The sequence below is a fragment of the Mycolicibacter engbaekii genome, assembly GCF_002101585.1.
In the GTDB taxonomy this organism is placed as follows: Bacteria; Actinomycetota; Actinomycetes; order Mycobacteriales; family Mycobacteriaceae; genus Mycobacterium; species Mycobacterium engbaekii.
On record NZ_LQOT01000035.1, the window covers coordinates 114,779 to 172,449 of the forward strand.

Annotated in this window: 51 protein-coding genes (2 of these 51 running past the window's edge); 28 read left to right on the forward strand and 23 right to left on the reverse strand. The window is 68.5% G+C overall.

What is annotated here, in order from left to right:
- From AWC02_RS10795 to clpC1, 7 genes are all read left to right on the forward strand, one after another.
- A protein-coding gene (locus AWC02_RS10795; RefSeq protein WP_085128762.1) for a Rossmann-like and DUF2520 domain-containing protein crosses the window boundary here: on the forward strand, window positions 1-875 show its 3' portion. It extends 28 nt beyond the left edge of the window; 875 of the gene's 903 nt are visible here — the last part of the coding sequence; its start codon lies beyond the left edge, outside the window; the stop codon is at window positions 873-875.
- Window positions 872-1,825 (forward strand): pantoate--beta-alanine ligase, encoded by a 954-nt coding sequence (gene panC, locus AWC02_RS10800; protein ID WP_085128763.1) that lies wholly within the window; start codon window positions 872-874, stop codon window positions 1,823-1,825. Before AWC02_RS10795 ends, panC begins: the two co-directional genes overlap by 4 nt.
- Window positions 1,825-2,241 carry an aspartate 1-decarboxylase gene (panD, locus tag AWC02_RS10805; RefSeq protein ID WP_046314872.1) on the forward strand — a complete coding sequence of 139 codons (417 nt, stop codon included), beginning with the start codon at window positions 1,825-1,827 and terminating at the stop codon, window positions 2,239-2,241. The genes panC and panD overlap by 1 nt, the downstream gene beginning before the upstream one ends.
- Before the next feature lie 2 nt (window positions 2,242-2,243).
- Window positions 2,244-3,056, forward strand: a complete 813-nt coding sequence (locus AWC02_RS10810) for a type III pantothenate kinase (protein ID WP_085128764.1) — start codon at window positions 2,244-2,246, stop codon at window positions 3,054-3,056.
- 51 nt (window positions 3,057-3,107) lie between these two features.
- Window positions 3,108-4,631: a lysine--tRNA ligase gene (gene lysS / locus AWC02_RS10815; protein ID WP_237160425.1), complete on the forward strand. Its 1,524-nt coding sequence runs from the start codon at window positions 3,108-3,110 to the stop codon at window positions 4,629-4,631.
- 115 nt (window positions 4,632-4,746) lie between these two features.
- Window positions 4,747-5,082 (forward strand): histone-like nucleoid-structuring protein Lsr2, encoded by a 336-nt coding sequence (gene lsr2 / locus AWC02_RS10820; protein WP_085128765.1) that lies wholly within the window; start codon window positions 4,747-4,749, stop codon window positions 5,080-5,082.
- A 353-nt stretch (window positions 5,083-5,435) separates the two neighbouring features.
- Entirely contained in the window at window positions 5,436-7,955 is a 2,520-nt protein-coding gene (gene clpC1 / locus AWC02_RS10825; RefSeq protein ID WP_085128766.1) for an ATP-dependent protease ATP-binding subunit ClpC, read from the forward strand.
- A gap of 73 nt (window positions 7,956-8,028) precedes the next feature.
- Here the strand turns inward: clpC1 and AWC02_RS10830 are convergent, their stop codons facing one another.
- Entirely contained in the window at window positions 8,029-9,405 is a 1,377-nt protein-coding gene (locus tag AWC02_RS10830; RefSeq protein ID WP_085128767.1) for a serine hydrolase, read from the reverse strand.
- On the reverse strand, window positions 9,380-9,697 hold the full coding sequence (mhuD, locus tag AWC02_RS10835) for a mycobilin-forming heme oxygenase MhuD (RefSeq protein WP_085128768.1): 318 nt from the start codon (window positions 9,695-9,697) through the stop codon (window positions 9,380-9,382). Before mhuD ends, AWC02_RS10830 begins: the two co-directional genes overlap by 26 nt.
- 99 nt (window positions 9,698-9,796) lie before the next feature.
- Here mhuD and AWC02_RS10840 point away from each other — a divergent pair, with 99 nt between their 5' ends.
- On the forward strand, window positions 9,797-10,483 hold the full coding sequence (locus tag AWC02_RS10840) for an alpha/beta fold hydrolase (protein WP_237160430.1): 687 nt from the start codon (window positions 9,797-9,799) through the stop codon (window positions 10,481-10,483).
- Here the strand turns inward: AWC02_RS10840 and AWC02_RS10845 are convergent.
- Window positions 10,450-11,388: an HhH-GPD family protein gene (locus AWC02_RS10845; protein WP_085128770.1), complete on the reverse strand. Its 939-nt coding sequence runs from the start codon at window positions 11,386-11,388 to the stop codon at window positions 10,450-10,452. The genes AWC02_RS10840 and AWC02_RS10845 overlap by 34 nt on opposite strands.
- On the opposite strand from AWC02_RS10845, the gene AWC02_RS10850 reads away from it, so the two are divergent.
- Together AWC02_RS10850 and AWC02_RS10855 are read left to right on the forward strand one after the other, a co-directional pair.
- Entirely contained in the window at window positions 11,387-12,016 is a 630-nt protein-coding gene (locus tag AWC02_RS10850; RefSeq protein ID WP_085128771.1) for a carbonic anhydrase, read from the forward strand. The genes AWC02_RS10845 and AWC02_RS10850 overlap by 2 nt on opposite strands.
- Window positions 12,017-12,095: 79 nt before the next feature.
- Window positions 12,096-12,857, forward strand: a complete 762-nt coding sequence (locus AWC02_RS10855) for a hypothetical protein (RefSeq protein ID WP_085128772.1) — start codon at window positions 12,096-12,098, stop codon at window positions 12,855-12,857.
- A gap of 28 nt (window positions 12,858-12,885) precedes the next feature.
- Here AWC02_RS10855 and radA read toward each other — a convergent pair whose 3' ends face one another.
- Window positions 12,886-14,295 carry a DNA repair protein RadA gene (radA, locus tag AWC02_RS10860; protein WP_085128773.1) on the reverse strand — a complete coding sequence of 470 codons (1,410 nt, stop codon included), beginning with the start codon at window positions 14,293-14,295 and terminating at the stop codon, window positions 12,886-12,888.
- 48 nt (window positions 14,296-14,343) lie between these two features.
- A complete protein-coding gene (locus tag AWC02_RS10865) occupies window positions 14,344-14,898 on the reverse strand; it encodes a copper chaperone PCu(A)C domain-containing protein (RefSeq protein WP_207568039.1) in 555 nt (184 codons plus the stop codon).
- 260 nt (window positions 14,899-15,158) lie between these two features.
- Here AWC02_RS10865 and carD point away from each other — a divergent pair, with 260 nt between their 5' ends.
- The 3 genes from carD to ispF are packed head-to-tail and all read left to right on the forward strand — an operon-like array spanning window position 15,159 to window position 16,826.
- Complete coding sequence (gene carD / locus AWC02_RS10870) at window positions 15,159-15,647, forward strand: RNA polymerase-binding transcription factor CarD (RefSeq protein ID WP_013830798.1); 489 nt, start codon at window positions 15,159-15,161, stop codon at window positions 15,645-15,647.
- A 40-nt stretch (window positions 15,648-15,687) separates the two neighbouring features.
- A complete protein-coding gene (ispD, locus tag AWC02_RS10875) occupies window positions 15,688-16,353 on the forward strand; it encodes a 2-C-methyl-D-erythritol 4-phosphate cytidylyltransferase (protein ID WP_237160427.1) in 666 nt (221 codons plus the stop codon).
- Window positions 16,350-16,826 (forward strand): 2-C-methyl-D-erythritol 2,4-cyclodiphosphate synthase, encoded by a 477-nt coding sequence (gene ispF / locus AWC02_RS10880; RefSeq protein WP_085128775.1) that lies wholly within the window; start codon window positions 16,350-16,352, stop codon window positions 16,824-16,826. Before ispD ends, ispF begins: the two co-directional genes overlap by 4 nt.
- Window positions 16,827-16,860: 34 nt before the next feature.
- Here the strand turns inward: ispF and AWC02_RS10885 are convergent, their stop codons facing one another.
- A complete protein-coding gene (locus AWC02_RS10885) occupies window positions 16,861-17,934 on the reverse strand; it encodes a hypothetical protein (RefSeq protein WP_085128776.1) in 1,074 nt (357 codons plus the stop codon).
- Window positions 17,935-18,033: 99 nt separating this feature from the next.
- Here AWC02_RS10885 and cysS point away from each other — a divergent pair, with 99 nt between their 5' ends.
- From cysS to AWC02_RS10900, 3 genes are read left to right on the forward strand one after another with little or no spacing between them, the layout of a single operon-like run.
- Window positions 18,034-19,443, forward strand: coding sequence for a cysteine--tRNA ligase (cysS, locus tag AWC02_RS10890; protein ID WP_085128777.1), 1,410 nt, complete (start codon window positions 18,034-18,036; stop codon window positions 19,441-19,443).
- Complete coding sequence (rlmB, locus tag AWC02_RS10895) at window positions 19,444-20,385, forward strand: 23S rRNA (guanosine(2251)-2'-O)-methyltransferase RlmB (RefSeq protein WP_085128778.1); 942 nt, start codon at window positions 19,444-19,446, stop codon at window positions 20,383-20,385. It abuts the gene before it with no gap.
- A gap of 38 nt (window positions 20,386-20,423) precedes the next feature.
- Window positions 20,424-21,275 (forward strand): glycerophosphodiester phosphodiesterase, encoded by an 852-nt coding sequence (locus AWC02_RS10900; protein ID WP_207568042.1) that lies wholly within the window; start codon window positions 20,424-20,426, stop codon window positions 21,273-21,275.
- Between the two features lie 105 nt (window positions 21,276-21,380).
- On the opposite strand, the gene AWC02_RS10905 is transcribed toward AWC02_RS10900, so the two are convergent.
- From AWC02_RS10905 to kstR, 3 genes are all read right to left on the reverse strand, one after another.
- Complete coding sequence (locus AWC02_RS10905; RefSeq protein WP_085128833.1) at window positions 21,381-22,625, reverse strand: SLC13 family permease; 1,245 nt, start codon at window positions 22,623-22,625, stop codon at window positions 21,381-21,383.
- The gene (locus AWC02_RS10910; RefSeq protein ID WP_085128780.1) at window positions 22,622-23,542 is read right to left on the reverse strand and encodes an MBL fold metallo-hydrolase; all 921 of its coding nucleotides are present in this window, start codon (window positions 23,540-23,542) and stop codon (window positions 22,622-22,624) included. Before AWC02_RS10910 ends, AWC02_RS10905 begins: the two co-directional genes overlap by 4 nt.
- An 85-nt stretch (window positions 23,543-23,627) precedes the next feature.
- Window positions 23,628-24,299 (reverse strand): cholesterol catabolism transcriptional regulator KstR, encoded by a 672-nt coding sequence (gene kstR / locus AWC02_RS10915; protein WP_085128781.1) that lies wholly within the window; start codon window positions 24,297-24,299, stop codon window positions 23,628-23,630.
- A 217-nt stretch (window positions 24,300-24,516) separates the two neighbouring features.
- Here kstR and AWC02_RS10920 point away from each other — a divergent pair, with 217 nt between their 5' ends.
- Window positions 24,517-26,646: an acyl-CoA dehydrogenase family protein gene (locus AWC02_RS10920; RefSeq protein WP_085128834.1), complete on the forward strand. Its 2,130-nt coding sequence runs from the start codon at window positions 24,517-24,519 to the stop codon at window positions 26,644-26,646.
- A 247-nt stretch (window positions 26,647-26,893) separates the two neighbouring features.
- Window positions 26,894-29,059, forward strand: a complete 2,166-nt coding sequence (gene glgB / locus AWC02_RS10925) for a 1,4-alpha-glucan branching protein GlgB (protein ID WP_419179241.1) — start codon at window positions 26,894-26,896, stop codon at window positions 29,057-29,059.
- On the opposite strand, the gene AWC02_RS10930 is transcribed toward glgB, so the two are convergent.
- The 3 genes from AWC02_RS10930 to malQ are packed head-to-tail and all read right to left on the reverse strand — an operon-like array spanning window position 29,046 to window position 34,231.
- The gene (locus AWC02_RS10930; RefSeq protein WP_085128783.1) at window positions 29,046-30,404 is read right to left on the reverse strand and encodes a maltokinase N-terminal cap-like domain-containing protein; all 1,359 of its coding nucleotides are present in this window, start codon (window positions 30,402-30,404) and stop codon (window positions 29,046-29,048) included. The genes glgB and AWC02_RS10930 overlap by 14 nt on opposite strands.
- Window positions 30,401-32,203: a maltose alpha-D-glucosyltransferase gene (gene treS, locus AWC02_RS10935; RefSeq protein WP_085128784.1), complete on the reverse strand. Its 1,803-nt coding sequence runs from the start codon at window positions 32,201-32,203 to the stop codon at window positions 30,401-30,403. The genes AWC02_RS10930 and treS overlap by 4 nt, the downstream gene beginning before the upstream one ends.
- 30 nt (window positions 32,204-32,233) lie before the next feature.
- Entirely contained in the window at window positions 32,234-34,231 is a 1,998-nt protein-coding gene (gene malQ / locus AWC02_RS10940) for a 4-alpha-glucanotransferase (protein ID WP_085128785.1), read from the reverse strand.
- Between the two features lie 125 nt (window positions 34,232-34,356).
- Here malQ and glgX point away from each other — a divergent pair, with 125 nt between their 5' ends.
- From glgX to treZ, 3 genes are read left to right on the forward strand one after another with little or no spacing between them, the layout of a single operon-like run.
- Window positions 34,357-36,555, forward strand: coding sequence for a glycogen debranching protein GlgX (gene glgX, locus AWC02_RS10945; protein ID WP_085128786.1), 2,199 nt, complete (start codon window positions 34,357-34,359; stop codon window positions 36,553-36,555).
- Between the two features lie 3 nt (window positions 36,556-36,558).
- Complete coding sequence (treY, locus tag AWC02_RS10950; RefSeq protein WP_085128787.1) at window positions 36,559-38,856, forward strand: malto-oligosyltrehalose synthase; 2,298 nt, start codon at window positions 36,559-36,561, stop codon at window positions 38,854-38,856.
- Window positions 38,849-40,591 (forward strand): malto-oligosyltrehalose trehalohydrolase, encoded by a 1,743-nt coding sequence (gene treZ, locus AWC02_RS10955; RefSeq protein WP_085128788.1) that lies wholly within the window; start codon window positions 38,849-38,851, stop codon window positions 40,589-40,591. Before treY ends, treZ begins: the two co-directional genes overlap by 8 nt.
- A gap of 30 nt (window positions 40,592-40,621) precedes the next feature.
- Here treZ and AWC02_RS10960 read toward each other — a convergent pair whose 3' ends face one another.
- Window positions 40,622-41,182, reverse strand: coding sequence for a hypothetical protein (locus tag AWC02_RS10960; RefSeq protein WP_085128789.1), 561 nt, complete (start codon window positions 41,180-41,182; stop codon window positions 40,622-40,624).
- A gap of 23 nt (window positions 41,183-41,205) precedes the next feature.
- Window positions 41,206-42,294, reverse strand: a complete 1,089-nt coding sequence (locus tag AWC02_RS10965; RefSeq protein ID WP_085128790.1) for a ferredoxin--NADP reductase — start codon at window positions 42,292-42,294, stop codon at window positions 41,206-41,208.
- A gap of 173 nt (window positions 42,295-42,467) precedes the next feature.
- Here AWC02_RS10965 and hsaA point away from each other — a divergent pair, with 173 nt between their 5' ends.
- Genes hsaA through AWC02_RS10985 form a run of 4 tightly spaced genes read left to right on the forward strand, consistent with a single transcriptional unit; the run spans window position 42,468 to window position 45,686 of the window.
- Window positions 42,468-43,658 (forward strand): 3-hydroxy-9,10-secoandrosta-1,3,5(10)-triene-9,17-dione monooxygenase oxygenase subunit, encoded by a 1,191-nt coding sequence (gene hsaA, locus AWC02_RS10970; RefSeq protein ID WP_046316179.1) that lies wholly within the window; start codon window positions 42,468-42,470, stop codon window positions 43,656-43,658.
- A 50-nt stretch (window positions 43,659-43,708) separates the two neighbouring features.
- Window positions 43,709-44,608 carry an iron-dependent extradiol dioxygenase HsaC gene (gene hsaC, locus AWC02_RS10975; protein ID WP_085128791.1) on the forward strand — a complete coding sequence of 300 codons (900 nt, stop codon included), beginning with the start codon at window positions 43,709-43,711 and terminating at the stop codon, window positions 44,606-44,608.
- Window positions 44,609-44,610: 2 nt separating this feature from the next.
- Window positions 44,611-45,180 carry a 3-hydroxy-9,10-secoandrosta-1,3,5(10)-triene-9,17-dione monooxygenase reductase subunit gene (gene hsaB, locus AWC02_RS10980; RefSeq protein WP_085128792.1) on the forward strand — a complete coding sequence of 190 codons (570 nt, stop codon included), beginning with the start codon at window positions 44,611-44,613 and terminating at the stop codon, window positions 45,178-45,180.
- Window positions 45,181-45,215: 35 nt separating this feature from the next.
- Window positions 45,216-45,686: a hypothetical protein gene (locus AWC02_RS10985; RefSeq protein ID WP_133055625.1), complete on the forward strand. Its 471-nt coding sequence runs from the start codon at window positions 45,216-45,218 to the stop codon at window positions 45,684-45,686.
- Here AWC02_RS10985 and AWC02_RS10990 read toward each other — a convergent pair.
- From AWC02_RS10990 to fadD3, 9 genes are read right to left on the reverse strand one after another with little or no spacing between them, the layout of a single operon-like run.
- Entirely contained in the window at window positions 45,681-46,955 is a 1,275-nt protein-coding gene (locus AWC02_RS10990) for a hypothetical protein (RefSeq protein WP_085128794.1), read from the reverse strand. The genes AWC02_RS10985 and AWC02_RS10990 overlap by 6 nt on opposite strands.
- A 9-nt stretch (window positions 46,956-46,964) precedes the next feature.
- A complete protein-coding gene (locus tag AWC02_RS10995; protein ID WP_085128795.1) occupies window positions 46,965-47,366 on the reverse strand; it encodes a heme-binding protein in 402 nt (133 codons plus the stop codon).
- 43 nt (window positions 47,367-47,409) lie between these two features.
- A complete protein-coding gene (locus tag AWC02_RS11000; protein WP_085128796.1) occupies window positions 47,410-48,585 on the reverse strand; it encodes a pyridoxal phosphate-dependent aminotransferase in 1,176 nt (391 codons plus the stop codon).
- 5 nt (window positions 48,586-48,590) lie between these two features.
- On the reverse strand, window positions 48,591-49,718 hold the full coding sequence (locus AWC02_RS11005) for an alpha/beta hydrolase family protein (protein ID WP_085128835.1): 1,128 nt from the start codon (window positions 49,716-49,718) through the stop codon (window positions 48,591-48,593).
- A 47-nt stretch (window positions 49,719-49,765) separates the two neighbouring features.
- Window positions 49,766-50,752: a linear amide C-N hydrolase gene (locus tag AWC02_RS11010; protein ID WP_085128797.1), complete on the reverse strand. Its 987-nt coding sequence runs from the start codon at window positions 50,750-50,752 to the stop codon at window positions 49,766-49,768.
- Between the two features lie 20 nt (window positions 50,753-50,772).
- Window positions 50,773-51,720 carry an acyl-CoA dehydrogenase IpdE2 gene (gene ipdE2 / locus AWC02_RS11015; RefSeq protein WP_085128798.1) on the reverse strand — a complete coding sequence of 316 codons (948 nt, stop codon included), beginning with the start codon at window positions 51,718-51,720 and terminating at the stop codon, window positions 50,773-50,775.
- Complete coding sequence (locus AWC02_RS11020) at window positions 51,721-52,701, reverse strand: acyl-CoA dehydrogenase family protein (protein ID WP_085128799.1); 981 nt, start codon at window positions 52,699-52,701, stop codon at window positions 51,721-51,723. It lies immediately after the preceding gene.
- A complete protein-coding gene (locus tag AWC02_RS11025; RefSeq protein ID WP_085128836.1) occupies window positions 52,698-53,831 on the reverse strand; it encodes an acyl-CoA dehydrogenase family protein in 1,134 nt (377 codons plus the stop codon). Before AWC02_RS11025 ends, AWC02_RS11020 begins: the two co-directional genes overlap by 4 nt.
- Complete coding sequence (gene fadD3, locus AWC02_RS11030) at window positions 53,831-55,372, reverse strand: 3-((3aS,4S,7aS)-7a-methyl-1,5-dioxo-octahydro-1H-inden-4-yl)propanoate--CoA ligase FadD3 (RefSeq protein ID WP_085128800.1); 1,542 nt, start codon at window positions 55,370-55,372, stop codon at window positions 53,831-53,833. Before fadD3 ends, AWC02_RS11025 begins: the two co-directional genes overlap by 1 nt.
- Before the next feature lie 159 nt (window positions 55,373-55,531).
- Between fadD3 and ipdE1 the strand changes: the two genes are divergently transcribed.
- The 3 genes in view from ipdE1 to kstR2 are tightly spaced (at most 4 nt apart) and all read left to right on the forward strand, a layout consistent with a single transcriptional unit that may run on beyond the window.
- Complete coding sequence (ipdE1, locus tag AWC02_RS11035) at window positions 55,532-56,692, forward strand: acyl-CoA dehydrogenase IpdE1 (protein WP_085128801.1); 1,161 nt, start codon at window positions 55,532-55,534, stop codon at window positions 56,690-56,692.
- The gene (gene ipdF / locus AWC02_RS11040; protein ID WP_085128802.1) at window positions 56,689-57,489 is read left to right on the forward strand and encodes a (5R,7aS)-5-hydroxy-7a-methyl-1-oxo-2,3,5,6,7,7a-hexahydro-1H-indene-carboxyl-CoA reductase; all 801 of its coding nucleotides are present in this window, start codon (window positions 56,689-56,691) and stop codon (window positions 57,487-57,489) included. Before ipdE1 ends, ipdF begins: the two co-directional genes overlap by 4 nt.
- A 4-nt stretch (window positions 57,490-57,493) precedes the next feature.
- Window positions 57,494-57,671 carry the beginning of a TetR family transcriptional regulator KstR2 gene (gene kstR2, locus AWC02_RS11045; protein ID WP_085128803.1) on the forward strand. 401 nt of this gene lie beyond the right edge of the window, so 178 of the gene's 579 nt are visible here — the first part of the coding sequence; it begins with the start codon at window positions 57,494-57,496; the stop codon falls past the right edge of the window.

A 57,671-nucleotide genomic window follows, 5' to 3' on the forward strand; every position in this document is an offset into this window, starting at 1 on the left:
CCCGGCTCAAGGTCGGCGTCATCTCGGCCGGCCGCGTCGGCACCGCACTCGGCGTAGCGCTCGAGCGCGCCGAGCACGTCGTGGTCGCGTGCAGCGCCATCTCCGAGGAGTCCCGGCAGCGGGCCCGGCACCGTCTTCCGGACAGCCTGGTGCTGCCGGCTCCCGACGTGGCGGCCGACGCGGAACTGCTCCTGCTCGCCGTACCCGACACCGAACTGGCCGGCATCGTTTCCGGCCTGGCGGCCACCGGCGCGGTGCGGGCAGGAACGATCGTCGTGCACACCTCCGGCGCCAGCGGGATCGGGGTGCTTGCGCCGTTGACCGAACAGGGCTGCCTGCCGCTGGCCATCCACCCAGCGATGACGTTCACCGGCTCCGACGAGGACATCGACCGGTTGTCGGAAAGCTGCTTCGGCATCACCGCCGCCGACGAGGTCGGCTTCGCCGTCGCCGAGGCGCTGACCTGTGAGATCGGTGCTGAACCGTTTCGGGTCGACGAAACCGCGCGCACCCTCTACCACGCCGCGTTGTGTCACGGCGGAAACCACGTGGTCACGGTGATCGACGACGCGCTGACGGCGTTGCGGGCGGCGCTGCCCGCGCGGCTGGGCTCGGGCATGGCCGAGGACCCGGACGGCATCGCCGAGCGGGTGCTCGGACCGCTGGTGCGTGCAGCGCTGGCCAACACCCTGCGCGACGGCCGGTCAGCGCTGACCGGGCCGGTGGCCCGCGGCGACGCCAAGACCGTGGCCGGGCATCTGCGGGCGCTCACCGGCGTCGATCCGTACCTGGCCGAGGCCTATCGGACCAACGCGTTACGCACCGCGCACCGGGCCGGTGCACCCGACGACGTACTGGAGGTCCTGGCGCGATGAGCTCCCACCCGCACCGGGGCCCGGGGCCCACCTTCACCGCCGGTGGACTCAACGTCTACGACCGGCCCGACGACGTCGCCCGCGTCAGCCGTGCCCTGCGCGCCACCGGTCGCCGGGTCATGTTGGTGCCGACCATGGGCGCCTTGCATCAGGGCCACCTGTCGTTGGTCGCAGCGGCACAGCGGGTGCCCGGCTCGGTGGTGGCGGTGTCGATCTTCGTCAATCCGCTGCAGTTCGGGGCCGGTGAAGACCTGGAGGCCTATCCACGCACCTTGGACCAGGATCTGGCCGCGCTGCGTGACGCGGGCGTCGAACTGGTTTTCACCCCCACCGCCGCGGCGATGTACCCGAACGGCCCGCGCACCGCGGTGAACCCGGGCGCGCTGGGAGCCGAACTCGAAGGCGCCGCACGCCCGACCCACTTCGCCGGCATGCTCACCGTGGTCGCCAAACTGCTTTCGATCGTCAATCCGGACCGGGTGTTCTTGGGGGAGAAGGATTATCAGCAGCTGGTGCTGGTGCGCCAGATGGTCACCGATCTGAACCTGGACGTGACGGTGGTGGGTGTGCCCACCGTGCGCGAAGCCGACGGCCTGGCAATGTCGTCGCGCAACCGCTACCTCGACCCCGCCCAGCGTGAGGCCGCGACCGCCCTGTCGGCCGCCTTGGCCGCCGGTGAGCGCGCGGCAGCTGACGGCGCCCAGGCGGCGCTGGACGCCGCGGCCGCGGTGCTGTCCGCGGTGGAGGGCGTCGACGTCGACTACCTGCAGGTCCGCGGCACCGACCTCGGCCCGGCGCCCGCGAACGGGCCCGGGCGGCTGCTGATCGCCGCCCGCGTCGGCACCACCCGGCTGCTCGACAACGCGGCCATCACCCTCGGATGTCCCATCGACGCAGAGGTGGCGTCGGTCGGTTCGGATGTATTTCCCGTATCAACCCGGAGGAATTGATGTTTCGGACGATGCTCAAGTCGAAGATTCACCGTGCCACGGTCACCCACGCCGATCTGCACTACGTGGGTTCGGTGACCATCGACGCCGACCTGATGGACGCTGCCGACCTGCTTGAAGGTGAACAGGTGACGATCGTCGACATCGATAACGGCGCCCGACTGGTGACCTATGCCATCACCGGCGAGCGGGGCAGCGGCGTGATCGGGATCAACGGTGCGGCCGCGCATCTGGTGCATCCCGGGGACCTGGTGATTCTGATCGCCTACGGCACCATGGAAGACGCTGAGGCGCGCCAGTACCGCCCGCGGATCGTGTTCGTCGACGCCGAGAACAAGCAGGTGGATCTCGGCGACGACCCGGCTTTCGTACCCGACGACGTCTCTGATCTGCTCTCGCCCCGAAGCGTGCGCTAGCCGTGCTGCTGGCGATCGACGTCCGCAACACCCACACCGTCATCGGCCTGATCACCGGCTCCGGTGAGCACGCAAATGTGGTGCAGCAGTGGCGGATCCGCACCGAGGCGGAGATCACGGCCGACGAGCTGGCGCTGACCCTCGACGGTCTCATCGGCGACGACGGCGAACAGCTCACCGGTGTCGCCGCGCTGTCCACAGTCCCCTCGGTGCTGCACGAGGTGCGACTGATGCTCGACCAGTACTGGCCCGCGGTCCCGGCGGTGCTGATCGAGCCCGGTGTGCGCACCGGGATCCCGCTGCTGGTGGACAACCCCAAGGAAGTCGGTGCCGACCGTATCGTCAACGCACTGGCCGCCTACCACAAGTTCAAGACGGCGGCCATCGTCGTCGACTTCGGCTCGTCGATCTGCGTCGATGTGGTTTCCGCCAAGGGCGAATTTCTCGGCGGCGCCATCGCGCCGGGCCTGCAGATCTCCTCGGATGCCGCAGCGGCACGATCTGCGGGGCTGCGGCGGGTCGAACTCACCCGTCCGCGTTCGGTGATCGGCAAGAACACCGTCGAATGCATGCAGGCCGGCGCGATCTACGGGTTCGCCGGGCTGGTCGACGGGCTGGTCCGCCGCGTACGCGAGGAGGCCGCGAGCGCCGGCGACGACGTGACCGTGGTGGCCACCGGCCACACCGCGCCGCTGTTGCTCGCCGATCTGGAGACCGTCGACCACCACGACCCCAACCTCACCCTGGACGGGCTACGGCTGGTGTTCGAACGCAACCGCAACAACCAGCGCGGCAGGCTGCGCCCGGCGCGCTGACGGCCGTCGGCTTTTCGTTCTGGCTGCCCTGTTCCTCTAAGCTGGCCGGTCGTGAGCTCCGCCGACATCTCCCGCCATACGCAGGACGAATCCGACCTCCCCGAGCAGTTCCGGATCCGCCGCGACAAGCGGGCTCGACTGCTGGCCGAAGGCCGCGACCCCTATCCGGTGGCGGTGCAGCGCACCCATACCCTCGCCGAGATCCGGGCCCAGTACCCCGACCTGGCCGCTGACACCGCCACCGGCGACGTCGTCGGCATTGCGGGGCGGGTGGTGTTCGCCCGCAACTCGGGCAAGTTGTGCTTCGCGACCCTGCAGGAGGGCGACGGAACCCAACTGCAGGTGATGATCAGCCTGGCCAGTGTCGGGGAGCAGGAGCTGGAGGCGTGGAAGGCCGACGTCGACCTCGGCGACATCGTCTACGTGCACGGCGAGGTGATCAGCTCCCGCCGCGGCGAGTTGTCGGTGTTGGCGGACTCCTGGCAGATGGCCTCGAAGTCGTTGCGGCCCCTTCCGGTAGCGCACAAGGAGATGAGCGAGGAGTCGCGGGTGCGGCAGCGCTACGTCGACCTGATCGTCCGGCCGGAGGCGCGGACCGTGGCGCGCCAGCGGATCGCGGTCATTCGGTCGGTGCGCAACGCGCTCGAGCGGCGCGGATTCCTGGAAGTAGAGACGCCGATGCTGCAGACATTGGCCGGCGGGGCGGCCGCCCGACCTTTCGTCACCCATTCCAACGCCCTGGACGCCGACCTTTACCTGAGAATCGCACCAGAACTGTTCCTCAAACGGTGCGTTGTGGGCGGTTTCGACAGAGTCTTCGAGCTCAATCGAGTGTTCCGGAATGAAGGCGCTGATTCCACTCATTCGCCCGAGTTTTCGATGTTGGAGACTTACCAGGCCTACGGCACGTATGACGACTCCGCCTTGGCTACGCGGGAGATAATTCAAGAAGTCGCCGACGAGGTGATCGGAACCCGTCAACTGCCGCTTCCCGACGGCAGTGTCTACGACATCGACGGCGAATGGGCGACCGTTGAAATGTATCCCTCGCTGTCGGCCGCGCTCGGCGAGGAGATCACCCCGGACACCCCAGTCGCACACCTGTGGGCGATCGCCGATCGTCTCGGCGTCGAAATCCCGACCGACCGTGGCTATGGGCACGGCAAACTGGTCGAGGAACTCTGGGAACATGCCGTGGGTCATGACTTGAGCGCCCCGACGTTCGTCCGGGACTTCCCGGTGGAGACCACACCGCTGACGCGCCAGCACCGCAGTATCCCCGGCGTCACCGAGAAGTGGGACCTGTATATGCGCGGTGTCGAACTGGCCACCGGCTACTCCGAACTCATCGACCCGGTGGTGCAACGTGAGCGGTTCGCGGCGCAGGCCGCGGCGGCGGCGGCGGGCGACGACGAGGCGATGGCACTGGATGAGGACTTCCTGGCGGCGATGGAACACGCTATGCCACCCTGTACCGGAACCGGAATGGGTATCGACCGTCTGTTGATGGTCTTGACGGGACTATCAATTCGGGACACGGTTTTGTTTCCGATTGTTCGCCGACAAGGCAACTGAACTGCGCCGACACCTGTTGTGTTGAAGCGGGCGAATTTTTATGGCACATTAGGCGGCGAGGTCGAATACGGCTTTGCGCACCGTTTGCGCGAGGAAAGCTAACCAAGGGGTACCAATGGCGAAAAAAGTGACCGTCACCTTGATCGATGATTTCGATGGTGAGGGTGCCGCCGACGAAACGGTCGAATTCGGCCTGGACGGGGTGACCTATGAGATCGACCTTTCGAGCAAAAATGCCACGAAACTGCGCGCAGAACTGAAGAAGTGGGCCGACGCGGGCCGCCGGGTCGGTGGCCGTCGCCGCGGACGTTCGGGCGGGGGGCGCCGGGGCGCCATCGACCGCGAGCAGAGCGCGGCCATCCGGGAATGGGCCCGGCGCAACGGTCACAACGTGTCCACCCGCGGGCGTATCCCGGCCGACATCATCGACGCATTTCACGCCGCGACCTGACCGGCGGTTCAGCGAGGCTCGACGAAGGAGAGGCGAAGCTGGGGCCGCCGCGACCTGACCGGCGGTTCAGCGAGGCTCGACGAAGGAGAGGCGAAGCTGGGGCCGCCGCACGGACCCCATAGGTTTCGCTGCTGGCGAACCTGACCGCCGCCGGAAACGTTTTTCGCGGGTTTGGACGTTGTCCCCCTGTATCCGCAGTTGGGTCTTTCGGGACCCGGCATCGGGTGATCGATCTGCCCGCGCACTGCAAGGCAGGTCACAGCACAGTGCGCCGCCCACTAGAGTGGACGGCAGGCGCGCCGGCCGAGCCGAGGCCGATCGTGCCGATCGCGAGGGAGAGCAGGTAGCCACCGATGTTCGAGAGATTCACCGACCGTGCCCGCAGGGTCGTCGTCCTGGCCCAAGAAGAGGCCCGGATGCTCAACCACAACTACATCGGGACCGAGCACATCCTGCTGGGTCTCATCCACGAGGGCGAGGGCGTGGCCGCCAAGTCGCTGGAGTCGCTGGGCATCTCCTTGGAAGGGGTGCGCAGCCAGGTCGAAGAGATCATCGGCCAGGGCCAGCAGGCGCCGTCGGGGCACATCCCGTTCACGCCCCGCGCCAAGAAGGTGCTCGAGCTGAGCCTGCGTGAGGCGCTGCAACTCGGCCACAACTACATCGGGACCGAGCACATTCTGCTCGGCCTGATCCGTGAGGGCGAGGGTGTGGCAGCCCAGGTGCTGGTCAAGCTCGGCGCCGACCTGACCCGGGTCCGTCAGCAGGTGATCCAGCTGCTCAGCGGCTACCAGGGCAAGGAGACCGCGGAGGCCGGCACCGGCGGACGCGGCGGCGAGTCCGGCTCACCGTCGACCTCCCTGGTGCTCGACCAGTTCGGCCGCAACCTGACCGCCGCCGCCATGGAGGGCAAGCTCGACCCCGTGATCGGCCGCGAGAAGGAAATCGAGCGGGTCATGCAGGTGCTGTCTCGCCGCACCAAGAACAACCCGGTGCTCATCGGGGAGCCCGGTGTCGGCAAGACCGCCGTGGTGGAGGGCCTGGCGCAGGCCATTGTCGCCGGCGAAGTCCCCGAGACGCTCAAGGACAAGCAGCTCTACACCCTGGACCTGGGTTCACTGGTGGCCGGCAGCCGTTACCGCGGCGACTTCGAAGAGCGCCTGAAGAAGGTTCTCAAGGAGATCAACACCCGCGGCGACATCATCTTGTTCATCGACGAGCTGCACACCCTGGTGGGTGCCGGCGCGGCCGAGGGCGCCATCGACGCGGCCTCGATCCTCAAGCCGAAGCTGGCCCGCGGTGAACTGCAGACCATCGGCGCCACGACCCTCGACGAGTACCGCAAGTACATCGAGAAGGACGCGGCACTGGAGCGCCGGTTCCAGCCGGTGCAGGTCGGCGAGCCGACCGTTGAGCACACCATCGAGATTCTCAAGGGCCTGCGGGACCGTTACGAGGCTCACCACCGCGTCTCGATCAGCGACTCGGCGATCGTGGCGGCGGCCACCCTGGCCGACCGTTACATCAACGACCGGTTCCTGCCGGACAAGGCGATCGACCTGATCGATGAGGCCGGTGCCCGGATGCGGATTCGCCGGATGACCGCGCCGCCGGACCTGCGCGAGTTCGACGAGAAGATCGCCGACGCGCGCCGCGAGAAGGAGTCTGCGATCGACGCGCAGGACTTCGAGAAGGCCGCCAGTCTGCGGGACCGGGAGAAGCAACTCGTCGCCCAGCGGGCAGAGCGCGAAAAGCAGTGGCGCTCGGGTGATCTGGACGTCGTGGCTGAGGTCGACGACGAGCAGATCGCGGAGGTTCTGGGCAACTGGACCGGCATCCCGGTGTTCAAGCTGACCGAGGCGGAGACCACCCGCCTGCTGCGGATGGAAGATGAGCTGCACAAGCGGATCATCGGCCAGGAAGACGCGGTCAAGGCCGTCTCGAAGGCGATTCGGCGTACCCGCGCCGGCCTGAAGGACCCCAAGCGGCCCTCGGGCTCGTTCATCTTCGCCGGGCCGTCCGGCGTCGGCAAGACCGAGCTGTCCAAGGCGCTGGCGGAGTTCCTGTTCGGCGACGACGACGCGCTCATCCAGATCGACATGGGCGAGTTCCACGATCGCTTCACCGCGTCGCGGCTGTTCGGTGCCCCTCCGGGCTACGTCGGCTACGAAGAGGGTGGCCAGCTCACCGAGAAGGTGCGGCGCAAGCCGTTCTCGGTGGTGCTGTTCGACGAGATCGAGAAGGCCCACTCCGAGATCTACAACAGCCTGTTGCAGGTCCTCGAGGACGGTCGTCTCACCGACGGTCAGGGCCGCACGGTGGACTTCAAGAACTGTGTCCTGATCTTCACCTCCAACCTGGGCACCTCGGACATCTCCAAGGCGGTTGGTCTGGGCTTCACCCAGGGCGGCGGCGAGAACAACTACGAGCGGATGAAGCTCAAGGTCAACGACGAGCTCAAGAAGCACTTCCGCCCGGAGTTCCTCAACCGCATCGATGACATCATCGTCTTCCACCAGCTCACCAGGGAAGAGATCATCCAGATGGTCGATCTGATGATCGGCCGGGTGGCCAAGCAGCTCAAGGCCAAGGATATGGACATCGCGCTGACCGACCGGGCCAAGTCCCTGCTGGCCAAGCGTGGCTTCGACCCGGTGCTGGGTGCGCGTCCGCTGCGGCGCACCATCCAGCGCGAGATCGAGGACCAGCTCTCGGAGAAGATCCTGTTCGAAGAGCTCGGTCCCGGCCAGCTGGTGACCGTCGACGTGGAGAACTGGGACGGCGAGGGGGCGCACGAGAACGCCGTGTTCACCTTCGCTGGTAGCCCGAAGCCGACAGCCGAGGCGACCGACCTGGCCAAGGCGGCTGCGGAGTAGTTTCGATCGTTGAATTCTGGCGACGTGACCCGGCGGGTCACGTCGCCAGATTCATTTTCGGCCCGTCGCCGCCCTAGCCGGGCAACAGCGCGAACGCCTGCTTGGCGACCTGCAGCATCCAGCTGCCGACGCTCTTGCCGTGATCGCGCGGCCAGTTGAGCTGAAAGCTCACCACCCAGGGCTGACCGCCCCGGTCCACGGCGTACCAGCTGAAAGTCAGGTCGCCGGGCAGGCCGCCGGCCTTGGCGCCGATGTAGGGCCACTCGGTGCGGGGCAGGTCGATGCCGCGAACTGCCGACAGCATCTCGCGGACCGGTGCGGCCGCGCCGACCGCAGCGGCCTGCAATGCGACGTGCAGCCGGCAGATGTCCTCGGCGCTGCCGTACCACTCGGCGCCATAGGCCGACGCGGGGTCATGTGCCCGCACCGGGTCGGGCTCATAGGGCCGCGAATCGGCCTGCTGCAACAACTTTGCCCGTTCCTGCGGTGAACCGTGCTGCCATTGCTCACGCATATCCGGCTTGCCCCAACCCACCGAGAACATTTCGTACATGGTGGGAAACGGCGTCATGCTGGCCGGGTCGTGGTGGCCGGCCGCGACCAGCGCCCGCTCGACCGCATGCGTGCCCACCCGGCCGATCAGCAGATCGGTTGCCATGTTGTCGCTGGTGGCGATCATCTTCTCGGCAGCCCTGCGTACCGAGACATGGGCGCCGTCGGGCAGTTCCTCCAGGCCCGACGAGCCCACCGCTTTGGCTCGGGCGGTAATGGTCAGCGGGTCATCCCAGGACAGTCTCCCGGCCTTCACCTCGTTGGCCACGGCCAGCAGCACGTACAGCTTGAAGATGGACGCCAGCGGCAGCGACGCGGCGGTGTTGGCGCCGGCCACCGGTTTACAGGCACCCCGGTCCACCCGTGCGGCCTGGTAGGAGTACCGGGCCCCGGTCTTGCTCAGCACCTCGTCGAGGTCGTGCCAGGAACCGATGTCCGGTGACTCGGTGGTCGCTTTGAACAGGTCCACCATGCCGTTGTCGTCGGTGCGGAGCCGGATGTCCTGACGCGCCCCGTAGGAGGTGATCAGGTGCAAGGTGGCGGCGCCGGCGCTGATGTCGACGCCATCGAGGCGGAACGGGCGGTCCCACCACAGCGACTCCATGGTCGTGACCACCTGCTCGACCTTGTCCGGTGCCGCCAGGGTCGCCACTCCGATCGGACCGATCGGCCAGTCGGAGTTCAGCATGTCCATGGTCTGCTTGGCGCGCAGACCCGGCGGTGTCTTGGTCGAAATCGTCACCCCGCCGGCCCCGGCCCCGGCGCCGGGGTCGGCCGGTGAGGCCGGCGAAGGGACACAACCGGCGACAGCCCCGGCGACGGTGACCAGAGTCAGAGAGGTGGTCCAGGCCGCCAGTCGGCGCCGCACAGGACTAGTCCGAAGCGGCGTTTCCGGCAACGTCGAGCACGACCTCGAACTCCAGCAGCGAGGCTCCGGTGGCCACCGGCTTGGCCCGCTCCCCGGCGTGGGCTTCGATGGCCGGTCCCTTGGCCCATGCCTGGAAAGCCTCGTCGGAATCCCAGTGCGTGACCACGAAGTAGCGGTCGTCGCCCTTGACCGGACGCAGCAGCTGGAAGCCAAGGAAACCGGGCTGGTTCTCCACCGCGTGTGCCCGGTGGGCAAATCGCTTCTCCAATTCGGGCCCGGCGTCGGCGGGCACCTCGATTGCGTTGATCTTCACCACTGACATGGGGCCTAGGCTACCGTGCCCCGGGTGAAGACCGCGTCGACCGAGTTGCTGACCTACCGCGGCGGGCACGGGACGCCGCTGGTGCTGGTTCATGGACTGATGGGCCGCGGCACCACCTGGGGGCGTCAGCTGCCGTGGCTGACCCGGCTGGGGGCGGTGTACACCTACGACGCGCCCTGGCACCGTGGCCGTGAGGTGGCCGACCCGCACCCGATCAGCACCGAACGCTTCGTCGCCGACCTGGCCTGCGCGGTGGAGCAGTTGCCCGGCCCGGTGCGCCTGGTCGGGCATTCGATGGGTGGGCTGCACTCGTGGTGTCTGGCCGCCCGTCGCCCCGACCTGGTCTCCGAGCTGGTGGTCGAGGACATGGCACCGGACTTCCGGGGCCGCACCACCGGCGCGTGGGAACCCTGGGTGCATGCCCTGCCTGTCGAGTTCGGCAGCGCCGAGCAGGTGATCGCCGAATTCGGCGACATCGCCGGACGCTACTTCCTGGAGGCCTTCGACCGCACCGAGACCGGCTGGCGGCTGCATGGTCGCCCCGAGTGGTGGCTGCAGATCGCCGCCGAATGGGGCGCCCGCGATTACTGGGAGCAGTGGCAGCAGGTGCGTTGCGCGACGTTGTTGATCGAGGCCGGCAACTCGGTGACCCCGCCGGGGCAGATGCGCCAGATGCACAGCGTCGGCTTCGAGAGCACCTACCTGTGCGTTCCCGAGGCGGGACACCTGGTGCACGACGAGGCGCCGCAGACCTACCGCGAGGCCGTCGAGTCGTTTCTGTCCTGACCGGGCAGGGCGAAGCGCCCGTCGGCGAGCCGTTCGACCAGGCCGTCGCCGAGCAGGGAGGCCAAGGCGCGCTCGCGCTGAACCGGGTCCACCGGCCAGGCCAGGTCGAGGTCGGCCCTGCTCACCGCGGAATCGGTGTCCCGCAATACGTCGAGTAAGCGCCCGCGGACCTGGCGGTCGGTGCCGGCATAGCGTTGGGCGGGCCGCTTGGGTGCGGTGGACGGGGGCGAACCGTCCAGTCGCCACCGGCAGGTGCTGCGCAGCGGGCAGCCGTCGCAGCGCGGTGACCGGGCGGTGCACACCAGGGCGCCCAGCTCCATCAGGGCTGCCGAGAACCGGGCTGCCTGGTCGTCGCCGGGCAGCAGGGCGGAGACGTCGGCGTGGTCGCGCTTGGCAGAGGCGGGGCCCGCGTCGGCCTGGCCGTGGACCGCCCTGGCCACCACCCGCCGCACGTTGGTGTCGACCACCGGGACCGGTCGCCGGTAGGCGAAGCAGGCCACCGCTCTGGCGGTGTAGCTGCCGACACCGGGTAGCTGCTGCAGGAGTTCGACGTCGTCGGGTACCACGTCGGCGAAGTCCCGGGCGATCACGCCGGCGCATTCGTGCAGGCGGATGGCGCGCCGGGGGTAGCCGAGCTTGCCCCAGGCCCGCAGCACATCGGCTTGGCTGGCTGCCGCGGTAGCCGACGGGGTCGGCCAGCGCGCCACCCAGTCCGGCCAGATCGGCAGCACCCGGGCGACCGGGGTTTGCTGCAGCATGAACTCGCTCACCAGGATCTGCCACGGCGTGACATCACCGGCGCGCCAGGGCAGATCGCGTTCGGCCGTGGCGAACCAGCTGAGCACGTCCTCGGGGTGGACAGTCACCAAGCGCTCGCGCGGGATGGCGTGCAAAATATGAGGCATGCCCAACTCAAACCCGGTGTCAGCGTGGAAAGCACTCAAGGAGGGTAACGAGCGATTCGTCGCCGGCGAGCCCATTCATCCCAGCCAGGACGTCGCGCGTCGTGCCGCGCTGGCCAACGGCCAGAAACCCACCGCAGCGGTGTTCGGCTGCGGCGACAGCCGGGTGGCCGCCGAACTGATCTTTGATCAGGGGCTGGGCGACATGTTCGTGGTCCGCACCGCCGGCCATGTCGTCGACTCGGCGGTGCTGGGCTCGCTCGAGTTCGCCGTGGCCGTCCTCAACGTTCCGCTGATCGTGGTGCTCGGCCATGACAGCTGCGGCGCGGTCAAGGCAACGCTGGCAGCGCTGGACGGTGGCGCCGTTCCGGGTGGCTACCTGCGCGACATCGTGGAACGGGTGACGCCGTCGATCCTGCTGGGCCGCCGTGACGGGCTGAGCGCCGTCGACGAGTTCGAGGCCCGGCACGTCAACGAGACCGTGTCGATGCTGGCCAGTCGATCCACGGTGATCGCCAACGGTATCGCTGCGGGCTCGCTGGCGGTCGTCGGCGCCACCTATCACCTGGCCGACGGGCGGGTGTCGGCGCGCGACCACCTGGGCGACATCGGCGACTACGGCACGGAATAGTCGCCGAAGGTCACAACGCGGCTACGACACGCCGCGAAGGGTCGGACAACTCGCGCTGAGGTCGTCCTACCGTGAGAACGTGCTCGATTTGGAACCGCAGGGTCCGCTGCCTTCGCAGATCTATTGGCGACGACGTGGCCTCGCGCTGGGCATTGCGCTCATCGTGATCGCTGTGGTGTCGGCCGTCATCTTCGGCATCGTGCGTGGCAGCGCCGGTGCCGACAATGCCGACGGGAAGCAGACCTCCGCCGCGCAACACGCCAAACCGCCGAACGCCTCCCCGGAAGAGGTCAAGACGCCCGTGGTGGCGCCCGACCAACAGGCGCCGCCACCCGTGCCGACCCCGACCGAAGCGGTGGTCCCGCCGCCGGTGCTCAAAGAGGGCGACGACTGCCCCGATTCGACGCTGGCGGTCAAGGGCCTGACCGCTCCGCAGTACACGGTGGGTGAACAACCGCAGTTCACCATGGTGGTCACCAACATCGGACTGGTTGCCTGCAAGCGCGACGTGGGCGCCGCCGTGCTGGCTGCCTACGTGTACACGCTGGACAATCAGCGGTTGTGGTCGAACTTGGACTGCGCGCCCTCGAACGAGACCCTGGTCAAGACGTTCGATCCCGGGGAGCAGGTCACCACCACGGTGACCTGGACCGGCATGGGTTCGGCGCCGCAGTGCCCGCTGCCACGACAACCGATCGGGCCGGGGACTTACAACCTGGTGGTCCAACTGGGCAATCTACGGTCGGCGACGGTGCCGTTCATGCTTACCGAGCCGTCGCCGGACCTGCCTCCGCCGCCCCCGGAAGGGTTCCCGCCGGGCCCGCCCCCGCCGGGCAACTAGACCGGCCTGCGAGCGTTACCGCGCCGGGTCAGCCAGGGCTCCGGTCCAGCAGTTGCGGGGGCGCGTAACCGGCGCGCCGGTCGGCGATTTCGGACAGGTGGTGCAGCGCGGCGACGATGTTGGCGGCGGCGACCGTGCGCAGGCCGCCAACCGTTGCCGGGGCGCCCGGTGGAGTCAGGGCGCTGGTGAACCCCAGCCGGGCCGCTTCGGCGAGCCGACGGTCCATCCCGCTGACCGGGCGCAGGTCGCCGGCCAGGCCGACCTCGCCCACCACGACGGTGGTGGCCGGCAGCGGCAGATCGGCATAGGCCGAGGCCAGTGCGATGGCGACAGCCAGATCCGTAGACGGGTCGGTCAACCTCATACCGCCCACCGTGGACAGGTAGATGTCGCCGGCCGCGATAGGCAGGCCGGCGTGCTTGTCGAGCACCGCGGTGATCATGGCGGCCCGGGCGTGGTCGATGCCGCTGACTGCCCGCCGCGGCGAGCCGCCCGCCGGTTTAGCCAACAACGCCTGTACTTCGCCGATCAACGGGCGTTTGCCGTCCAGGGCGATGGTGATAGCGGTGCCCGGCACCGGCTCGCTGCGCTGCTCCAGGAACAGGCCGGAAGGGTCCGCGATGCCCTCGATGCCGTCGTCACGGAGCAGGAAACAGCCCACCTCGTCGGTGGCGCCGAACCGGTTCTTGACCGCGCGCACCATTCGTAGCACCGAGTTGCGGTCGCCCTCGAAATGCAGCACCACGTCGACGAGGTGCTCCAGTGACCGGGGCCCGGCGATGGCACCGTCCTTGGTGACGTGCCCGACCAGGACCAGCGCCACATCGGCACTCTTGGCCGCCGCTGTGAGGGCGGCCGTCACGGCCCTTACCTGGGTGACCCCGCCGGCAACGCCGTCGGTGTCGGCGGCCGCCACGGTCTGTACCGAATCCACCACCACCAGGGTGGGCCGCACCGCCTCGATGTGTCCCAAGATTGTCTGCAGGTCGGCTTCGGAGGCCAGGTAGATCTCGTCGTGACTGCAGCCGGTGCGCTCCGCGCGCAGCCGGATCTGGCCCGCGGACTCCTCCCCGGAGACGTACAGCGCCCGCCGCCCGCCCAGAGCCCAGCGGTGAGCGACCTCGAGCAGCAGGGTGGACTTGCCGACGCCGGGATCCCCGGCCAGCAGCGTGACCGAACCGGGAACCACCCCGCCGCCCAGCACCCGGTCGAGTTCGGTGACCCCGGTGGGCGCCGGCTGGGAGCTTCCCGCCGCGATGGAGCTGATCGGAACCGCGGGCCGGGCCGGCGCGGCGGGCCGCAGGCCCCCCGCCGGTGCGGCCGCTTCGGCTACCGGGTCGATACCGCCCCAACTACCGCAGTCCGGGCAGCGGCCCAGCCACTTCGCGGTGGTGTTCCCGCATTCTGAACAGCGATAAAGCGAACGTGCCTTGGCCACGGGCAGACCGTATCGGCTAGGTCCGACAGGGCCGGCGTACTACGGCGATCAGTGATGCGACGTCAGCGGGCCGGCCGAGACGGGCACGTCGACGCTCACCGGTCCGGCGTTCTTGAAGTTGAAGGTGAAGTCATAGGTCAACCCGTTGCGGATCGGCTTGTCCAGCGTCACCGTCGCCGAGGCGGTGGTGGCGTTGGCCACGTCCGACAGCGCCTTGGCGGCGGGCGCCGTGGGCAGGTCCGGTCCGGCCGGGGCGCTGACCACCAGGACACCGTCAACCGGGACGGTCTTGCCGCCGGCCAGCGGCGACACCTTGCCGATCGAGGTCGTGATGTCGGTCAACTCGTCGCCGGCCTCGGTCGACTGGTTGCTGACCACGAACACCAGGTCGACGGTCTGGCCGGGCTCGAGTGCCGCGCCGGTTTGAGTCGCCTGGATCCGAACGTCGCGCAGCGCCAGGGTGCCGACATCGGCTGAGGCGCCGTTGACGGCGGATGCCTGGTCAGCAGTCTGCGAGATCTGGCCGGTGCCGCAGCCGGCAATCGTCGCTGCCGCGACAAGCGCGATCGCAGCCCTGTTAAAGGCCCTGCTGAACGAGTTCACGTATGGTCTCCTGCCCGGCCGTTGCGACGTGTGACTATGCACTGTAGTAGCAACCCTCCCGTGACGATAGCTCAGGGTTGCAGGTGCGCCGCGACCCCCGCCGACCAGCCCTGATCAGGCTCTCATCAGGATCGGCCGAGCACGCTTCTCTGCGGCTGTCAACCCCCCTCCTGCCTCGGCAGTGCCCCTGACCTGCACCGTTGTTCGTCGCGTGTCCCGACGGCGTGTTAGGATGGGGTAGCGAAAGGGGCTCAAATCAGATGATCTTTAAGGTCGGAGACACCGTCGTATATCCACACCACGGTGCAGCGTTGATCGAGGCGATTGAAACCCGGACCATCAAAGGCGAGCAAAAGGACTATCTGGTCCTCAAGGTGGCGCAGGGCGATCTCACCGTTCGAGTTCCCGCTGAGAATGCCGAATATGTCGGTGTGCGTGACGTTGTCGGCCAGGAGGGCCTGGACAAGGTCTTCCAGGTGTTGCGGGCCCCGCACACCGAGGAACCGACCAACTGGTCGCGTCGCTACAAGGCAAACCTGGAAAAGCTTGCCTCCGGAGACGTGCACAAGGTAGCCGAGGTCGTTCGCGACCTGTGGCGGCGGGATCAGGAGCGCGGTCTGTCTGCAGGCGAGAAGCGGATGCTGGCCAAGGCGCGGCAGATTCTGGTCGGTGAGTTGGCCTTGGCCGAGAACACCGATGACGCCAAGGCGGAGACCATCCTCGACGAGGTGCTGGCCGCCGCGTCCTGACCGCGACGTTTCGAGCTTTTCGGAGAATCTCGGAGAATCGTTGCCAAGCACAGTAGCTGTGGTGCCGGCGGCTGGTGCGGGTGTTCGGCTGGGCGCCGGTGTACCGAAAGCGTTCTTTCTGCTGGGCGGCCAGACGCTGATCGAGCGGGCCGTAGCGGGCCTGCGTGAGTCCGGAGTCGTCGACCAGGTGGTGGTCGCGGTACCGCCGGACCGCACCGATGAGGCCAAGCTGATCCTGGGCGAAGCCGCCACCGTGGTGGCCGGCGGCGCCGACCGCGTGGAGTCCGTCCGGCTGGCGCTGGCCGGTGTCGCAGAGTCCGACTATGTGCTCGTCCACGACGCCGCCCGGCCGTTGACCCCACCCGCGCTGGTGCGCCGGGTTGTGGAGGCGTTGCACGCCGGCCACCGGGCGGTGGTCCCGGCACTTGCCGTGGCCGACACCATCAAGGCGGTCGACGCCAACGGCATGGTGCTGGGCACACCCGAGCGGGCCGGCCTGCGGGCCGTACAGACCCCGCAGGGCTTCGCCGCCGACCTGTTGCTGCGGGCCTATCGGCAGGCCGGCGCGCAAACCCACTTCACCGACGACGCGTCCCTGGTCGAGCACGTCGGCGGCCAGGTCCAGACCGTCGAGGGGGACCCCCTGGCGTTCAAGATCACCACGGCCCTGGATGCGCTGTTGGCCCAGGCGGTCGTGAACCGGTGAGTGCGCTGCCGCGGGTCGGGGTGGGCACCGATGTGCACCCGATCGAGCCGGGCCGGCCCTGTTGGCTGCTGGGCCTGCTTTTTCCCGATGCCGACGGCTGTGCCGGACACTCTGACGGCGATGTAGCCGTACACGCCCTGTGTGACGCGCTGCTGTCGGCGGCAGGGTTGGGGGACCTCGGAGCGGTTTTCGGCGTCGACGAGCCCCGCTGGGCACACGTAACGGGTGCCGTGATGCTCGGGCACGTGCGCGAACTGCTCGACCAGAGCGGTTTCGTGGTCGGCAACGCCGCGGTGCAGGTGATCGGTAACCGGCCCAAAGTGGGACCGCGCCGCACCGAAGCCCAGCAGTTGCTGTCGCAACTGCTGGGCGCACCGGTTTCGGTATCGGCAACCACCACCGACGGCCTGGGACTGACCGGCCGGGGTGAGGGGCTTGCCGCGGTGGCTACCGCGCTGGTGGTACCGACTTAACGCTGGTGGTACCGGCTTAAATCACCCGACGGGACTAGCAGTTCCCGCCGAAGATGGTGCCGATGATGCACAGGGCGATCTCGCCGCCCATGGACGCGCCGGCCTCGGCCAGGCCCGTGGTGAGGGTGTCGGTGACGCCCTCGGCGACGCCCTCGGTGACGGTGTCGACGACACCCTGGGTGACCGCGTCGGTGATGCCTGTGGCGACGGCGTCGCCGACACCTGTGGCGACGGCGTCGGTGATGCCGTCACTCAGGGCAGCGCCGCCATCGAGAAATGCGCTGGAAGCAGTGATCGCGGCGTCACCGGCGACATCAGCACCGGCGGCCCCGACGTCGACCAGGGTGCCGCCGATGAGGTCCCCGGTTACCCCCGTGAGGGCGTCGGCGCCCACGGTGGACAGGAAGTCAAAGTCGCCCAGGCCGAACGGCAGGTCGACAGCGGGCGTGCTGAAGGCTTCGACAGCGGGAACGCTGAAGGCATCGACAGCGGGCGTGAAGACTTCGGCGGGCGTGTTGAAGGCTTCGACGGCGGGTGTGCTGAAGAGCTCGGTCGCGGCGGCCGCGCCGGGAACCAGGCCCTCGGTGGCGGCGGCTGAACCGGGGCCGAAGAATGCGTCGGTGGAGGCGGCCGCACCGGCGGTTTCGGTAAGCGTGTTGGCGCCGGCGCCCGCGCCGGACCGGGCGAGGCTGCTCAGCATCGGGGTCATAAGCGGCATGACCAGCGACGGCGCCATCATGGCCAGCATCGGCGCCATCATCGCCATCGACATACCGATCTGGCTGCCCATTGCGGCCTGAGTGGCACCTGCGGTCGTGGCCGAGGCACCGACCATGTCGGCCTGCTGCTCGGCCTGCTGCCGTTGCTGCTCGGCCTGCATGTCCTGCTGGGTTTCCATCAGCGCCGCCTGGTCGGCTGCGGACGGCACGCCCTCGGCCTCGACGGGTGCAACCGGGGCCGGAGCGGGTGGCGCCTGGACCGGGGCCGCCACAAGCTCGGCCTGCTGGGCCTGATTGTTGTTCGGCTCGTCGGCGTAGGCGGTCGCGCTACCGACAAATGCGACCGCAGCCAAGAAGGTTCCCGAGACTGCCACCAGACGTTTACTCACTGCCGCAATATATGCCACGTCACAATCCCTGTCCACCGATACGGCAGGTGGCGGCGGGTGTGGAGGCCGCAGCCAGACCGCCCGGTAAGCTGGCCCGTCGTGACCGAACGCCCCGGCCTGCGACTGCATGACACGGCAACCGGCGCCGTGCGTGAGTTCGTCCCGCTGCGGCCCGGTCAGGCGTCCATCTATCTATGTGGCGCCACCGTTCAGGCCGCGCCGCACATCGGCCACGTCCGCAGCGGCGTGGCGTTCGACATCCTGCGCCGGTGGCTCACCGCACGCGGCTACGACGTCGCCTTCGTGCGCAACGTGACCGACATCGACGACAAGATCCTGGCCAAGGCGGCCGCGGCAGGACGGCCCTGGTGGGAGTGGGCGGCCACCCACGAACGCGAGTTCACCGCCGCCTACGACGCGCTGGGGGTGCTGCCGCCGTCGGTGGAACCGCGCGCCACCGGGCACATCACCCAGATGGTGGAGCTGATCGAGCGCCTGATCGACACCGGGCACGCCTACACCGGCGACGGCGACGTGTATTTCGACGTGCTCAGCTACCCCGACTACGGCAAGCTGTCCGGTCACCGGATCGATGACGTGCATCAGGGCGAGGGCGTTGCCACCGGCAAACGCGATCCGCGCGACTTCACGCTGTGGAAAGGCGCCAAGCCCGGTGAGCCCAGCTGGCCCACGCCGTGGGGCCGCGGCCGGCCGGGCTGGCACCTGGAGTGCTCGGCGATGGCCCGGTCCTACCTGGGCGCTGAGTTCGACATCCACTGCGGCGGCATGGACCTGGTTTTCCCGCACCACGAAAACGAGATCGCGCAGAGTCGCGCTGCCGGAGACGGATTCGCCAACTACTGGCTGCACAACGGCTGGGTCACCCTCGGCGGCGAGAAGATGAGTAAGTCGCTGGGCAATGTGCTGTCGATGGCGGCGGTGCTGCAGCGGGTCCGGCCCGCCGAACTGCGCTACTACCTGGGCAGCGCCCACTACCGATCGATGCTCGAGTTCTCCGAGACCGCATTGCGCGACGCCGTCAATGCCTACGTCGGTATCGAGGAGTTCCTGCACCGGGTGCGCAGCCGGGTCGGTGCGGTGACACCGGGCAGCTGGACTCCGCGGTTCGCCGCCGCGCTCGACGACGACCTGTCGGTGCCGATCGCCCTGGCCGAGGTGCACCGGGCCAGGGCCGAGGGCAACCGGGCACTGGACACCGGCGACCACGAGGCTGCGCTGACCGCGGCCGGCTCGATCCGGGCGATGATGGACGTGCTGGGCTGCGATCCGCTCAACGAGCGCTGGGAATCGCGCGATCAGACCTCGGCGGCGCTGGCCGCGGTCGACGTATTGGTGCGCGCCGAATTGGAACGCAGGGAAACCGCTCGCGCGGAACGGGATTGGCAGCTGGCCGATGAGATCCGCGGTCGGCTCAAGGATGCCGGCATCGAGGTCACCGACACCGGCGACGGTCCGCAATGGTCTCTGCTGGTGGATGGAGTCGATTAGGTGGCCGGAAATTCCAAGCGCAAAGGTGCGGTGCGCAAGCCCGGCACCAAGAAGGGGCCGACGGTAGGTTCCGGCGGCCAGCGCCGCCGCGGGCTGGAGGGTCGCGGCGCCACCCCGCCGGCGCACAAGCGGGAGTACCACCCGGCGGCCAAAGCGGCCAAGCGCGCAGCAAAACAGCGCGCCTACCGGACCGCCAAGCGTGCCGACGAGAGCGAGACCGTGCTGGGCCGCAACCCGGTTCTGGAGTGCCTGCGCGCCGGAATACCGGCCACCGCGCTGTATGTGGCGCTCGGCGCCGAAGCCGATGAGCGGCTGACCGAATCGGTTACCCGCGCGGCCGACTCCGGGCTGCCGATCCTGGAGGTTCCCCGGTCGGACCTGGACAAGATGACCACCAACGGTCTGCACCAGGGCATCGCGCTGCAGGTTCCCCCGTATGCCTACGCCCACCCCGACGACTTGCTGGCCGCCGCGCGCAAAGACGCCGCTCCCGCGCTGCTGGTCGCTTTGGACAACATCTCCGATCCGCGCAATCTGGGTGCCATCGTGCGCTCGGTAGCGGCGTTCGGCGGACACGGCGTGGTCATTCCGCAGCGCCGATCGGCGTCGGTGACGGCGGTGGCCTGGCGTACCAGTGCCGGTGCGGCGGCGCGGCTTCCGGTGGCGCGGGCGGCGAACCTCAACCAGACACTGAAGGCGTGGGCGGACCGCGGCTTGCAGGTCGTCGGGCTGGATGCCGGCGGCGAGACCATGGTCGACGACCTGGACGGCACCGGCCCGATGGTGCTGGTCGTCGGTTCCGAGGGCAAAGGCCTGTCCCGGCTGGTCCGGCAGAACTGCGACGCCATCGTGTCGATTCCGATGGCCGGGCCCACCGAGTCGCTCAACGCCTCGGTCGCCGCCGGGGTGGTGTTGGCCGAAATCGCGCGTCAGCGGCGGTGATTGGCCGCGTCGTCCTGGCCGCGGTGTTGTTCACCGCGATGCTGAACCCGTCCTGGGCTGCCGCGCAGCCGCCGGCATTCGACCTGCAGGCGCACCGGGGCGGGAGGGGCGAGACCACCGAGGAATCACTGCGCGCCTTCGCCAAGGCGCTCCAGCTGGGTGTCAGCACCTTGGAACTCGACGTCGTGTTGACCCGCGACGCCCAGCCACTGGTCTGGCACGACCTGGTGATCGAACCGGCCAAGTGCGCCGACACCGGACCGGTTTTCGCCGGCGACCCCGATTACCCGTACGTGGGCAGGCGGGTCGCCGAGCTGACCCTCGCCCAGATCCGCACCCTGGACTGCGGACACCTGCTGCCGGAGTTTCCCGACGCAGAAGTGGTGCCCGGCAATGTGATCGCGACATTGCCGGAAGTCTTCGCGCTGGCTGCGCATACCGGCGTCCGCTACAACATCGAGACCAAGGTCGACGCCGGAAACCAGCAGCGGATCGTCGAGGTGGTGCTGGCGGCGGTGCGGGCGGCCGGTCTGCTCGATGCCGTCGCTGTCCAGAGTTTCGACTGGAGCATCCTGCCGCTGGTGCGTGCCGCCGAACCGGCCATACCCCTGGTCGCCCTGTGGGAGCAGGGCGCCGACCCGATCTCCGGGGCGCAGGCGGCCGGTGCCGGCATCGTGTCCCCGGACCACTCGGTGGTGGACCGGTCCTTCGTGCAACGCGCACACGCCGCCGGGCTGCGGGTGATTCCGTGGACGGTCAACGATGCCGAGGAGATGCGCCGGCAGATCGCCGCCGGAGTTGACGGGCTCATCACCGACTACCCGGCGCGGGCGCGCGCGGTGCTGGCCGAACTGGGCATGCCGCTGCCACCGGCCTATCGGGTCGGTTAGATCCCACGGCGGTGACCCGCTTCGCCCGGCTCCGCCGCGCTTGCGATCACACCGCCCCACGGCGGTGACCCGCTTCGCCCGGCTCCGCCGCGCTTGCGATCACCGCTAGACCCCCAGGAGCCGGGCACTTGCCCATAGCGCGACGACCGCCACCACCAGGGTGACCGGCACCGTGCACAGGCCCAATCGGGTGTATTCGCCTACTCCGGCCGGCACGCGGTACCGGCGTAACACCCGGCGCCACGACAGGTTCGACAGGGAGCCGGTGTAACTCAGGTTGGGTCCGATGTTGACGCCGATCAACACCGCCAGCACCGCGACCGGTCCACTCGTCGCCACCAGCGGCGCCAGCACCAGTGTTGCGGGCAGGTTGTTGACCACATTGGCCAGCACCGCGGCGACCGCCGCGATACCGAGTAGGGCGCACAGGCTCGATCCATCCGGCAGCACCGTGGTCATCCGGTCGCCCAGCCCGTTGTCGACCACGGCGCGCACCACCACGCCCAGTGCCAACACGAACACCAGAAACCCCGGGTTGGCCGCCCGGACAATGCTGCCCGGCGTGCTGCGCCGCTGCGCCAGGCCGCGAGCGGCCAGTACCGCAGCTCCGGCGACGGCCGCCCACGCGGGTGGCACGCCCAGGGTCTCGGCGACCACGAAACCGGCCAGGGTCAGCGCGAGCACCACCAGCACGAAGACCGGGACGGGGGGCGGCGGCCCGGCATGCTCGAGCACCGGCGTGGCGCGCAGATCGGCGCGGAAGAACCAGCGGAAGATCAGGTAGACGACCGCTGTGGCGGCCAGCCACGGCGCCGCCATCAGCGCGGCGAACCGCAGGAACGAGACGCCCGCCTCGTGAAACGCCAGCAGATTCGTCAGGTTGGACACCGGCAGCAGCAGCGATGCGGTGTTGGCGAGGTGGGCGGTCGCATAGGCGTGCGGGCGGATCGGGGCGTTGCGTCGCCGGGCCATCGTGAGCACCACCGGGGTCAGCAGCACGACGGTCGCGTCCAGGCTCAGCACCGCGGTCAGACCCGCGGCGATGACGAAGACGCGGCGCAGCAGGTGCTGCGGCGGACCCACGTCGGCGCGTGCCATGGCCGCACCGGCCGCCTCGAACAGGCCCTCGTCGTCGCAGAGTTGCGCCAGCACCAGCACGGCGCCCAGGAACGCCACGACGTGCAGCAGAGCGGCGGCCTCGGTCAGGGCGTCGTGCGCCGAGATGGCGCCTGCGTCAATCAGGATGAGGGCGGCGGGTACCGCTGCGAACAGTTCGGGCCAGCCGCGTGGGCGGACGACCGCAAAGCCCAGCACCACAGCAAGCAACAGCAGCGCCAGAGCCAGGTTCAGGCCCACGGATCCTCACGGCGCCACACGGTGGGCAGGTGCAGTCCCACTCCGTCGGCCTCGGCGAGCTCGCTGAGAACCCGCATGGTGACGTCGAGGTCGTCGCCGGCATAGGGCAAGGCGCGCAACGGTTTCGACAGCGGCCGGAAGAAGTCGTCCCAGTGGGTCAACACAACCGTCGAAGCCCCGACGGCCCGGACCGTCTCATTCCAGTAGTCGACCAGATATTGCCGGGGCTGAACGCCGAGCTGGCCGATGCCCAGATAGACCACGTCGGCGTTGCGGCCGGCCAACGACCCCGGGACGAAACCCGCACTGCCCATGATCAGCAGCCTGCGCCCGGAGGGCCGGTGCGCCACCAACACCGACCAGGCCTCACCGCACTTGTAGGCAGACACCCGCACCGGCGGCACCACCGCAGCGGTGATGACCCCGGGGAAGCGGTCGGGCGGGCAGTGCCGCGACTCCACCAGCGTGACGTCGTAGGCCCCCAGCGTCAGCGGCGCACCCGGGACGGCCACGATCAGCCGGTCCTCGCAGAGCCCTTGGCCGCGGCCCACATTGGCCGTGGACTGGCCACCGACCAGGACCGCCCCGGTACGTTCGGCCACCACGGCGGAGTCCATCGCGTGATCGATGTGTGAGTGCAGTGGGATCACCGCGGCCAGCTCACGCGCGCCGGCCCGCGCCAGGCAGCCGTCGATGCGAGCCTGCGACGGCGCCACTTTGCCCAGGGTCGCTCGGGCCAGGCTGGGCCGGGAGAAGAAGCCGTCGGTCATCAGCGCCGACGAGCCGTCATCGATGAGCAGGCTGGTGACGCCGAGCCAGGTCACCGACAAAGGCGTGGCCGGCGACGCGGGTGGCACGTCGAATCGATCGACGTACCGGCCGATATCGGGGCGGCCGAGCTTCAGGCGCATCTACTCAGGCTATCGCCGATGGGGCCGCCGATAATCGTGGGCGGTCACGATCGGCGAGCCGACGCGCATCGCCGTTGTCCCCGGGTCAGACCTTGGGGCTGTCGTCGTCGCCGATCAGCAGCCGGACAGCCAAGTCCAGCCGGGTGGTGAAGTCGGTGGCCGACGCACGGCGGGTCAGCCAGGCGAGCAGGTTGGACAGCCACACATCCGAGATCACCCGCGAGATGTGGTACTGCTCCTCGGTGGGCTCCCCGTCGCTCATCGCTCCGGCGAACATCGAGTCGATCAGCTTCTGGACGTGGTCGACTTCACCGGCCGCCGAGGCGTCGGCGAAGACGTAGGCGCGCGTCATCGCCTCGGTGAGCAGCGGGTTGCGCTGCATGGCACGGTTGAGCTTGTTGACCACCAGGTTGAGCCGCTGGTGGCGGGTGGTTGCGGCGAACGTCGCGGCATCGGTCTTGGTGTCAACCCGCGCGATCTCCCGGCCCATCGCCGAGACCAGCAGGTGCACTTTGGAGGGGAAGTAGCGGTACAGCGTGCCGACGGCCACGTCGGCGCGGTCGGCGACGGCACGCATCTGCACCGCGTCGTAGCCGCCTTTGGAGGCGATGGCCAGCGTCGCGTCCAGAATTCGCTTGCGGCGTTCGCGCTGCGCTTCAGAGCCTAGGTCGGATTCGTTGAGCACAGCGACATTGACCACCTCGCGCGGTTGGCTGGCCGATCCTCGGCCTGAGTTGCCCTCGGCTGGTGACGACATGTGCTGCGCGCCTCCCTCCGTTGATCCTCTGGCTGATAACGATACGCACCGCGTAGTTGAATTTATTACTCCCGACATCGGCCGGACCCGACGTGTCCAGCCATAACGGTTCGACTTGACGCTCCGACGCTGGCACTATTAGAACACGTTCTAGTGGGTGGGGTGGCCTTCCAGGCCCACCCGCCATCAAGTCAGTTTCGACCCGGAGGTGCCCAGCGTGTCCGTGACCATCACCGACGACGAGCTCGCCGCCCGCGAGCTGGTCCGCGACTGGGCCGCTGCGGCGGGTACCACCGAGGCGATTCGCGCCGCGGAACTGGGCGAAACCGATTCCTGGCGAACCGTTTTCGCTCGACTGGCTGAATTGGGTCTGTTCGGGGTGGCGGTCCCCGAGGAATCCGGTGGAGCCGGCGGGCGCCTCGAGGACCTCTGTGCGATGGTCGATGAGGCGGCAAAAGCCCTGGTCCCGGGGCCGGTGGCGACCACCGCCCTGGCCACGCTGGTGATCACCGATCCCCAGCTGGCCGAAGCCCTGGCCGCGGGCGAGCGGGTTGCCGGCGTGGCAACCGACACCGACTCGGCGGCGGTGAGCTTCGACGCCGCGACGGGCCAGGCCTCCGGGACCGCCGAGCGGGTGCTCGGCGCCACCGCCGACGGGCTGCTGTTGGCGCCGGTCGGCCCCGACGGCCAGGACTGGGTGCTGGTCGACGCCCGCGCCGACGGGGTGACCGTCGAACCCCTGCCGGCCACCGACTTCTCCCGGCCGCTGGCCAAGGTCACGCTGTCGGCCGCGCCGGCGGTGCTCTTGGAGGGCGGAAACCGGATCGAGAACCTAGCGGTCACGGTGCTGGCCGCCGAAGCGGCCGGGGTGGCCCGTTGGGCGCTGGACACCGCCGTCGCCTACGCCAAGGTGCGGGAACAGTTCGGCAAGCCGATCGGCAGCTTCCAGGCCGTCAAGCACCTGTGCGCGGAGATGCTGTGCCGGGCTGACCAGGCCGCGGTGGCGGCCAGCGATGTGGCGCGCGCTGCCGGCGACCCCGACGACCAGCAGTTCGCGATCGCCGCCGCTGTCGCCGCCGCCATCTGCATCGACGCCGCCAAGGCCAACGCCAAAGACTGCATCCAGGTGCTCGGCGGCATCGGCATCACCTGGGAACACGACGCGCACCTGTACCTGCGCCGCGCCTACGGCATCGGGCAGGCGTTGGGCGGGCCCGAGCGCTGGTTGCGGCGCACCGCGGCACTGACCCGCGACGGGGTGCGCCGCCGGCTGGAGGTGGACCTCGGCGAGGCCACCGATGTCCGGCCCGAGATCGCCGCGGAGGTGGCCCGCATCGCCGCGCTGCCCGCCGAGCAGCAACAGGCGGCGCTGGCCGAAGCGGGCCTGCTGGCGCCGCATTGGCCGGTTCCCTACGGGCGGGCCGCCGGGCCGGCCGAGCAACTGGTGATCGACCAGGAGCTGGCGGCCGCGGGAGTCCAGCGTCCGGACCTGGTGGTCGGCTGGTGGGCGGCGCCGACCATTCTCGAGCACGGCACCCCCGAGCAGATCGAGCGATTCATCCCGGCCACACTGACCGGCGAGATCTTCTGGTGCCAGCTGTTCTCCGAGCCCGGTGCTGGCTCGGACCTGGCGGCGCTGCGCACCAAGGCCGTGAAGGTCGACGGTGGCTGGCGACTTACCGGCCAGAAGGTCTGGACCTCGCGGGCCCATGACTCGCAGTGGGGCGTCTGCCTGGCCCGGACGGACTCCGAGGCGCCGAAGCACAAGGGCATCACCTATTTCCTGATCGACATGGCCTCCGAGGGCATCGACATCCGCCCGCTGCGCGAGATCACCGGTGACGCCCTGTTCAACGAGGTCTTCCTCGACGACGTGTTCGTCGCCGACGAACTGGTGGTGGGCAACGTCAACGACGGCTGGCGACTTGCCCGGACCACCCTGGCCAATGAGCGGGTTGCCATCGCCGGCGGAACCGCGCTGGGCAATCCGATGGAGGAACTGCTGCGGACCCTGGCGGAATCCGAACCCGACACGGCCACTGCCGAGCGGCTGGCCCGGCTGATCATCGCCGCTCAAGCGGGTTCGCTGCTGGATCAACGCATCGCCCAGCTCGCCGTCGGCGGCCAGGACCCGGGTTCGGAGTCCTCGGTGCGCAAGCTCATCGGGGTGCGCTACCGGCAGAACCTGGCGGAGTTCCGGATGGACGTGGCCGAGGGGGCCGGCGCGGTGGCCGGTCGCCAGGTGCACGACTTCCTCAACACCCGGTGCCTGTCGATCGCCGGCGGCACCGAGCAGATCCTGTTGACGCTGGCGGCCGAGCGGCTGCTGGGGTTGCCGCGCGGCTAGACCCCACCGGCGGCGTTCGCCGCCGGGATGCGTGTCGCCACTTCGCGTAGCTTTCGGCCGCCGCGGGTACCCACTGCCCGGATCGCAGCCGACGAACGGAGTGGTGGGTGCCGGGCCGAATCGAGGTGGTGCGCCGCTCCGGGCGCGCATGGGCAGGCGCGGCGGGCCGCGCATGAAGGCCGAGGACATCAGGCCCGAGGCCGTCAGGGCCGACGGCGTGAGGCCCGACGACGTCAGGCCCGAGGACATGGCGCGGTTGTTGTCGGGAACGCATCATGACCCGCACGCGATCCTGGGCGCCCACGAGCACGGCGGACACACGGTGATTCGAACGCTGCGCCCGGCCGCGCGCGGCGTGACGGTCCTGGTGGGCGACGACCGGGTGCCCATGAAATCCCGGGGCAACGGACTTTTCACCGCCACGCTGCCCTTTACCGGGCTGATCGACTATCGGCTGCAGGTCGACTATCCCGACGCCGGGCCGCCCCGCATCGAGGCCGACGGTTATCGATTTCTGCCGACGCTGGGCGAGGTCGACCTGCACCTGTTCGGGGAGGGCCGCCACGAACGGCTGTGGCAGGTGCTGGGTGCGCATCCACGTACCTTCGACACCCCGGACGGCGTGGTGACCGGGGTGTCGTTCGCGGTGTGGGCGCCGGGCGCCAAAGGGGTCGGCCTGATCAGCGACAGCACGGGCTGGGACGGCATCGGCGCACCTCTGCGGGTACTCGGCGGCTCCGGCGTATGGGAGCTGTTCTTGCCGGGATTCCCCATCGGCGGCCTGTACAAATACCGGATTCACGGCGCGGACGACGTCGTCACGCAACGGGCCGACCCGATGGCCTTCGCCGCCGAGACTCCACCGCGGACGGCATCTCGGGTAACCGTCAGTCGCCACACCTGGACCGATCAAGAGTGGATGACCCGGCGTGCGTCGGCACATCCGGTGTTCGAACCCATGAGCATCTACGAGGTACACCTCGGATCCTGGCGGTCGGGGCGCAGCTATCGACAGCTCGCCGAGGAGCTGACGGACTACGTTGTGGAGCAGGGGTTTACCCACGTGGAGCTGCTACCGGTCGCCGAACACCCCTTCGGCGGATCGTGGGGATACCAGGTCACCTCCTACTACGCCCCAACCGCTCGTTTCGGCACTCCCGACGATTTCCGGGCGCTGGTCGACGCGCTGCACCGCGGTGGCATCGGTGTCATCGTGGATTGGGTCCCGGCGCACTTCCCGAAAGACGCTTGGGCGCTGGGTCGTTTCGACGGCACCCCGTTGTATGAGCATGCCGATCCGCGGCGCGGCGAACAGCTGGACTGGGGAACGTATGTGTTCGACTTCGGCCGGCCCGAAGTGCGCAACTTTCTGGTGGCCAACGCGCTGTTCTGGCTCAGCGAATTCCACATCGACGGTCTGCGCGTGGACGCCGTCGCATCGATGCTTTACCTGGACTACTCGCGGCCCGAGGGCGGCTGGACCCCGAACGCCTACGGCGGTCGAGAGAATCTTGAGGCGGTGCAGTTCCTGCAGGAGATGAACGCGACAGCGCACAAGTCGGCGCCGGGAATCGTCACCATCGCCGAGGAGTCGACATCGTGGCCCGGCGTTACCCGGCCGACAAGTCTTGGTGGACTGGGCTTTTCCATGAAATGGAATATGGGATGGATGCATGACACGCTCGCCTACCTCGGCCACGATCCGGTGCATCGCTCCTACCACCACCAGGAGATGACCTTCTCGATGCTCTACGCCTACAGCGAGAACTTCGTGCTGCCCATCAGCCACGACGAAGTGGTGCACGGCAAGGGAACGCTGTGGAGCCGTATGCCCGGGGACGACTGCGCCAAGGCGGCCGGGGTGCGCACTCTGCTGGCCTATCAGTGGGCCCATCCCGGCAAGCAACTGTTGTTCATGGGCCAGGAGTTCGGCCAGCGCTCGGAGTGGTCTGAGGAACGCGGCCTGGATTGGTTCCAGCTCGACCCACGAGAGGAGGAATCCGGATTGTCAGCCGGGATACAGTTCCTGACAAGCGATCTCAATGACATCTATTGCCGCCATGCCGCGCTGTGGAGCGCAGACGTCAGTCCGGCCGGCTATTCGTGGATCGACGCCAACGACTCCGCCAACAACGTGCTGAGCTTTCTGCGTTACGCAACCGACGGATCGGTGCTGGCCGCGGTGTTCAACTTCTCCGGTGTGGTGCACAGCGGTTACCGCCTGGGCCTGCCGTTCGCCGGCAGATGGCGCGAGATACTCAACACCGATGCCGTCGACTACGGCGGTGCCGGCGTCGGCAACCTCGGGGGCGTGGACGCCATAAACGAACCCTGGCACGGCCGCCCCGCATCGGCGATGCTGGTGCTGCCCGCGCTGTCGGCCCTGTGGTTCGAGCCCCTCACGCAGCCGTGAGCCGAGTCAGTGCCCGCAGCGGAATCGGCAGCCAGGCGGGCCGGTGGCTGGCCTCGTAGCCGGCCTCGTAGACCGCTTTGTCGACTTCGTAGGCGGTGAGCAACGCTGCCGACTCGCGCGGGTCGGTACCGGACTGCGCGCCGTACCCCTCGCAGAACGCGCTGCGGGCGCGGTCCAGCCACTCACGGGCCCGGGTCGCCAGTTGCCGGTCGAGCCCGTCGCGCGACAGGTCGGCCAACTTGCCGTATGCGGCGTACTCATAGGACCGCAAGATCCCCGCGACATCCCGCAGGGGGGAGTCGGGTCTGCGGCGCTCCGACAACGGAGTGCCGGGCTCGCCTTCGAAATCGATCAACAGCCAGCCGGCCGGGGTTCGCAGCACCTGACCCAGATGGAGATCGCCATGGATTCGTTGCACCGCGACGGTCTGCCCGGCCAGTGCCGTATAGCGCTGCTCGATGGCGGCCAGGTGCGGACGCACCTGGGGCACCGATGCAGCCGTCGCCGCCAGACGCGACAGCAGTGTCGGTGCGGGGAAGGCCGATCGCGAAGTCCCCAAGGTGTCGGCCAGTGTCTGGTGCACCGAGGCGACCGCCTCACCGAGCCGGTAGGACTCGCCGGCGAAATCGCCGCCCACCTCATAGGCATACAGGTCGGCCTCGGCGAACAGGTCGCGCACGCTCGCGGTCGCCATCGCCCAGCCCTCGGCGGCGTTCACCACGTACTCGCTGACCATGCCCAACGCGTAGGGCACCACGCCGGTGTCGCCGGGCAGCTCAAGCTGGAAAGAGCCCATCAGGCGCGGCACATGGGGATTGGCCGCCTGTCCCAGCGCCGCGTTGAGCTCGATGTCGGGGTTGATACCGGCCCTGGGCCGCCGGAACACTTTGAGCACCACTTTGTCCTCGATGATGACGCTGGTGTTGCTCTGCTCGGCATCCGAGACCCGGGATTCGGCCCCCGTCGGCAGCGTCGCCCCCGGCTGCGGGACGAACGTGATGTCGCCGCGCCGCGCCGCGGAATCGATGAGCGACAACAGGGCTCGGGTAGCCGCAGAGTCGTACAGCGCGTCGTAAGCGGTACGGCCACCGGTGGTTCCGATCACGGCGATCTGGGCGTACTCGGGAGCCAGGTCCACATCCCAGCCGACCATCACCTGATAGCGATCGGCGGTGCCGTCGGTGTAGCCGATGTCGATCATCACCAGCTGCAGCCCGTCGCCCAGCTCCACCACCAGAGCGGCTTTGGCATCGGCCACCTGCCGGTTTCGTCCCGCGTACCAGCGCCGCGTGGGTAACCACTCCGCCCAGGGCAGGCGCGCCGGGTCTCCGGTGCCAGCAGTCATGACAGTTTCTCCTTCGGCTCGCACAGCTCAAACCAGTAGAAGCCGTGCCCGGGCAGCGTGAGTAGGTACGGGAGCTTTCCGATCCGCGGAAACTCCACCGAGCCGGTGAGTTCCACCGGCGTGTGGCCATCCCAGTGCTGCAGGTTCAGCTCGATCGGCTGGGGGAAGCGTGACAGGTTGTTGACGCAGAGCACCGTGTCGCCCTGGACGCGCCCACGCTCGCCCGGGATTTCCCGCACGTAGGCCAACACCGAGGGGTTGGAACCGCCCAGTTCGCGGAACTCGCCGAGGGCAAAAGCCGCATAGCGGCGTCGGACGGCGAGCATGGTGCGGGTCCAGTTGAGCAGCGACGTCGAGGTGTCGCGCTGCGCCTCGACGTTGATCGACTGATGTCCGTAGACCGCGTCCTGGATCGGAGGCAGGTAGAGCCGGCCGGGGTTCGCGGTGGAGAAGCCGGCGTTGCGGTCGGGGGTCCATTGCATCGGGGTGCGCACCGCGTCGCGGTCGCCCAGCCAGATGATGTCGCCCATTCCGATCTCGTCTCCGTAGTAGATGATCGGGGAACCGGGCAGCGACAGCAGCAACGCGGTGAAAAGTTCGATCTGGTTGCGGTCGTTGTCCAACAGCGGGGCCAAACGACGCCGAATTCCGACATTCGCCTTCATACGGGGATCCTTGGCGTATTCGGCGTACATATAGTCGCGCTCGTCGTCGGTGACCATCTCCAATGTCAGCTCGTCGTGGTTGCGCAGGAAGATCCCCCACTGCGCACGCTGGGGAATCGGGGGAGTCTGCGCCATGATCTCCGAGATCGGGAAGCGCGACTCGCGGCGTACCGCCATGAAAATGCGTGGCATCAGCGGGAAGTGGAAGGCCATGTGGCATTCGTCGCCGCCGGTCTCGGGGTTGCCGAAGTAGGCGACCACATCGGTGGGCCATTGATTGGCCTCGGCCAGCAGCACCGCGCCGGGGAACTCGTCGTCGACCACCTTTCGGCACCGCTTCAGGAAGTCGTGTGTCTCGGGCAGGTTTTCGCAGTTCGTACCCTCTCTTTCGAACAGGTAGGGCACCGCGTCCAGGCGAAAACCGTCGATGCCGAGGTTCAGCCAGAACCGCAGCACGTCGATCATGGCCTCCTGCACCGCCGGGTTGTCGTAGTTCAGGTCGGGCTGGTGGGAGAAGAACCGGTGCCAGTAGAACTGCTTGCGCACGCCGTCGAACGTCCAGTTGGACTCCTCGGTGTCGACGAAGATGATCCGGGCTCCCGTGTACCGCTCGCTGGTGTCGCTCCATACGTAGAAGTCGCCGTACGGACCGTCAGGGTCCTGCCGGGACTGCTGAAACCACGGGTGGCTGTCGGAGGTGTGGTTCATCACCAAGTCGGTGATCACCCGGATGCCGCGCCGGTGCGCGGCATCGAGCAGTTCGACGAAATCGTCGACGGTGCCGAAGTCCGGCAGCACCTTGTAGAAGTCCCGGATGTCGTAGCCGCCGTCGCGCAGCGGTGAATCGTAGAAGGGCGGCAGCCACAGGCAGTCGACACCGAGCCACTGCAGATAATCCAACCGCTCCGTCAGGCCCCGCAGATCGCCGATGCCGTCTCCGTTGGAGTCGTAGAACGCCCGGACCAGTACCTCGTAGAACACCGCACGCTTGAACCAGATCGGATCGGCGGGCAGGGCCGCGGCGTCGCCGAAGTCCTCCGCGCGTGGGTGCTCGACTATGCCGTGCTCGACGTGGCTCCCCGCTGCCGGGTCTGGCAGGTTCTGACCAGATACGTCGTGGGCGTCGGTGGCCATATCTCGACATGTACCCCAATCCGGCCGCGGTTACCGGCCGGGCGCGTGGTGACCTCGACGGCGGGAGAACACCGCCGCCGTGCGCGCGATGCGCGCGTCGCCGCGCAGCTGCTCCAAAGACTCCGGCAGCGGCAGGCGCCAGTTCGGGTATTGGTCGACCGTGCCGGGCAGGTTGGGCTGGCAGGGATCGGCCAGCACGTCGTAGAGCGAGACCAGCTTCAGCCGGCAGGGCGTGGCGGCCAAGAAGCGGTGCATGGCGTCGATGATCCGCGGCTCGTCCGGTGCCTCGGTGTCGTCTACCGGCTCGAGCAGGCCTGCAGACCGAAGCAGCGCCAGCCACTCGGCCCGTTCGGCCTCGGCGGCGCGCTGTGCGGCCGCGACGTCGTCGAGCAGGCCCCGTTCGGCGCGTGCCCGCACGTGCTCCGCCCGCAAGAATCCGGCCGCGGTGGGCAGGTCATGGGTGGAGATACTGGCGGCCACCTGCGCCGGCCACTTCGCCGGCGGCAGCAGCGGCTGGCCGGGTGCGGCTTGATCGCGGACGAACCAGGAGACCGCGCACCCGAGTATGCCGTTGTCGGCCAACGCCCGTGAGACCTCCGGCTCGACCGTTCCCAGGTCTTCGCCGATGACGACGGCGTTGGCGCGATGTGCCTCCAGGGCCAGCACCGCGAGCATCACGTCGGCGTCGTAGTGGACGTAGGTGCCGCGATCCGGCGTCTCGCCGGGTGGGATCCACCACAGCCGCCACAACCCGGCGACATGGTCGATACGCACGCCGTCCGCATGGGCCAGCACGGCGCGCAGCATGTCGCGCACCGCGCGGTAGCCGGTGGCGGCCAGCCGGTCCGGCCGCCAGGGCGGCAGCCGCCAATCCTGCCCGTGCGGGCTGAAGGTGTCCGGCGGTGCCCCGACGCTGGCCGCACCGGCCAGCACGTCGGCCAGGGCCCAGGCATCGGCGCCATCGGGGTCGACGCCGACCGCCAGATCGTGCAGCACGCCCACACCCATGCCCGTGTCCTTGGCGGCGGTTTGCACAGCGAGAAGCTGCTCGCTGCAGCGTTGCTGGACCCAGGCATGAAATGCGATCCGTGGCGCGAGCTCCCGCCGGGCCGCCGCCACCGCGGGCCCGGCCGGGTCGTGCAGCGGCGCCGGCCAAGTCGACCAGCGACCGCCATGGCATTCGGCCAGCGCGCAGTAGGTGGCCCAGTCACGCAGGGCTGCGCCGGCCGGCTCCGCGAGCCCCGGGCGCCCGTCTGCGCGCCAGAGCAACTCCAAGGCGGCGCGTTTGGCTGCCCAGACCAGGTCGTAGTCGATGCGTGCGGTGTCGGCGGCCACACGCAGCGCATCGACTTCGGCACGGGTCTCCGGGTCGGCCCGGTGGTAGGCGCCGAGGTCGCGGATGCACAGGGCCAGGGGGTTGGCGAACAGCCGGCTCGACGGCGTATACGGCGAAGGCTGCACCGGATGCGTCGGCCCGGGCGCATGCAGCGGGTTGAGCAGCACCGCCGCGGCGCCGTGCTCGGCGGCGGTCCACGTGATCCAATCCCGCAGATCCGCCAGGTCACCGATGCCCCAGGAGCGGGCGGACCGCAATGCGTACAGCTGCAGCATCCATCCCCACGCGGGCGGGGCCTGCGGCACCTGCGGGGGAGCGGCCACCAGGGTGATCCGCCGGCCCGAACGCAGCTCCACGTCATACCAGCCCGGCGAGAGCCCGGCGGGCAGTTCGTCGTGCACCACCGTGTGCTGCCCGTCCTCGCCCACCAGCGCAACGGCTCCGGGAAACGGTTGCGGCCGGCCGGTCACCCGGACGGCGGCGGTCGACGGCGCCGCACCCGGCCGGTCGCCCCGCGCAAGCCGGAGCAACTCGCGCTGCCGGTCGGCTGCGTTGGCGGCCGCGACGTCGAGCAACCCGAGCACCCGGATCACAACATCGGCGTCGACCTGCACCAACTCGCGGCGCTCATTGCGATAGGCCGTGGCCACGCCGTGCGCCGCCGCCAGCCGGCGTAGGTCCTCGGGCACCACGACAACGCCTATACCCCCCTGCGGTGCGTTTCAACGTCGCTGCGCGGCGATTGTTTGACCGCCCAGCAGGCGGGTAGCCCCGGCTCAGGCAACGGCGCCGGCGGTGCCGACGAGATGGAGTGAGTATGAGCGTTACCCCAGACCAGGCCGAGGCCGTGACCGCCGCCGCGGATCGCATCGGCGACCCGCCCCTGCCGCTTGAGGTCTGGCCGGGCAACCGCGCCCCGCTCGGCGCCAGCTATGACGGCGGGGGAACCAACTTCGCGCTGTTCTCCGAGATCGCCGAGCGGGTCGAGCTGTGCCTGATCGGCGACGACGGCCAGCAGACCGCCATCCCGCTCGAGGAGGTCGACGGCTATGTCTGGCACGCCTATCTGCCGTCGGTGGCGCCGGGACAGCACTACGGATTCCGGGTCCATGGGCCGTTCGACCCGCCGTCCGGACACCGATGCGACCCCAGCAAACTGTTGCTCGACCCGTACGGCAGAGCGTTCGCGGGCGATTTCTCCTTCGATCAGGCCCTGTTCTCCTACGACATGGCGGCCGGAGGCGACTTTCCGCAGGCCGATTCGCTGCCCCGGGTCGATTCGCTGGGACACACGATGACCAGCGTGGTGATCAATCCGTACTTCGACTGGGCGACCGACCGGCCGCCGATGACCCCGTACAACGAAACGATCATCTACGAGACCCATGTCAAGGGCATGACCCAGAGGCATCCAGATATTCCCGAGGCGCTTCGCGGCACCTACGCCGGACTGGCTCATCCGGTGGTCATCGACCACCTGCAGGCCCTCAACATCACCGCTGTCGAGCTGATGCCGGTACACCAGTTCATGCACGACGACCGCCTGCTGAAGATGGGTCTGCGGAACTATTGGGGTTACAACACTTTCGGATTCTTCGCCCCGCACAGCCAGTACGCGGCAGGTCGGCAACCGGGGGCGGCCGTAGCGGAGTTCAAGACCATGGTGCGCAGCTTCCACGAAGCGGGCATCGAGGTGATTCTCGATGTGGTCTACAACCACACCGCCGAGGGCAACCACCTGGGTCCGACCATCAGCTTCCGCGGTATCGACAACGCCGCCTACTATCGGCTCGTCGACGACGACCGCAGCCGGTATATGGACTACACCGGCACGGGCAACAGCCTCAATGCGCGTCACCCGCACGCGCTGCAACTGATCATGGACTCGCTGCGGTACTGGGTGACCGAGATGCACGTCGACGGGTTTCGCTTCGACCTGGCATCGACACTTGCTCGCGAGTTCTATGACGTAGACCGGCTTTCGGCGTTCTTCGACCTGATTCAACAGGACCCGGTGGTCAGCCAGGTCAAGCTGATCGCCGAGCCGTGGGATGTCGGGGAAGGCGGCTATCAGGTGGGCAATTTCCCCGGCCTGTGGACCGAATGGAACGGAAAGTACCGGGACACCGTGCGGGACTACTGGCGAGGTCAGCCGGAGACGCTGGGGGAGTTCGCATCCCGGCTCACCGGTTCGTCTGATCTCTACGAGAACACCGGCCGCCGGCCCGGCGCCAGCATCAACTTCGTGGTCGCCCACGACGGGTTCACCTTGCGCGACCTGGTGTCCTACAACGAGAAGCACAACGAGGCCAACGGCGACGACAACTCCGACGGCGAGAGTCACAATCGGTCGTGGAACTGCGGCGTCGAGGGACCCACCGACGACCCGGACATCGAGGCGCTGCGGGGGCAACAGATGCGCAACATCCTTGCCACCCTGCTGCTGTCGCAAGGGACACCGATGATCGCGCACGGTGACGAGCTGGGCCGCACCCAGCACGGCAACAACAACGCCTACTGCCAGGACTCCGAGCTGGCCTGGATGGACTGGTCACTGGCCGAGACCAACGCCGACCTGCTGAGCTTCACCCGCGGCCTCACGCGGCTTCGCAAACAGCATCCGGTGTTTCGCCGGCGCCGGTTCTTGCAGGGACGTCCGGTGCGGCACGGCGACGAGATCGGCGACGTCACCTGGTTCAATCCCGCCGGCCGTGAGATGAGCTCCGATGACTGGGACAACGGATTCGACAAATGCGTCATGGTGTTCCTCAACGGCGAGGCGATCCGCGAGCCTGACATGCGCGGTCAACGGGTGGTGGATGACTCGTTTGTGCTGTGCTTCAATGCGCACGAGGAGACGGTCGGGTTTGCCGTTCCCGGCGAAGAATACGCGCAGGAATGGACCGTTGAGATGGACACCGCGGAGCCGGCATCGCCCACGGCGCAGCCTGTTCGCGCGGGGGAAGAGGTATCGGTGCGCGGGCGTTCGCTGCTCGTCCTGCGGAAAGTACGCTGAGGTATGACCCGCCCGGTGCTGTCCACTTACCGGCTACAGCTGAGGGGCCCGGAAAGCGGATTCGCGTTCACCTTCGCCGATGCCGAAGAGCAGCTCGATTACCTCCACGAACTCGGCGTTTCGCACCTGTATCTGTCGCCGGTCATGACCGCGGTGCGCGGGTCGGCGCACGGCTATGACGTCACCGACCCGACCACGGTCTCCGCGGAGCTGGGCGGCGCAAACGGGTTGGCCCGGTTGTCCGCCGCGGCCCGGGCTCGGGGCATGGGCCTGGTGATCGACATCGTTCCCAACCACGTCGGCATACAACGCCCGGAGCAGAACCCGTGGTGGTGGGACGTACTGACGCACGGCCGCTCCTCGCGGTATGCCGCGTTCTTCGACATCGACTGGGACATCGGTGACGGCCGGGTCATACTGCCGGTCCTGGGATCTGACGCCGACGTGGCCGATCTGACCGTCGACGGGCAGGTGCTGCGGCTGGGTGATCTGGTGTGGCCGATCGCGCCGGGGACCGGCGGCGGCAGCGGCGCCGAAGTCCACGATCGTCAGCACTATCGGTTGGTCGGCTGGCGTGACGGCAGCTGCGGATACCGGCGTTTCTTCTCGATCACCTCGTTGGCCGGCCTGCGTCAGGAGGACCGCGCCGTATTCGACGCGTGGCACGCCGAGGTGTCCCGCTGGTTCGCCGACGGGATCGTCGACGGCCTGCGGGTCGATCATCCAGACGGGCTGGCCAATCCGCAGGGGTATCTCGCGTGGCTGCGTGAGCTGGCGGGTCCTGACGCCTGGATCGTCGTCGAGAAGATTCTGGCCGTCGACGAGGCACTCGAACCGAGCCTGCCGGTGGCGGGCTCCACCGGCTACGACGCCCTGCGCGAGATCGGGGGGCTGTTCATCGACCCCGAAGGAGAGCCGGCGCTGACCGAACTGTTCGAAACCGCGGGAATCGACTATCGCGCGATGCCGGCCCTGGTGGCCGAGCAGAAGGCGATCGCGGCAACCGAGACGCTGTCCAGCGAGCTGGCGCGGTTGCACCGTTGCGTGGTGGCCGCCACCGGCGCCGACCATCCGCAGCTGACCGATGCCATCGTGGCCTTGCTGGGGCGCATCGGCGTCTATCGCAGCGACTACCTGGGCCTGACGGCGATCCTGCCGGTGGCGCTGGGGCAGGTCCGCGCTCAGCGGCCCGATTTCGACGAGCCACTGCAGTTGGTCGCCGCAGCGATCGCCGGCGGGGGCGATGCCGCGGTGCGGTTGCAGCAGCTGTGTGGAGCGGTGACCGCCAAGGCGATCGAAGACTGTCAGTTCTATCGCGACGCGCGGCTGGTGTCGCTCAACGAAGTCGGCGGGGACCCGAGCTGTTTCGGAGTGGGCGCCGCGGAGTTTCATCACCGTGCCGCCACCAGAGCTCAACACTGGCCCCGCACCATGACCGCCCTGTCCACCCACGACACCAAACGCGGCGAGGACGTACGGGCCCGTATCGGGGTGCTGTCGCAGGTGCCATCGTTGTGGGCGGACTTCGTCGCCCGATGGGAGGCCCGGACACCGTCGCCTGATCTGGCGACCGGGCTTTTTCTGTGGCAGAACATTTTCGGCGTGTGGCCTCTCGACGGCCGGGTGAGTTCCGCGCTGCGCGAGCGCCTGCACTCCTATGCCGAAAAGGCAGCTCGCGAAGCGGCCAGGCGGACGACGTGGCACGCCCCCGACGCCGAGTTCGAGGGCGCGCTGCATCGCTGGCTCGATGCCGTCCTGGACGGACCTATCGCACGGGAGATGACCGAACTCGCCCGCGAACTCGCCCCGTATATCGAAAGCGACGTCCTGGGGCAGAAACTGCTGGCGCTGACCGTTCCGGGTATCCCGGATGTCTACCAGGGCACCGAATTCTGCGACGACAGCTTGGTGGATCCGGACAACCGGCGGGCGGTGGACTACGCCGCGCGCCGCGACGCGCTTCGGTCCTTGCGCCCCCCGAAGATGCGGGTTGTCGCTGCGGCGTTGCAGATGCGACGAGCGCGCCCGGACACCTTCCTGCGTGGCGGGCATCACCCGGTGCCGGCATCCGGCCCGGCGGGCGAACACGTCGTGGCGTTTCGGCGCGGCGAGGATGTCGTGGTGGCGGTCAGTCGGTGGACGGTGCGCCTGCAGGGCACCGGCTGGCACGGCACGGTCGTCGACCTCCCGCCGGGCACCTGGACCGACGCGTTCTCCGGTGTCGGCCATCGCGGAACGGTGTCGGCGGTCGAACTGTTCGCCGAACTGCCGGTGGCTCTGCTGGAGCGCGTCGATGGCTGACTTCGCCGTCTGGGCCCCGACTCCGGAAGTCGTTCGCCTCGATGTCGACGGGGTGACCTACCCGATGTCCCCGACGGGCGGCGGGTGGTGGCGCACCGCGCTCGAAGTGGCGCCCGACGCCCGTTACGGGTTCCTGCTCGACGATGATCCGCAGGTGCTGCCGGATCCGCGGTCGGCCCGACAGCCCGACGGCGTGCATGCGCGCTCGGCGTTGTGGGACGAGACCGGGCCGGCCTGGACCGACCAGGACTGGGCGGGCAGGCGTGTCGACGGTGCGGTGATCTATGAATTGCATGTCGGCACCTTCACGCCGGGCGGAACGTTCGACTCGGCCATCGAGAAGCTGGATCATCTGGTCGGCCTGGGCGTCGACTTCGTCGAGCTGATGCCGGTCAACGCCTTTTCCGGTGCCCACGGATGGGGTTACGACGGCGTGTTGTGGTACGCGGTGCACGAGCCCTACGGTGGGCCCGACGGGCTGGCACGCTTTGTCGACGCCTGCCACGGCCGCGGTCTGGGTGTGCTGATCGACGCGGTGTTCAACCATCTCGGCCCTTCGGGGAACTATCTGCCGCGCTTCGGGCCCTATCAGTCGCAGACGCGCAACCCGTGGGGCAGGGCCATCAACATCGACGGCGCCGACTCCGACGAAGTTCGTCGCTACATCATCGACTGCGCACTGCGCTGGATGCGGGTCTTTCACGCCGACGGTCTCCGGCTGGATGCGGTGCACGCACTGGTCGACACCACGGCCATCCATATTCTTGAGGAGCTGTCCGCTGAAACCGATGCCCTTGCAGCACAGTTGGGCCGGCCGTTGTCGCTCGTCGCCGAAAGCGACCGCAACGATCCGCGGACCATTGCCGGCCGTGCGGACGGTGGTTACGGGATCCACGCGCAATGGGATGACGACGTCCACCACGCCATCCACACGGCGGTTTCCGGGGAGCGGCAAGGCTATTACGCCGATTTCGGCAGCCTGGCCACCTTGGCGACCACGCTGCGCAACGGCTTCTTCCACGCAGCCACCTACTCGTCGTTCCGCCGCCGGCGGCACGGCCGGCCGGTGCCCAAGTCGCAGATTCCGGCGACCCGGCTGGTGGCCTACACCTGCACCCACGATCAGATCGGAAACCGGGCACTGGGGGACCGGCCGTCGCAGAACCTGACGCCGGGCCAACTCGTGGTCAAGGCGGCGCTGGCGCTGCTTTCTCCCTACACCGCAATGCTTTTCATGGGCGAGGAATGGGGTGCGCTGACGCCGTTCCAGTTCTTCAGTTCGCACGAAGACCCGCAGGTGGCGCGGGCCACCGTCGAAGGCCGCAAGGCCGAGTTCGCCGATCACGGCTGGGACGCCGACGAAATCCCGGACCCGCAGGACCCCCAGACCTTTCAGCGGTCCAAACTGGACTGGGCCGAGCTCGACGCCCAACGCCATGCCCAGCTGCTGGACGTCTACCGGGCGCTGGTCGGGTTGCGCAGGGAAACCGGCACGGACGGTTCCTGGCTGGCACCCAGCGAGATCGGCTACGACGAGGACAGGCGATGGATCGCGATGCGCCGCGGCCCGGTGCTGCTGATCTGCAATCTCAGCGATGCCGAGGTCAGCGTGCCGGTTCGGGGTGAGCCGGTGCTGGCCTGGGGGGCGCCCCAGACGGTGGCCGACGCGACCGTACTACCGGGACACTCGTTCGTGGTCTTGCGCCCGGAGGGCGAATCGTCCCGCCGGGGATGAGCCGGCCCGCGGGGCGCGTTGCGGCCGGGGCTAGGAGAACACCGTCTGAGCGCACGTCGACGGCGTCGTGAGGTTGACGCCGGCGTAGACCACCTGCACGTGGGTGCAGACAATCACGTTGGCGTCCGTCTTGGGCTGGCCGGTCGAATACTCCAGGACGTCGATGCTGCCGTTGGTCTGGTATTTCTCCGGCGGGCCCTCGCCGTAGTACATCGATTGGATCACCGCGCCGGTTCCGTCCTTGAACACCTTGGTCCCCGGTCCGCCGCGGTCTTTGAACCAGCCCTCGCCGCCGTCGGTGTGCACGTCGAGATAGGCGGTCCGCTTCGACGAGCGGATCTCGGTGCTCTGGCGTGCCCACAGGTCGGGCGGGAAGCCGGTCAGGCCCCCGGGCGTCTGCAGCCGCACCCCGACGGTGAACCTGCACAGCGGCGGTGCGCTGCAGTCGACCCAGCTGTGGGTCTGGAGCTGATCAGCTTCGTTGACCGGGAACAGTGACGTCTTGGAGTCGCTGGCCGCCGACGCGATCGCCGGCGGAATCAGCGCGGCCAGCAACGTCAACGCGGCCGGCACCATCAGCAACCGCTTCATGTCGCACCAACCTAGACCCGCGATCACTGGTCGTAGGTCACTTCCACCGAATCGGTCTCGGGGTGGGCCTGGCATGCCAGGATCAGTCCTTCGGCGAGGTCCTGCGGCTCCAGCACATCGTTGATCTCCATGGTGACCTTGCCCTTTTTCAACTCGCAGGCGCAGGCGCCGCAGTGGCCCTCCCGGCAGGAGAACGGAGCGTCGATGCCCTTGTCCAGCAGCAGGTCGAGCAACTTGACGTGCCGGGGCCACACCAGCTCGTGCTGTTCGCCGTCCAACTCCACGGTGACGGTGGCCGGCGCCGCCGCCTGCTCGCCCTCCGGCGCTTCGGTGATCGTCACCGCGGCGAACGGGTCGCCCTCCAGCGACTTGAACACCTCCAGATGGACCTGCTCGGCGGGAACGTCGCAGTCCTCCAGGGCCTCGCGGGCGGCCTGCATGAACGGGCCCGGGCCGCAGATGAAGACCTGGCGATCGGTGTAGGGCGCGGCCAGCTGCGCCAGCGCGGCACGGGACGGCAGGCCCTGGACCGACTCCAGCCAGTGCACCACCGTCAGCCGGTCGGGGTAGGCGGCGGTCAGCTCGCGCAGCGCGGCGGCGAAGATCACCGACCGTTCGTCGCGGTTGGCGTAGACCAGCACCACCTTGCCGCTGCCCTGCGACAGCGCCGACTTGCAGATCGCCATCATCGGGGTGATTCCACTGCCGGCGGCCAGCAGCAGAAAGTCGGTGTCCAGCGATTTGGGCACGAAGGTGCCCGAGGGCGCCAGCACGTGCATGCGCATCCCCGGGTGGGCGTTGTCGCACAGCCAGTTCGACGCGTAGCCCTGTGCGGTGCGCTTGACGGTGACCGTCAGCGCATCGTCGGTGAACGGCGAACTGCACAGCGAATAGCAGCGCGCCACCGAGCCGGTCTGGTCGCTGGGAACGCGCAGCGTCAGGAACTGGCCCGGCGAGTACTTCAGCCGCTGCTCGGGGATCTCTGGGTCGTCCGGTCCGTCGGGAACGCCGAAAACCAGGGACCGGGCGTCGTCGGTTTCGGTGACGACTGCGGTGATCTGCAGTTCCAGCACATGAGCACCGAGTGGTTCGTCCGGAATGGTCTCCGTCACGGGCCGCCCTTCATCTTCGGTCACAACTAGAACAGGTTACAGAAAAGCGGTCCGGTATCGCCACCAGCAGCAGGAACGCCCTGCTCGACACAAATCGGAACGTGTTCTAATCTCACACTAGGCTGGTTGGAAAACGGGCCGGAAGAACCTGTTCACTCCTGGGAGGCAATCTAGTGACGTCCATTCAACAGCGTGACGCGCAGTCGGTGTTGGCCGCCATCGACGACCTGCTGCCGCAGTTGCGTGAACGCGCCCAGGAGACCGAAGACCTGCGTAAGCTGCCCGACGCCAACGTCGCCGCGCTCGAGGAGATCGGCTTCTTCCGGCTGCTGCAGCCCGAGCAGTGGGGCGGAATGCAGTGCGACCCCACCATCTTCTACGAGGCGGTGCGCCGGCTGGCCAGTGCCTGCGGCTCCACCGGCTGGGTGGCCGGCATCATCGGCGTGCACAACTGGCACTTGGCGCTGTTCGACCAGCAGGCCCAGGAAGACGTCTGGGGCGAGGACACGAACGTCCGGATCTCCTCGTCCTACGCGCCGATGGGCGCCGGTGTGGTCACCGAGACCGCCGACGGCTACATCGTCAACGGTTCGTGGAACTGGTCGTCGGGCTGCGACCACGCCACCTGGGCATTCCTCGGCGGCCCGGTGATCAAGGACGGCAAGCCGGTCGACTTCGGCAGCTTCCTGATCCCGATCTCCGACTACCGCATCGATGACGTCTGGCACGTGGTGGGCCTGCGTGGCACCGGCAGCAACACCGTCGTGGTCAAGGACGCCTTCGTGCCGCGGCACCGCTTCTTGTCCTACCGGGCGATGAACGACGGCACCGCCGGCGGCTACAAGACCAACACCGCGCCGGTCTACAAGATGCCGTGGGGCACCATTCACCCGACCACCATCTCGACGCCGATCATGGGCATGGCCTATGGCGCCTACGAGGCGCACGTCGAGCACCAGGGCAAGCGGGTGCGTGCGGCGTTCGCCGGGGAGAAGGCCAAGGACGACCCGTTCGCCAAGGTCCGCATCGCCGAGGCCGCCAGCGACATCGACGCCGGGTGGCGTCAGCTGATCGGCAACGTCGGCGACGAGTACGCGCTGCTGGCCGCCGGCAAGGAGATCCCGTTCGAGCTGCGGGCCCGGGCCCGGCGTGACCAGGTTCGCGCCACCGGCCGGGCCATCGCCTCCATCGACCGGCTGTTCGAAGCGGCCGGAGCCACGGCGCTGTCCAATGACGCACCGGTGCAGCGGTTCTGGCGTGACGCGCATGCGGGTCGGGTGCACGCGGCCAACGACCCCGAGCGCGCATACATGATCTTCGGTAACCACGAGTTCGGGTTGCCGCCCGGCGACACCATGGTCTGATCGAACTGGACCTGGCTGGGACAACGACGAGCTAGCTGGAGGCATCACCGATGAGTATCCGTTCACTGGGCTACCTGCGGATCCAGGCCACCGACATGGCTGCCTGGCGGGACTTCGGGCTGAAAGTCCTCGGCATGGTCGAGGGATCCGGCACCTCCGAGGGTGCGCTGTACCTGCGGATGGATGAGTTCCCGGCTCGGCTGGTGGTGGTGCCCGGTGACACCGACCGGTTGCTGGTATCCGGTTGGGAATGCGCCAACGCCGAAGGGCTGGCCGACATCCGGCAACGTCTGGAGGCCGAGGGCACGCCCTACAAGGAGGCGACCGCGGCCGAGTTGGCCGAGCGCTCCGTCCAGGAGATGATCGCCTTCGACGACCCGTCGGGCAACCACCTGGAGGTGTTCCACGGGGTGGCACTGCAGCACCGCCGGGTGGTCAGTCCCTACGGTCACCGGTTCGTCACCGAGGAGCAGGGCCTGGGCCACGTGGTGCTGTCCACCAAGGACGACGCCGAGGCACTGCACTTCTACCGCGACGTGCTCGGCTTCCGGCTGCGCGACTCGATGCGGCTGCCCCCGCAGATGGTCGGCCGCCCGGCCGACGGCGACCCGGCCTGGCTGCGGTTCTTCGGCTGCAACCCGCGTCACCACAGCCTGGCGTTTCTGCCGATGCCGACGCCCACCGGAATCGTGCACCTGATGGTCGAAGTGGAGAACGCCGACGATGTCGGCCTCTGCCTGGACCGCGTCGCACGCCGCAAGATTCCGATGGCCGCCACGCTGGGGCGCCACGTCAACGACAAGATGCTGTCGTTCTACATGAAGGCGCCCAGCGGTTTTCAGGTCGAGTTCGGCTGTGAGGGACTCGAGGTCGACGACGAGGACTGGGTGGCCCGGGAGAGCACGGCTGTCAGCCTCTGGGGGCATGACTTCACCGTGGGTATGCAATAGCTGTGACCGAAGAACCCGGGATCGACCCGCGCGCGTTTCGCAATGTGCTCGGCCAGTTCTGCACCGGCATCACGATCATCACCACGGTCGACAACGAGGTGCCGGTCGGGTTCGCCTGCCAGTCGTTCGCCGCGCTGTCCCTGGATCCGCCGCTGGTGCTGTTCTGCCCGACCAAGCAGTCGCGGTCCTGGCAGGCCATCGAGTCCAGCGGAAAATTCTGCGTCAACATCCTGGCCGAGGAGCAGAAGGACGTCTGCGCCCGGTTCGGCTCGCGCGAGCCGGACAAGTTCGCCGGTGTGGACTGGCAGCCGTCCGAACTGGGGTCGCCGATCCTGGCCGGGTCGCTGGCGCACATCGACTGCACGGTGGCCTCGGTGCACGATGGCGGCGACCATTTCGTGGTATTCGGTGCGGTGCAGTCGCTTTCGGATGTACCGAAGGTGAAGCCGCGGCCGCTGCTGTTCTATCGCGGCGACTACACCGGTATCGAGCCGGACAAGACCACGCCGGCGCACTGGCGCGACGACCTCGAAGCATTCCTCACCGCCACCACCGACGACACCTGGTTGTAGTGCTTTGGGCCGGCTGCCTGGTTAGCATGCAGCGGGTGAGGCGACTTGGTTGGTCGGCAGCGGCGACCGCTGCATACGCCGCGGTGATGCTGGTGCTGGACCGCGGGATGCGCAAGACCGGCGGGCCCGGCATCATCCCCTTCGAACTGGCCGGCAACCGCGAGCGAACCCAGCAGATCTTGGACGTTTGGGGACCGGAGGGCCGGCGCTGGGCGCGCTGGTCGCTGTGGCTCGATTTCGGCTACATGCTGACCTACGGCACCACGGCGCTGCTGCTCATCGAGCGTGCCCGCCGGCGCCGCGGCCATCCGATCGCGCTGCGGCTGCTCCCGATTGCCGCGGTCGCCGGTGACGCGGTCGAGGGGGTGGCGCTGCTGCGGGTACTCGACGGGGTGGACCTCGACGCCAACGCCCGGCGCGCCCGCGGCGCAGCGTCGGTCAAGTTCGCTCTGCTGGCAATCGGACTCGGCTACACCATCACCGGGGCGGTGCACCGCCGCTCATGAGCCGTGCCAGCATCGCTGGTGCTCGGCGTGGGTGCGCAGATAGGCCCCCGGGGCGTAGAACCGGTCGTAGAAGTCGGTGTCCAGATGCTGCGCCTGCAGATACATCAACACGTGCACGGTCGGGACGGTGCCCGGCAGCTTGCCGAAAGTGTCGTAGATGTAGGACGCCTCGCAGGTGACCAGCTCGGCGATGCCGTCCGGCGGCAGAGCCGAGCCGCGCACCGCCGCGCTGTCCGACCACGGCCCCGGCGTTTCCGGGTGCGAGGGGCCACCGGGCCCGAACTTGCGGGCCACCAGCTTGCGGACACCCTCGGCGACAGAGGCGACATGCGGAGGGCTGAGTGTCTCGAAGTGACCGGGGAGGCCGGTGACGTTCGGGAAAGGCCAGCGGGGATCGGTGTCGGCGACGAAACCCAGACCGGGTGCGCGCGGATCGCCCGAGCCGCCCAGCACCGACAACCGGTCCAACCCGTCGAAGATCCAGCCTCCCAAGCCCATCGCCTGCAAGGCCAGAGCACCGTTGTGCGCAGCGATCGACAGCTCGGCACTGGCCTCGGTCAGGGTGTACTGCTCGACGAACGACAACGGTATCGGGTCGTCGGCATGGGCTAGACCGGAAAAGGCTGAAACGCCGGGAATCTCACGGTCGTTGACGTCATCACGAATCGGGTAGCCGTTCGCCGCGAAGAACCACAGATTCTCCAGCAGATGTTCGGCCAGGTCGGCCACGTTGAAGGCCAGCAGGCTGCCCGGATGGTTGCCGATCCAGGTGTTGTGACCTTCCATATACGGTTCTTCGCGCGGCAACTCCAGACGTGAATCTGACAGGCGCACATAGGAGTCGGCGGTATGACTTATCCACTGTTCGATGGTGTCGAACTGCTGTGGCTGCTGGTCGCGCGTGGGCAGCAGGTAACAGCCGGTGTCGTCGGTGAAGAACAGCTGGCTGGTGTGAAAACCGGCCGCCGACGGCATAGCCCGCCCGGTGGCGCTGCCCGGATAGTTCGGCAGCGCCGGGGCGTACCCCGGATGGTGCGCGATGCCGTCATGCCAGCCGGTGGCGCCGGCCATCAGCGACAGCACCAGTGCCCGCTCGACCTCGGACAACGGCTGCACCGGACGGCGGCTGGTGTAGGCCAGCGCGCCTGCCGGGATGGCGCCGCCGGCCGGGAACCGGCGCGAGCGGCGTCCGGTGATGGCGGCGAACAGCCCGAAACCGGCCGCCTGCGCCAGCGCGGCCCGTTCAGGCTCAGTGATCACCAGGGCCATCGCCCCGGCCTACTTGCTGACGGTCTCCAGCAGCATGGCCAGCTGGGTCGGCGAGACCGCGATCCCGCACTCGTTCTTCAGATCGGTGAGCGGCTGGGCGATGCCCTGCAGGGTCGTCAGCTGGTCGAGGTGCCCGATGAAGTAGCCCTGGACCGAGGACTTGGCCTGGTCCGCGGGCATGGTGGCCGCGGAGGTCAGCACGTCGTTGGCCTCCGGGTGGTCGTGCAGGAACGCGCCCGCCTGGCTCAACACGCCACTGGCGGTGTTGGACAGCCCCGCCGCCGTGCACTGGCCGGGCGCGGCATCGGCCTCAGGTGAGGTGCTCCACGGGGCCGCTGCTGCGGCCACCGCGCCGAGCATGCCGACTGCTGCCGCGCCGAGCGCCAGGCGAGAGGTCGTGGAAGTGCGCATAGCAGTGGTCCCTTCGGTCAGGTATTTCCAGCTTGGGGTAAACCTACCGGAGGGGCAGCCAGTCCCGGAGCCGATGCAGTGCCTCCTCGATGTCGGCGGTCGGGCCGGCGAAGGAGAGACGGACATAGGTGTTGCCGCGCTCGGTGTCGAAATCGATTCCGGGCGCCAGGGCGAGCCCGGTGTCGGCCAGCAGGCGCGCGCAGAAGTCCAGTGAGTCTGCGGTGTGCTCTGCGATGTCGGCATAGACGTAGAAGGCGCCGTCGGTGGGCGCCAACCGGTCGATACCCAAGTCACGCAGGCCGTCCAACAGCAGCTCCCGGTTGGCGGCGTAGTGCCGCAGGTGCCCGTCGGATTCGGCGATCGACTCCGGAGTGAACGCGGCCACCGCCGCATACTGTGGCAGCACCGGAGGGCAGATGGTGAAGTTGCCGGTCAGGCAGTCCACCGCACGGCGCAAGGCCGGCGGCACCAGCAGCCAGCCCAGCCGCCACCCGGTCATCGCGAAGTACTTCGAGAAGCTGTTCGCCACCACGGCGTTGCGCGAGGTCTCCCAGGCGCAGCTGGTCTGCGGTGCGCCGGGGTAGACCAGGCCGTGGTACACCTCGTCGCTGATCAACCGCACTCCGGCTGAGTCGCACCAGGTGGCGATCGCGGCAAGCTCCGCCGGTTCGAGCACCGTGCCGGTCGGGTTGGCCGGACTGGCCACGATCACACCGGCCAAGGGCCCGGGAATCTCGGAGAGCATCGCCGCGGTCGGCTGAAAGCGGGTCGCCGGGCCGCACGGGATCTCGACCACCTCGCAGCCCAGCGCGGTCAAGATGTTGCGGTAGCAGGGATAGCCGGGGCTGGCGATCGCCACCCGGTCACCGGCGTCGAAGCAGGCCAAGAAGGCCAGCAGAAAACCGCCGGACGAGCCGGTGGTCACCACCACGTCGTCAGGGTCGACGCTCAGCCCGTAGCGATGGGCGTAGGAGTCGGCGATGGCCGCACGCAGCTCCGGGATACCCAGCGCCACGGTGTAACCCAGATCGCCTGTCCGCAGTGCCGCCGCCGCGGCGGCGAGCACCGGCTCGGGGGCGCCCACGCTGGGCTGACCCGCCGACAGGTTCACCAGATCGCCGTGGCTGCGCTGGCGTTCGGCGGCAGCCAACCACACGTCCATCACGTGGAACGGCGGAATCCCGGCGCGTAGCGAAGCGCGGTCGAGAGGGTTGGTCATGCGATTCACCCTGTCATCAGTTGCTGGAGGAACCGGGTGGAGTCCGGCACGGAGGCGAGCACGGTGCCGGAATGGTCGTCAGGATAGACGTGCAGCTCGACATTCTGGTGATGGTCGATCAGCTGCTGATACAGGGTCTGACCGGACCGGAGTGGAACGTCGGTGTCGTGCTGGCCGTGGCCGAGAAAGATCGGGCGGTCATAGCCGTCGGTCGGGGTGCCCAGGAAGCCGTCGAGCGCCGCGGCGATACCGTCCAGCGAACTCACCGGCGCGCTGAACAGCTGGTTCAGCGTGGTTCCGGCAGCCAGCCGATCCAGCTCTGCTTTGCACACCGTTTCCGCCCGATCTGCCAGCTCGCGCCCGCGAGGAGTCAGCACACTGTCGATGGGAATTGCGGGAAATGCCTCGCGCAGGGCGGCCACGATGTAGGAGGTGTAGCTGATCGCCGCGGGAGGCACCGGCGCCGACGGCAGATCGGGTCCGGCCTCCATGACCACCCGTTCGATGTTGGCCGGTGTGCCGGTGGCCACCACGCCGCGATAGTCCAGACCGGTTCCGGCGGTGAGCCGCGACGCCCACCAGGCACTGTTGATGGCCGCGCCGCCGCCTTGGGACTGGCCGACGATGGCCCACTTGGGGGACAGCGGCAGGTCCATCTGGTGGACGGCTCGTACGGAGTCGATCACCGAGTGCGCTTCGGTGGAGCCGTTGAGATAGCTCATCAGCCCCGGCGTGCCGAGCCCGACGTAATCGCTGCCGACCACCACATAACCCTGGTCGAGCCAGTGCGACAGGTATTCGTTGTCGCGCGAGCTGCGTGGCCGGGCCGACGGGGTGCAGTCATCGCCGAGACCGACGGTGCCGTGCGCCCACGCGATCACCGGCCATCCCCCGGCCGGGGGCGCCCCACGCGGTACGAAGACCGCGGCGGTGCTCACCGCGGGCCGGGCGTGCTGATCGGGAGTGGCGTAGAGGATCCGGAATGCCTGGGCCGCGCCATTCACCGACAGCGCCGGGTTGAGCGGCACCGAGGTGATCAGATCTCCCTCGGCGGGAATGGGGCCGGCGTATGCGCGCGCGTCCAGTCCAGACCATTGCGGCCCCGGTTCGGCGGCGGCCGGTGTGGCCAACATCAGGGCGGCCAGCCCAACCGAGAGCAGGACCGTGCGGCGAGCCGCCCTCACCTGTTCAGACCGAGGAAGGTGAACGCCTCGGCGACTTCGAAGTCCGACGATGTCTCACCGGCGAAGATATTGCTGTCGTCGGAGCCCAGGTCGAGTTTGCGCACCGCGGCGCCCTCGGCAAAGTCGAGCTTGGTCAGGTCCACCCAGAACACGTTGGGTGTCAGCGTCGACTCGAAGAAGTACAGCTTGCGGGTGTGGTGGGCAACCGTGCGCCAGCGGGTCGAGGAGATGTTCGGCTCGCCCGGAGTGGAGATGCCGAAGGGCACCGATACGTTGCGGACCACGCTGAGCACCGAGGCGAGTGCGATCTTCACATCCTCGGATTTCGGAATCGCGTTGACGTAGAACGATGCTCGCGCGAATCGGTCCGCGGCTCGATTGGTGCCCGGCAGCATGACGGTGCCGCCGAGCTGCTCCCAGTAGGCGTTGACCGCGAGTTGTTGATCAAAGATCGGCGAGTTCGTCATCACCTGGTACTGCCGACCATGGTGGATGATCTGTTTGCCGTCGACGTATTCCACGATCGCACTGTCGCCCGTGGCGTCCGACAGTGACAGGTGCAGGGTGGCCAGGCGGTCTTCGCCGGGCACGCCGTCGGTGACCACCGCGAATGCCTCGGTGCTCAGCGCTGCGACGGCCTCGGCGACGGTGGCGAAGTTATCCAGGGCGTACTGCGCCCAGGTCGAGATGCACAGTCCGGGACGGCTGCCGTCGTACTGCGGATACACCGACTCAGCCAGCCACAGCAGGTTGGCGGACAACCCGGCTTCATTCAGGCCGTCGGTGGTGCAGATGTCGTAGCCGGTGGCCACCACACTGCCGTACTTTGCGGTCCACTCAACAGAGTTCGGCCCGACCCGGCCGTCGCGCTTCACGCCTCGCGGCAGCGACCAGAGGTTGGTCGCCAAATCCAGCTTCCAGTCCATCGACCGTCCGGTGATGATGTTGCCGTTAGGTCCGAGATAAACCAGTCGGGTACACATAGGGCTACCGTAACGCGCCTCTAGAGCACCTCGGTCTGCAGCTGGCGAAGATGTTGTGCCGGCAGGCCGAACAGCTGTGAACTGCCGTGCGCGCGTTTGAAGTACAGCTGGATGTCGCTTTCCCAGGTGATCGCGATACCGCCGTGCAGCTGCACGGCTTCGGCGGCCACCTTGCTGAACGCCTCACTGGCGACCACGCGTGCCAGCGCGGCCGAGGTCGCCGAGGGCTCGGCGACGGCGTCGTCGACGACGGCGCGGGCCGCCGACACGGCAACGTACAGATCGGCCATCCGGTGCTTGAGCGCCTGGAAACTACCGATCGGCCGGCCGAACTGCACCCGGCTCTTGGTGTACTCCACGGTCAGGTCCAGGCAGCGCGTCGCGGCGCCGATCTGCTCGGCCGCCAGCAGGATCGCCGCGTAGTCCGCGATGCCGGGGTCGTCCCCGATCGGCGCGGTGGCGGTGGGGGTGATCCGGCCCAGGCGCCGGGTGGGGTCCATGGTGGCCACCGGCTGGGTGGCGAACTCGGTCCAGCGGGTGAGCTGGTTGCCGTCGGTGCCGACCACGATGTCGGCGATATCGCCGTTGGCTGCGTAGTCGTCGCCGAACACGACCGCGCCGATCGCGCCGCCTTCGGCCAGCTGCTCCAACGCTTCGGCGTCGGGCTCGGCCGCTGCCAGCAGCGCCAGCTCGGCCAGGATGGTGCCCAGCAGCGGGGTCGGTACCAGTGCCTTGCCCAGTTCTTCGACAACGACCGCGGCGTCGCCCAGTTCGCCGCCCGCACCGCCGAGTTCCTCGGGCACCACCAGAGCAGCGGCGCCGACCTGTTCGCACAGCAGCTGCCACAGCGTCTCGTCGTAGCCACGCTCGGAATCCATCGCCACCCGAACCGCCTCGGGTGTGGCGTGCTTGTCGACCAGTGCCGCCACCGTCTGGCGCAACAGGTCGCGTTCGTCGTTACGGGCCACTTAGATCGCCTCCAACACTCGCCGCCGGTGGGCGGTCGGGTTACCCCACGCGGGCCGCAGGGCCTGCACCCGCAGCAGCCACAGCGACAGATCGCATTCGCTGGTGAAGCCGATGGCGCCGTGGGTCTGCAGGGCCGAATGCGCAGCGAGCAGCGCCGCGTCGGACGCAGCCACCTTCGCGGCGCTGACATCGCGGGCGGTGTCGGCATGGAGCGGTCCGGCCGCGGAATCAGCCAGAGACAAGGCCGCCCCGTACACCAGCGGCCGGGCCAGCTCGAGCGCGATGTGCACGTCGGCCAGCTTGTGCTTGATGGCCTGGTAGCCGCCGATCACCCGGCCGAACTGGGTGCGCTGCTTGGCATACTCCACGGCCGTGTTCAGCATCGCCTGACCGGCCCCGATCAGATGTGCGGCAGTGGCCAGGGCACCTATCTCGTAGGCGCGGGCGGTGTCGGCGTCCCAAGTCGTTCCGGTCGCGGCGACGTCGAAGAGGCTGCGGCTGGGGTCCACCGAGGCGTGGCGGGTGCCGGCCTGCGCCGTGCCGGCCTGGCCGTCCTCGGCCAGCAGGACCAGGTCGGCGGCCTGGGCGTCGACGGCCCGGGGGGCGTGTGGCGGCAGCGCCACGGTGGCGATCAGCTCGCCGGCGGCAAGCCCGGCCAGTTGCGAACCGGCATCGGGGGAGCCGGCGAGCAGTAGCGGCGCCACCGCAATGGACTCCACCACCGGCCCGGGCACGCACCAGCGGCCGAGCGCCTCGACGGCCAGCACCAGGTCGACGGGGTGGGCGCCGATGCCGTCGAACTCCTCCGGAACCGCCAGTGCGGTCACCCCGAGCTCGGTCAGCTGGTTCCACACCCGGCGGCCCGGCTCGGTGTCACCCTGTGACCAGGCGCGCACCGCGCCGGGAACGTCGGCGGCGCCCAGGGCGGCGTCGATGCTGGCCGCAAAGTCGCGCTGATCTTGGTCTAGGTCGAATTTCATTTCTTCTCCCGGGGCAGGCCCAGCAGCCGCTCGGCGATGATATTGCGCTGAATCTCGTTGGTGCCGGCGTAGATCGGCCCGCCGAGCGAGAACAGGTAACCGTGGGTCCAGGCGTCGGCGAGTTCCCCGTCGGCGCCGCGGATGTCCAGGCCGGTCTGATGCAGCGCGACGTCGAGATCGGACCAGAACACCTTGGTCACCGAGGATTCCGCACCCAGCTCACCGCCGGCGGCCAGCCGGGTCACGGTGCCGAACGTCTGCAACCGATAGGCCTGGGCCTTGATCCATGCATCGGCGACGCGGTCGGTGAACACCGGATCGCTGCCGTGCTCTCGCCACATTGCGGCCAGCTTTTCAGCGCCCACCAGGAACCGGGCGGGGCTGCGCAGGCTCATGCCGCGCTCGTTGCTCGATGTGCTCATGGCGGCGCGCCAGCCTTCGTTCGGCACGCCGATCACGTCGTTGTCGGGCACGAAGACGTCGTCGAAGAAGATCTCGCCGAAGCCGGTCTCACCGCCGAGCTGCTCGATGGCGCGCACGGTGATCCCGTCGGCCTTCAGGTCGAACATGAAGTAGGTCAGGCCGTGGTGGCGCTGGGCCTCCGGGTCGGAGCGGAACAGCCCGAAGCCGCGCTCGCCGAACGGGGCGCGCGAGCTCCAGATCTTCTGTCCGTTGAGCTTCCAGCCGCCGTCGACCTTGGTGGCCGTCGAGCGCAGTGACGCCAGGTCGCTGCCGGACTCCGGCTCCGACCATGCCTGCGCCCAGATCTCCTCGCCGCTGGCCATCTTCGGCAGCACCCGATCCAGCTGCTCCTGTGTGCCGTGTGCGAACAGGGTCGGAGCCAGCATCGAGGTGCCGTTGGCACTGGCTCGCCCCGGTGCGCCGGCGCGGAAGTACTCCTCCTCGTAGACCACCCACTGCAGCAGGGTGGCGTCGCGGCCACCGTATTTCTTCGGCCAGGCGATCACCGACAGGCCGGCGTCGAAAAGCACCTTGTCCCAGCGACGGTGCTGCTCGAAACCCTCCGCGGTGTCGTAGGACTCAGTGGGGAACTTGTCGGAGTTCGCGGCCAGGAAGTCGCGCACCTCGACACGAAAGGCTTCGGTCTCGTCATCGAAATTCAGGTCCATCAGGCCCACTCTCTCAACTCATGCTTGACCACCTTGCCGCCGGGATTGCGCGGTAGGGAGTCGGTGAAGGTCACCGATCTCGGTGCCTTGAAGTTCGCCAAATGCTCACGGGCGTATGCGATCACCGCGGTTTCATCGAGGGTCGAGTCGGGTCGACGCACGATGAAGGCGCGGCCCACTTCGCCGAGCCGGTCATCGGGTACCCCGATCACCGCAACGTCGGCAACGCCGTCGAGGCGAGCCAGCACCTGCTCGATCTCGGCGGGGTAGACGTTGAATCCACCGCAGATGTACATGTCCTTGAGCCGGTCGGTGATCCGCAGGTTTCCGGCGGCATCCACGGTCCCGATGTCGCCGGTGTGCAACCAGCCCTGCTCGTCGATCGCCGCGGCGGTGGCCTGCGGGTCGTCGAGATAGCCGAGCATGATGTTGGAGCTGCGCAGCAGTACCTCGCCGGAATCCGAATCACCACCGGTGCTCAGTCGCAGCTCGAAGTCGCCGATCGGCCGCCCGCAGGTGGTCGCGACGGTGACGGCGTCGTCGTCGGCGCGGCACATGGTGGCGAAGCCGCCGGACTCGGTCAGCCCGTAGGCGGTCAGCACGATGTCGATGTCGAGTTCGGTCTGCATGCGCTCGATCAGCACCACCGGCACGGTGGCCGCGCCGGTGACCGCGAACCGCAACGAACTCAGGTCGTAGCGGTCGCGGTCGGGGTGATCGAGCAGCGTCTGGTAGATGGTGGGGGGCCCGGGCAGCACCGTGATGCGGTGTTCCTCGATGGCGCGCAGCGCGCCGGCCGCATCGAAGGTGACCTGCGGTATCAAGGTGGCCCCGGTCTGCAGGCAGGCGAGGATGCCGGCCTTGTAGCCGAAGTTGTGAAAGAACGGATTGATGCACAGGTAGCGGTCCTGCGCGGTCATCTGGCCGCACGCCGCCCAGGCCGCCGGGCCCGCCAGCGACTGCCGGTGCGCGCAGAGCACGCCTTTGCTGCGACCGGTGGTTCCGGAGGTGAACAGGATGTCGGACAGGTCGCCGGGGCGAACGGCGGCGGCGCGGGCATCGATGTCGGCGCCCGACACACCGTCGCCGGCGGCGATGAATGCATCCCAGGTGCCGTCGGCGTCCTCGACGGGCACGCGGACGACGTGTTGCAGTGCGGGCAGCTGGTCGCGGTCCAGTTCGGCGAGGCGGTCGGACTTGAGGAATCGGCCCATGCCCACCAAGACCTTGGCTTCGCTGCGGACCAGGATGTCGGTCGCTTCGGCGGCGGTGTAGCGCGTGTTGAGCGGAACCAGCACGCCGCCGGCGTAGTGGGTGCCCAGGCAGGCGACCACCCAGTGCCAGGTGTTCGGCGACCACAGCGCGACCCGGTCGCCGGGCTCCACGCCGAGGGCGATCAGGGCCGCAGCGGCCCGCCGCACCTCGTCGCGCAGGGCGGCGTAGGTAAAGCGGTGATCCTCGGTGACCAGGGCGTCATGGTCGGGAAGCGCACGGGCGATGTGGTCCAGGGCCGCAGGTGTGGTCTGCGGTTCTGTGCTCATGGGCGCCACTCCTCCTCATCGCTCCGCTCTGCATCGTCGCCGGCGCAACTCATAGGCGCTGCTCCTCCCCGTCGCTGAACTCTGTATTGCCGCCAGCGCGGGCTCCCTGGGCTCGACGGCTCGTAGCCGAGCAAGTGCTTGGTAGGTTAGCCTACAGGGGTGCAAGCAGTCGAGGAGTTCCGGGCTGAGGTCCGTGCATGGCTGGCCGACAACCTGGTCGGGGAGTTCGCCGAGCTCAAGGGCCTCGGGGGTCCGGGTCGTGAGCATGAGGCGTTCGAGGAGCGGATGGCGTGGAACCGCCATCTTGCCGACGCCGGCCTGACCTGCCTGGGCTGGCCGGTGGAACACGGCGGGCGCGGCCTGTCGGTGGCACACCGGGTGGCGTTCTACGAGGAGTACGCCCGCGCCGACGCCCCCGACAAGGTCAATCACCTCGGCGAGGAGTTGCTGGGGCCGACCCTCATCGCCTTCGGCACACCCGAGCAGCAGCAACGCTTCCTGCCCGGCATTCGCAACGTCACCGAGCTGTGGTGCCAGGGCTACTCCGAACCGGGCGCCGGCAGCGATCTGGCCAACGTGGCCACCACCGCCGTGCTCGACGGCGACCAGTGGGTCATCAACGGTCAGAAGGTGTGGACGTCACTGGCGCACCTGTCGCAGTGGTGCTTCGTGGTGGCCCGCACCGAGAAGGGCTCCAAGCGGCACAACGGACTGTCCTACCTGCTGGTGCCGCTGGACCAGCCCGGGGTCGAGGTCCGGCCGATTGTGCAGCTCACCGGCACCTCGGAGTTCAACGAGGTGTTCTTCGACGACGCGCGCACCGACGCCGATCTGGTGGTCGGCGAGCCCGGCGACGGCTGGAAGGTCGCGATGGGCACGCTCACCTTCGAGCGGGGCGTATCGACGCTGGGCCAGCAGATCCGGTACGCGCGTGAACTCTCCGCGCTCGCCGAGCTGGCGCAGCGCAACGGCGCCGCGGAGGATCCGTTGATCCGTGAGCGGCTGACCAGGTCCTGGGTGGGCCTGCGGTCCATGCGGTCCTACGCGATGGCCACCATGGATGTCGACGGAGGCGGCCAGGCCGCCGCCAAAGACAGTGTGTCGAAGCTGCTGTGGGCCAACTGGCACCGTGACCTTGGTGAACTCGCCATGGACGTGATCGGGCGCGACTCGATGGTGTTGCGCGACGGCGAGTTCGACGAGTGGCAGCGGCTCTACCTGTTCACCCGCAGCGACACCATCTACGGCGGGTCGAACGAGATTCAGCGCAACATCATCGCCGAGCGTGTTCTCGGCCTACCCCGGGAGGCAAAGGGATGAGCGCCACTTCGGATCTGTCCAAGGCGCCGCAAGAGATCGGCGGGCACGGTCTGTTGCAGGGCAAGACGGTCCTGGTGACGGCTGCCGCCGGCACGGGCATCGGCTCCACCACCGCGCGCCGGGCGCTGCTGGAAGGCGCCGACGTGGTGGTCTCGGACTACCACGAGCGGCGGCTTTCCGAGACCCGCGACGACCTGGCCGCCCTGGGGCTGGGCCGCGTCGAGGCGGTGGTCTGTGACGTCACCTCCACTGCCGCGGTGGACGCGCTGTTCGACGAGGCCGTGGCGAAGATGGGCCGGCTCGACGTGCTGGTCAACAACGCCGGACTCGGCGGGCAGACCCCGGTGATCGACATGACCGACGACGAGTGGGACCGCGTGCTCAACGTGACGCTGACCTCGGTGATGCGGGCGACCCGGGCGGCGCTGCGCTACTTCCGCGGTGTTTCCCACGGCGGGGTGATCGTCAACAACGCCAGCGTATTGGGCTGGCGCGCCCAGCATTCCCAGTCGCACTACGCAGCGGCCAAGGCCGGCGTGATGGCCCTGACCCGGTGCAGCGCGATCGAGGCGGTCGAGTACGGGGTGCGCATCAACGCCGTCTCGCCGTCCATCGCGCGGCACAAGTTCCTGGAGAAGACCAGCTCGGCAGAGCTGCTGGACCGGCTCGCCGGCGACGAGGCGTTCGGTCGCGCCGCTGAGCCGTGGGAGATCGCCACCACCATCGCATTCTTGGCCAGCGACTACTCCAGTTACCTGACCGGCGAGGTCATCTCGGTTTCCAGCCAGCGCGCCTGAAGCCATGACTCGCCGGGACGAACTCCTGAATCTGGCGGCGGAGATGATCGCCGAGCGTGGCCTGCGCGCCACGACTGTGCGCGACATCGCCGACGCCGCCGGGATCTTGTCCGGCAGTCTGTATCACCACTTCTCCTCCAAGGAGGAGATCGTGGACGAGGTGCTGCGCGACTTTCTGGACT

Coding starts and splice junctions, on each gene's coding strand:
- panC (WP_085128763.1), top strand. CDS start 872: ATGAGCTCCCACCCGCACCGGGGCCCGGGGCCCACCTTCACCGCCGGT.
- panD (WP_046314872.1), top strand. CDS start 1,825: ATGTTTCGGACGATGCTCAAGTCGAAGATTCACCGTGCCACGGTCACC.
- lsr2 (WP_085128765.1), top strand. CDS start 4,747: ATGGCGAAAAAAGTGACCGTCACCTTGATCGATGATTTCGATGGTGAG.
- clpC1 (WP_085128766.1), top strand. CDS start 5,436: ATGTTCGAGAGATTCACCGACCGTGCCCGCAGGGTCGTCGTCCTGGCC.
- mhuD (WP_085128768.1), bottom strand. CDS start 9,697: ATGTCAGTGGTGAAGATCAACGCAATCGAGGTGCCCGCCGACGCCGGG.
- AWC02_RS10840 (WP_237160430.1), top strand. CDS start 9,797: ATGGGCCGCGGCACCACCTGGGGGCGTCAGCTGCCGTGGCTGACCCGG.
- AWC02_RS10850 (WP_085128771.1), top strand. CDS start 11,387: ATGCCCAACTCAAACCCGGTGTCAGCGTGGAAAGCACTCAAGGAGGGT.
- AWC02_RS10845 (WP_085128770.1), bottom strand. CDS start 11,388: ATGCCTCATATTTTGCACGCCATCCCGCGCGAGCGCTTGGTGACTGTC.
- carD (WP_013830798.1), top strand. CDS start 15,159: ATGATCTTTAAGGTCGGAGACACCGTCGTATATCCACACCACGGTGCA.
- AWC02_RS10900 (WP_207568042.1), top strand. CDS start 20,424: ATGCTGAACCCGTCCTGGGCTGCCGCGCAGCCGCCGGCATTCGACCTG.
- AWC02_RS10910 (WP_085128780.1), bottom strand. CDS start 23,542: ATGCGCCTGAAGCTCGGCCGCCCCGATATCGGCCGGTACGTCGATCGA.
- kstR (WP_085128781.1), bottom strand. CDS start 24,299: ATGTCGTCACCAGCCGAGGGCAACTCAGGCCGAGGATCGGCCAGCCAA.
- glgB (WP_419179241.1), top strand. CDS start 26,894: ATGGCGCGGTTGTTGTCGGGAACGCATCATGACCCGCACGCGATCCTG.
- AWC02_RS10930 (WP_085128783.1), bottom strand. CDS start 30,404: ATGACTGCTGGCACCGGAGACCCGGCGCGCCTGCCCTGGGCGGAGTGG.
- treS (WP_085128784.1), bottom strand. CDS start 32,203: ATGGCCACCGACGCCCACGACGTATCTGGTCAGAACCTGCCAGACCCG.
- glgX (WP_085128786.1), top strand. CDS start 34,357: ATGAGCGTTACCCCAGACCAGGCCGAGGCCGTGACCGCCGCCGCGGAT.
- treY (WP_085128787.1), top strand. CDS start 36,559: ATGACCCGCCCGGTGCTGTCCACTTACCGGCTACAGCTGAGGGGCCCG.
- treZ (WP_085128788.1), top strand. CDS start 38,849: ATGGCTGACTTCGCCGTCTGGGCCCCGACTCCGGAAGTCGTTCGCCTC.
- AWC02_RS10960 (WP_085128789.1), bottom strand. CDS start 41,182: ATGAAGCGGTTGCTGATGGTGCCGGCCGCGTTGACGTTGCTGGCCGCG.
- hsaC (WP_085128791.1), top strand. CDS start 43,709: ATGAGTATCCGTTCACTGGGCTACCTGCGGATCCAGGCCACCGACATG.
- AWC02_RS10990 (WP_085128794.1), bottom strand. CDS start 46,955: ATGGCCCTGGTGATCACTGAGCCTGAACGGGCCGCGCTGGCGCAGGCG.
- AWC02_RS10995 (WP_085128795.1), bottom strand. CDS start 47,366: ATGCGCACTTCCACGACCTCTCGCCTGGCGCTCGGCGCGGCAGCAGTC.
- AWC02_RS11000 (WP_085128796.1), bottom strand. CDS start 48,585: ATGACCAACCCTCTCGACCGCGCTTCGCTACGCGCCGGGATTCCGCCG.
- AWC02_RS11005 (WP_085128835.1), bottom strand. CDS start 49,718: ATGTTGGCCACACCGGCCGCCGCCGAACCGGGGCCGCAATGGTCTGGA.
- AWC02_RS11010 (WP_085128797.1), bottom strand. CDS start 50,752: ATGTGTACCCGACTGGTTTATCTCGGACCTAACGGCAACATCATCACC.
- AWC02_RS11020 (WP_085128799.1), bottom strand. CDS start 52,701: ATGAAATTCGACCTAGACCAAGATCAGCGCGACTTTGCGGCCAGCATC.
- AWC02_RS11025 (WP_085128836.1), bottom strand. CDS start 53,831: ATGGACCTGAATTTCGATGACGAGACCGAAGCCTTTCGTGTCGAGGTG.
- fadD3 (WP_085128800.1), bottom strand. CDS start 55,372: ATGAGCACAGAACCGCAGACCACACCTGCGGCCCTGGACCACATCGCC.
- ipdF (WP_085128802.1), top strand. CDS start 56,689: ATGAGCGCCACTTCGGATCTGTCCAAGGCGCCGCAAGAGATCGGCGGG.